Below are 57,671 nucleotides of genomic sequence, written 5' to 3' on the forward strand. Positions count from 1 at the left end.
CGGTTCAAAACTGCTTTGACGATCTTCAGGGGTCTCAATATCAAAGGAACCAAAGCCACTTTTAAGCTTTTTCTTTCCTTTGCCATTACGCTTATTCCCCTTGGCACGCTCATCACTATCCAGATGGGAGTCCATTTCTGCCTGAAGGGCTTTCTCAATTACGTTCTTTAGCATCGGTGCAAAGGCTCCGTCTGCACCAAAAAGGCTTTTGCCTGACATAAACTGGTCAAGCACCTTTTTCTCGAATTCCTGTTGTTCTTTTGTTGTCATAATTCTGTCTGATTGAAATTAATAAATAATTCTATTCAGACAGAGTTTATTTTACACCCTCATAAAAGAAGAGTTTGTCTATTAAGAGGTAACCTTTAGGCAAACTCTTTTTAATCCCTTCAGAGGGTTTAATTCCTCGCGGTTTGCCTCGAAAGTTCAAAATTTTTTATCCAATTCATACTTCGTGAGCTTGCCCCGAGGTACTTGATTTTAATCTTTTAAAATTGCTTTCTGAATAGTCGCTGTGCTATCGCAATTTTCTATTTGAAGTTCAAGGATTGCTGAATTTACTTCGTTTGTAACCAGGTAAATATTACAAGGCTCTGCATCGGTATTGCTTCGGCTAAAATCTACATCACCATGTTCCAGGCTTTGAGAAACTAATGCTGTGTCTAATTTATTATTCTCAAAAAAGCTAAAAGCTTCCGCAGAAAACTTGCGCTCTTTTATTTTTATATTCTTTAAAACCCGGGCTTCGGGAGAATAATCGCAGGACGTTTTCTTTCCGCCTAAAAAAAACATTAAAAGCATTATTCCGAAGAATAGTCCAACGGAGAAATATCCAATTCTATGAATTAATTTCATTTAAAATATTTTGAAGAAGCACTGGTGGTTAATAATCTTAAAAAATAAGTAGATTGATGTCCCTATAAGAAAGATCGAACCAGTCGGCTATAGATTTATTGGTTAAAATTCCGTGGTAAAAGTACAAACCATTTCGTAAACCTTTATCAAAACGCAGTGTGTTTTCCAGGCCACCTTCTTCAGCGATATGTAAAAGATAAGGTGTGAAAATGTTACTTATTGAAAGTGAAGAGGTTCTCGCATAGCGCGAAGGAATATTTGGCACACAATAGTGTAACACATTGTGTTTGGTGAAAATAGGTTTATCGTGTGTAGTGATCTCGCTGGTTTCTATACAGCCACCCATATCTATGCTCACATCTATAATTACGGCGCCACGTTTCATACTGCTCACCATATCATCGGTAATAAGCACTGGTGAACGGTTTTTACCGCGAACAGCACCTATTAAAACATCACAGCGTTTTATAGCTTTAGTGAGGTTTTTAGGCTGAATTGTAGAAGTATAAAAGGTTTGATTTAGATTGGTCTGAATATTTCTGAGTCGGGTAAGTGAGCTGTCAAAAACCTTAATGCTTGCACCGAGTCCTAAGGCAGACCTGGCAGCAAACTCACCAACGGTTCCAGCGCCGAGAATAACAACTTCTACGGGCGGAACACCACTAATATTCCCAAACATTAAGCCGTTACCGTTTACATTGTTGCTCATAATTTCTGAAGCAATTAAAACGGAAGCGGTACCAGCAATCTCGCTTAGCGCACGTACAATGGGATAACTCCCATCATCATCCCTAATAAATTCAAAGCCAAGCGCAGTAATTCTTTTTGTAGCTAATTTCTGAAAATATTCTTTGCATTGCGTTTTAAGCTGAAGCGCAGAAATTAAAATTGTTTGCGGATTGATTAGGTCTAATTCTTCAATAGAAGGTGGTTCAATCTTAAGAATGGTAGGGCAGGAGAAGACTTTTTTGGTGTCTTTTGTAATTTCGGCTCCAGCGTTGGAATAATCCTTATCGCTAAATCTTGCCCATTTTCCGGCTCCAGATTCTATCATTACCCTATGGCCGTGAGCGGTTATCGCTGCAACTGCATCGGGACTTAAACATATGCGTTTTTCCTGGTAAGAGGTTTCTTTGGGAACTCCAATAAATAACTGTCCCTTGTTTTTATAGATTTCCAGGGTTTCTTCCTGCGGAATTAATTGTTCTTTGGTAAAAGGCGAGACCTGTTTGCCCATAGTTAACTGCTAAAACTTTAAAATATGGAAATTACGACTATTTTTAAAAATAGCATTAATTAAAGTTGCGTATAGTAATCTTCCTGTGCAGGTTCCCAATATTGTTCTTCTTCCTGAAAAGATTTTACTTCACGACGATCGGTTTCGGAAATAGGAGAAAAGACAGAGACATCGGTTTCATCGATCTCACTAAGATCAATACCGTAAATTCGATCAAAGATTTTCACACGAATTAGATATACAATTGAGAGAATAACAATAAAAAAGGGAGCAAGATAGATAAGTTGATTGGTGTCCATCATAATATTTGAATCAGTATAAGCATCTTCGTAAAAAGCTGTTACAAGTTGAAAACCATACATTATTACTGGAACCAAAATTACATGATACCACCAATGTTTACAGGTGAAAAACCAAATAGAAAGTAATAAAAGCGGCACAATTTTGCCTAGATAGGTCCAGGCTGCCGTCAGGACGTTCTCATAATATTTACTTTCATATGTAAAAAAAGAATTTTCCCAAACGGGACTGCTTGGGAAAATTTCATATAAATAGAATAAATAAGGTGAAAAGGCTATTATAAGACCTATAATACTACCCGTGAGTAGGAACTTTGATCGTTCTCCTATCCACTGCTTGTTCTTTGATTGGCTCATTATTATTGTTATCGTTATCTGAAGATGAAGTTACAAAAAAACTTGCTCCAAAAATTGCTGCTGTAAAAAGTATTGCTTTAAGTTTCATAATATTGAGGTTTTATATTGTTATTTCGTTTTGTTTACTGAAGCAAACCTAGGAAATTATAAAACACTAAAAATTAATACATTAATCGTACTTTTGCGCCTTTTTTTAAGCAAAAAAATCAGGATATTTCAAGAAAAAATATTTTATACTAATAAAAAATAAATATCTATAATGGGCAATAATTTTATTTTTGCCCTAATTTCAATTTTCAACTATAATGTAATCGCAGTTTGTTGCTAACACCACTTTTTCTGTTGCTTTAAGATAATATTTAGATTTAATTAACATAACTTTAACAGTCTTCTTTTTTCGTCTTTTACAGAAATATTCACTTTTTGGAATTCATGTTCAAGAAAACTACTAATATTTTGCGGCCATTCAATAAAAATCCAATTATTGGAGTTTAAATATTCTTCAATACCTATATCTAAAGCTTCATTTTCGTCTTCGAGCCTATAGAAATCAAAGTGATAAATATTTTCGTGGGGGGTGTGATATTCGTTAACTAACGAAAAAGTAGGACTGGCAACTTTATCTTCGCTTTTTAAAGCTTTTACCAGAGATTTTATTAGGGTGGTTTTACCTGCACCCATTTCACCATAAAAAAGTAAGACCTTACTTTTTGTATGTTTTAATATATAATCAACAGCCTCATCAATTTGGGCTAAATTGTAGGTGATAGACATTAATAAAATAGATTTTTGGCATAACAAAGATAGGGAATAAATTAATACTCCCTATATTTTGCTAGAAATCAGGGATTAATCCCCTATTTTGGATTCATAACTACAAATGGAATAATCATCTCTTCTAAAGAAACTCCGCCGTGTTGATAGGTGTTTCTGTAATAACTTACATAATGATTGTAATTATTTGGGTAGGCGAAGAAAAGGTCACCTTTGGCAAATATAAAAGAGCTGCTCATGTTTATGCTTGGTAAATGGATACTCTTAGGATCTGGAGCGGCCAGGACATCTTTTTCTTCATAAGTAAGACTTTTACCTGTTTTATACCTTAAGTTTAAACTGGTGTTTTTATCCCCAATAACTTTAGATGGGTTTTTGGCATTTATAGTGCCGTGGTCTGTGGTGATTATTAATTTGAACCCAAGTTGTCTTGCCTGTTGAATAATATCCAGTAATGGGGAATTTTTGAACCAACTATGTGTTAAAGATCTATACGACTTATCATTAGACGCCAACTCTTTTATAACTTCCATTTCTGTCTTGGAGTGGGAGAGCATATCCACAAAATTATAAACCACAACGGTAAGGTCGTTATCTTTTTGCGTTTTAAAGTTTTCAGCAAGTTTCTTTCCGGCTTTTAAACTCGTGATTTTATGATATTCGTGTTTGTAAGTTTTTCCCAGTCTTTTTAGTTGTTCATTTAAGAACTCTGCCTCGTGGTTATTTTTTCCACCTTCATCGGTATCGTTTTTCCAATACTGCGGAAATCTTTTTTCCATATCAGAAGGCATTAAACCCGAAAACATCGCATTACGAGCATATTGTGTTGCTGTGGGTAAAATGCTGTAATAAGGTTCTTCCTTTTCTTTTTTATAATAATTTGAAATCACCGGTTCTAAGGCTTTCCACTGGTCGTATCTTAAGTTGTCTACCACTACAAGTAAAGTAGGCTGATCTTTAGTGATTTCAGGAATTACTTTTTCCTTAAAGATAGTGTGCGACATAATTGGCGCATCAGCATCTTTTTCAAACCAGGAAGGATAATTTTTGTCTATAAATTTACAAAACTGGGTATTGGCTTCATTTTTCTGAGATTCCAGAATTTCAAACATTCCACTGTCTTCCAGACCTTCGAGTTGAAGTTCCCAGTAAATTAATTTTTGATAAAGTTCGGCCCATTCTTCAAAAGTATTTACCTGGCTTAAATCCATCGCGATCTTCCTGAATTCCTGCTGGTAGTTAGAAGTTGTTTTTTCAGAAATAAGTCGGGAGTGATCCAGGTTCTTTTTAATACTGAGAAGAATCTGGTTTGGGTTCACCGGTTTAATAAGGTAATCGGCTATTTTAGAACCAATAGCCTCTTCCATAATATACTCTTCCTCACTTTTGGTAATCATTACAACAGGAAGATTCTCTCTTTTCTCTTTAATTTCAGCAAGGGTTTCCAGACCGGTAAGTCCCGGCATATTTTCGTCAAGAAATACTATATCAAAACTTTCTTCTTCAATTTGTTCTAATGCTTCAGTCCCACTTTGGCTGGTAACCACTTCGTAATCCTTAGATTCCAGAAACAAAATATGCGGTTTCAGTAAATCTATTTCATCATCTACCCAAAGTATTTTTATCTTATTCATATCTTATATTTTTTACTCGATAATCGAGATTGCTGCTTTATGATTTTTCGGCCTTTAAATAGTCGGTTTTTAATTATTGATTTCTTCTTAAGTTATTAGAAAAACCCTGTTTTTTATAACTTAATTACTGTTTTTTAGCTTCCAAAGTCTATATATGTATCTTTGTTCTAAATTAATACGTTACAAAGCTTGACTTCAACTAATAAACTTAAAATACTAAACGATCCAATTTACGGATTTATTACCATCCCGAGTGAGCGAATCTTCAGTATTATTGAGCATCCTTACTTTCAGCGCTTACGCAGAATTTCACAAATGGGAATGTCTTATTTGGTCTATCCCGGCGCCCATCATACCCGTTTTCATCACGCCATAGGTTGTGTACATTTAATGCAAAAAGCAGTGCAGATACTTCGGCATAAAGGGGTTATGATTTCAGAGGCCGAAGAAGAAGCGCTACAAATTGCAATTTTGCTCCACGATATTGGGCACGGCCCGTTCTCCCATGCTATGGAACACAGCATTGTAGAAGGCGTTGATCACGAAAGTATTTCATTGCTATTTATGGAGGAAATGAATCGCGACTTTAACCAAAGTTTAACGCTGGCACTTCAGATTTTCCGCGGAACTTATGATCGCAGATTTCTAAACCAGTTAATCTCGAGCCAGCTTGATATGGATCGGCTTGATTATTTAAAGCGAGATAGTTTTTATACCGGTGCCGCTGAAGGAAACATTAATAGTGAACGCCTTATCACGATGCTAAATGTGGTTAATGATGATTTGGTGATTGAGGAAAAAGGAATTTATTCGGTAGAAAAATTCTTAGTCGCCAGAAGGTTGATGTACTGGCAGGTGTATTTGCATAAAACCAGTTTGGTAGCAGAACAACTTTTAATTAGAGTTTTAAAACGCGCCAAAGAACTTATTGAAAAAGGTGAAAAATTGAATGCTAGCAAATCGCTTTCGTATTTTCTGTATAATAAAATAGGTGCGGAGAATTTTACTTCGGAAACTCTATCGGTTTTTGCCCGGCTAGATGATTATGATATTGTCTCGGCAATGAAAGAGTGGCAGGATCATGAAGATTTTGTGTTGAGTAATTTGTGTAAAATGATCATTAACCGGGATCTTTTAAAGGTAAAGATCAAAAAGAAAAAACCATCTGCCGAAAAACTCGAAAAACGCCGAAAAGCGCTTCAGGAAAAACAAAATATTTCAGCAGAAGAAGCAGATTACTTTGTGTTTAGCGGGGAAGTAACCAACACTGCTTATAAAAGTGAAAACAATAATATCAACATACTGCATAAGAACGGGAAGATTAGTGATGTAGCCAAAGCATCAGACCAATTGAATTTAAAAGCGCTTTCAAAAACCGTGGTTAAGTATTATATGTGCTACCCGAAGGCCAAACATTAACGCTTTTTTTTTACTTTTGCCAGAATGAAATTTACAGCAGCACAAATAGCAGAGATTCTCGACGGAGAGATTGAAGGTAATCCTGAGGTCGAAGTATCTGAATTAGCTAAAATCGAAGAAGGAGGGGAAGGTTCTCTAACCTTTCTAAGCAATCCTAAGTATACTTCTTATTTATATTCCACTCAGGCTTCTATCGCTATAGTTAATAGTGATTTTAAAGCCGAAGAACCTATAACCACAACTCTTATTAAGGTAAAAGATGCATACAAAGCATTTTCCAGGCTTCTTGAATATTACAATCAAATAAAGTTAAATAAGCAGGGAATTGAACAGCCCAGTTTTGTTTCAGATTCAGCAGAATTCGGGGAAAATCTTTATCTAGGTGCTTTCGCTTATATTGGGGACAATGTAAAAATTGGAGATAATGTGAAAATTTATCCCAACGTATACATTGGAGATAATGTAAAGATCGCGAACGATGTTATCATTTTTCCCGGGGTAAAAGTCTATTCAGAAACAATTATCGGGAATAATTGCGTTTTACATAGTGGCGCAATTGTGGGGGCCGATGGGTTTGGTTTTAGCCCGGATGAAACCGGTAAATATTCTAAAGTTCCGCAAATAGGGAACGTTATTATTGAGGATAATGTAGATATTGGGGCCGGTACTACCATAGATCGCGCTACCTTAGGTTCTACGATAATAAGAGAAGGAGTAAAGCTGGATAACCAGATCCAGATTGCCCATAATGTTGAAATAGGATCAAACACCGCCATTGCCGCCCAAACTGGAGTAGCAGGTTCTACCAAAATTGGTAAAAATTGTTTAATTGGTGGCCAGGCTGGTATTGCAGGACACTTGCAAATAGGAGACAGGGTTAAAATTCAAGCCCAGTCTGGTATTGGCAGAAATGTAAAAGATGATGAAATGCTGCAGGGTTCTCCCGCATTCGGTTATGGAGATTTTAATAAATCTTATGTTCATTTTAAAAACTTACCTAAAACCATAGATACACTTAACCAATTAGAAAAAAAGATTAAGAATGGCATATAAACAGGCGAAACAACATACCATAGATAGAGAGATTTCTCTTGAAGGCGTTGGGCTGCATACTGGTCAAAAAGTAAAAATGACTTTTAAACCTGCTCTAGAAAATACCGGTTATGTTTTTAAAAGAATGGATCTTGAGGGAGCACCGCAGATTGAAGCAGATATAAGTTATGTGGTAAATACCCAAAGAGGAACTAACCTGGAAAAAAATGGGGTAAAAATTCAAACTTCAGAACATGTTCTTGCAGCTTGTGTTGGGTTGGATATAGATAATATTGTAATTGAACTCGATGCCTCTGAACCACCAATTATGGATGGTTCTTCAAAATTCTTTGTAGAAGCATTGGAGAAAGCTGGAGTAGTGGCTCAGGAAGCCGAAAGAGAAGAATTTGTTGTAGATCAGGTAATTTCTTACCACGATGAAGACAGTGGTAGCGAAATTATAGTAATGCCAGCCGATGAGTACCAGGTAACCGCTATGGTAGATTTTGGTACCCAGGTTTTAGGGACACAAAATGCTTCTATTTCCCACTTATCAGAATTTAAGGATGAAATTGCCAATGCGAGAACATTTAGTTTTTTGCATGAGCTGGAAGCGCTTCTTGATCATGGCTTAATAAAAGGTGGCGATCTAAATAACGCCATTGTTTACGTAGATAAAGAGATAAACGAAGATACTTTGAAGAAACTTCGAAAGGCTTTTCAACGAGACAATATTGCTGTTAAGCAAAATGGAATTCTGGACAATTTAACCTTGCATTATCCAAATGAAGCGGCAAGACATAAACTTTTAGATGTTCTAGGAGATCTTGCACTTATAGGAACCCGTATTCGAGGAAAAGTAATTGCAAATAAACCGGGACATTATGTAAACACCGAGTTTGCGAAAAAAATGGCTAAAATTATTAAAGCCGAAAAAAGGAATAATGTTCCAAAAATAGATCTGGACCAGAAACCTATGATGGATGTGAACGATATTATGGATATTTTACCCCATCGTTCTCCATTTCTTTTAGTAGACAAGATTTACAGCTGCACCGATAGTTGTGTGATTGGAATGAAAAATGTCACTATGAATGAGCCTTTCTTTGTGGGACATTTCCCGGGAAAACCGGTAATGCCTGGTGTACTTCAAGTAGAAGCAATGGCTCAAACCGGAGGTATTCTTGCACTGAAATCTGTTCCAGATCCAGAAAATTATCTTACCTATTTTATGAAAATAGATAATGTAAGATTTAAACAACAGGTAGTACCTGGAGACACTTTAATATTCAAATTAGAATTACTTGCGCCTATTCGCCGCGGTATTTGCCAAATGCAAGGTTATGCCTATGTGAATGGAAAATTAGCTACCGAGGCTGTACTTATGGCGCAAATTGTAAAATCAAAATAAATTATATGAACCAGCCTTTAGCTTACGTCCATCCCGGAGCCAAAATTGCTAAGAATGTAGTAATAGAACCTTTCACCACAATTCATAATAACGTGGTAATAGGCGAGGGAACCTGGATAGGATCTAACGTAACTATAATGGAAGGTGCCCGAATTGGAAAGAATTGCAGTATTTTTCCGGGAGCCGTTATTTCTGCTATTCCGCAGGATAAAAAATTTGACGACGAAGATACTATTACGGTAATTGGAGATAATACTACTATTCGAGAATGTGTAACCATTAATAGGGGAACCACAGACCGAATGAAAACCGTGATCGGGAAAAATTGCTGGATTATGGCTTATTGCCATATAGCACATGATTGTATTGTAGGAGATAATTGTATCTTTTCTAACAATAGTACTCTAGCCGGTCATATAAATGTTGGAGATTACGTGATTCTTGCAGGAATGGCGGCAATTCAGCAGTTTTGTAGTATTGGTAGACATGCCTTTGTTACTGGCGGCTCGTTGGTTAGAAAAGATGTGCCACCCTTTGTAAAAGCAGGAAGAGAACCGCTTTCTTATGTTGGTATTAATTCTATTGGCTTACGCCGAAGAGGATTTACAACCGAAAAAATTCGTGAGATACAGGATATTTATAGAATTCTGTATCAGAAAAACTATAATAACACCCAGGCTGTTGCTATTATTGAAGCTGAAATGCAGGCAACCGCAGAAAGGGACGAAATATTAGAATTCATTAAAAACTCGCAACGAGGTATCATGAAAGGATACTTTAGTTCAAATTAAAACTGATTCAAATGGCAAGTACAAGTGATATTAGAAACGGATTGTGTATTCGTTACAACCACGATATTTATAAGATAACCGAATTTTTGCACGTAAAACCTGGAAAAGGTCCTGCTTTTGTGCGTACCAAGCTTAAAAGTGTAACTACCGGAAAAGTTGTAGAAAATACTTTTTCAGCGGGGCATAAAATTGAAGATGTTCGTGTAGAGACTCATAAATTTCAATATTTATATAATGATGGTGAATTTTATCATTTTATGAATGTTGAAGACTATACCCAAATTCGTCTTGTAGAACAAGCTTTAGATCAGCCAAAACTATTAAAAGAAGGCGAAGTGGTAACAGTTATAATCAATACCGAAGATAACGCGCCTCTTTCCGTAGAAATGCCTGCTAGTGTGGTGCTGGAAGTAACACACACCGAACCGGGAGTGAAAGGTAATACAGCTACAAACGCCACAAAACCGGCAACCGTTGAAACCGGCGCAGAAGTAAATGTTCCATTATTTATTAATGAGGGCGACAAAATAAAAGTTGAAACCGAAAAAGGTACTTATAAAGAAAGAATTAAAGAATAATTCTTTCAGAAATAAAGGATTGCAAATTCACAAGATCGTCATCCTGTCCCGAAGTTTCGGGATATTTCAGGATCTAGGACAATAAAAATTAATTTTATGTTAGAATCCCGAAGCAAATTCGGGATAAAGTCTGAAACAAGTTTAGCTTGACGTTAAAGGATTTTTTATTTTTTCTATATTAACATTCATCAATATGAAATTTCCACAGGAACATACGCTGCAACAAATAGCCACTATTATAGATGCTCAATATATTGGTGATGCCAATTTTCCCGTAAAAGGGATGAATGAAATTCACGTGGTAACACCGGGCGATATTGTTTTTGTAGATCATCCAAAATATTACGATAAAGCTTTAAATTCTGCTGCTACCGTAATTTTGATCAATAAAAAAGTAGATTGTCCTGAGGGTAAAGCTTTGCTGATTTCAGAAGATCCTTTTTCAGACTTTAATAAGCTTACCCAATATTTTAAACCCTTTCAGAAATCGGATAAATCTATTTCAGATTCAGCTCAAATAGGAGAGGGTACGCATATTCAACCAAATACTTTTATTGGAAATAATGTGAAAATTGGTAGTAATTGCCTAATTCACTCCAATGTAAGTATATATGATAATGCGGTTATAGGAAATAACGTCATTATTCATTCCGGAAGTGTTCTAGGTGGTGATGCTTTTTATTATAAAACCAGGCCAGAAGGTTTTGACAAACTAAGATCCGGTGGCCGTGTTGTTATAGAAGACAATGTTGAAATTGGTGCTAATTGCACTATAGATAAAGGCGTAACCGGAGATACTACCATAAAAGAAGGGACTAAACTGGATAATTTAATCCAGGTTGGTCACGATACCGTTATTGGTAGAAGATGTCTTATTGCCAGCCAGGTAGGAATTGCCGGTGCTGTAACTATTGAAGATGAAGTAACTGTTTGGGGCCAGGTTGGGATGCGCAGCGGAATTACCGTAGAAAAAGGAGGAATTCTTATGGGCCAGGCTGGAATCACTAAATCTACCAAGGCTAATAAAATATACACAGGGAATCCTGCAATGGAATCCAGAGCTAAATTAAAAGAGTTGGCACTTTTAAGGCAATTACCTAAATTGCTGGAAAAATTAAAATAAAAAACTATGGGCATAAAAAGTAAAGGGATTGTTGAGAATTTTTATACCTCGCTATTTAAGGGGGAAGAAGGAGTATTAGACAATTACTTACATCCCAATGTAAATCTTACCTGGTACGGTACCACCGGACTTAAAAAGCTTGATTTCAATGAGATACTGAATCTTAGAGATGATATGGCAAAAAACTTTGAGTCTTTGAAAGCCGAGATTGAAAAGGTCGTAGAAGAAGACCATCAAATCGCTATCCAGTTTACTTACCACGTAAAAACTATAGAAAATCCCGATGAAGAAATGCCACTTGCCCATTTCATGGCTATCTGGGAATTAAAAGACAATAAGCTTTTTAGGGGTGTCCAAATCTCACAACTTGGAGAAGAGGTAGACGAAAGTCCTTGGTCTTAAATATTTAGCTTTCTCAAATAATATAGTTTTAGGCTAAAACTTTAGTTCAATTTTAAGACTAAAAGCCTAATAAACATTCAAAAAACTTTAGGTTTTATTTTTAAAAACCTACTTTTGTAATCGCAAAAATCAAAAAATTTATGAGCGTTTTAGTCAATAAAAATTCAAAAATAATAGTTCAGGGATTTACCGGTAGCGAAGGCACTTTTCACGCTGAACAAATGATAGAATACGGAACCAACGTTGTTGGAGGTGTAACTCCGGGTAAAGGAGGTCAAAAACACCTTAACAAGCCGGTTTTTAATACTGTATCTGATGCTGTTGAAAAAACAGGAGCAGATGTTTCTATAATCTTTGTACCACCGGCTTTTGCTGCAGATGCAATTATGGAAGCTGCAGATGCTGGGATTAAAGTAATTATTACAATTACTGAAGGTATTCCAGTTGCAGATATGGTAAAAGCTTACGATTATATTCAGGATAGAGATTGCCGTTTGGTAGGTCCTAACTGTCCTGGGGTAATTACTCCTGGAGAAGCGAAAGTTGGTATTATGCCAGGTTTTGTTTTCAAAAAAGGTAAAGTAGGAATTGTATCTAAATCTGGTACTTTAACTTACGAAGCTGCAGATCAGGTTGTAAAACAAGGTCTTGGAATTACTACCGCTATTGGTATTGGTGGAGATCCAATTATTGGAACAACCACAAAAGAAGCCGTAGAATTATTGATGAACGATGATGAAACCGAATGTATCGTTATGATCGGTGAAATTGGAGGTCAATTAGAGGCTGATGCCGCTACATGGATTAAAGAAAACGGAAATAAAAAGCCGGTTGTAGGTTTTATAGCCGGTGAAACTGCACCAGCAGGCCGTACAATGGGTCACGCGGGAGCAATTGTTGGTGGAAGCGAAGATACCGCACAGGCTAAAAAAGCTATTCTAAAAGAAAATGGAATTCACGTTGTAGATTCTCCAGCAGAGATTGGGAAAAAGGTAGCCGAGGTTATGAAAGGCTAAATGTGAAAATCTAAATAAAAATGTAACGTTTTAAGTTCGCTAATGTCTAACATTAGCGAACTTTTTGTTTTTAACCAATTTTTATTTAGTATGAAGAAATTCTATTTTCCTTTATTTGCCTTTTTATTCATTTTCGCTACGGCTTGTAACAATGATAAAAAGGAAGAAAAAGCTTCCGAAAATCACACCGATGATGCGGGCTTTAATTATGTAACTTACGCTAACGATCCCACAGGTTTACGCCTTTATACGCTAGATAATGGCCTTAAGGTTTATTTGAGTAAAAACGAGGAGGAACCAAAAATACAAACCCTTATTGCGGTTAGGGCTGGTTCAACTTACGATCCTGCAGATAATACCGGTCTTGCTCATTATTTAGAGCATATGGTATTTAAAGGTACCAGCGAAATTGGCACCCAGGATTGGGAAAAGGAGCAGGTACTTTTAAAAGAAATTTCAAATCTTTACGAAGAGCACAAAAGTACTGCAGATGCAGAGAAAAAGAAAAAGATCTACAGAAAAATAGATTCGGTTTCTCAAGAAGCTTCTAAACTATCTATTGCTAACGAATACGATAAAATGGTTAGCTCTCTTGGTTCTGAAGGTACAAACGCTTTCACTTCCAGTGAACAAACCGTATATGTAAATAAAATACCTTCTAATGAGCTTGATAGATGGCTAACGGTAGAAAGCGAACGCTTTAGTGAATTGGTTTTGAGATTATTCCATACTGAATTAGAGGCTGTTTACGAAGAATTTAACCGGGGCCAGGATAGTGATGGGCGCAAGCAGTACCAGGCAGTTATAGAAGGCCTTTATCCAAATCATCCTTATGGAACTCAAACTACCATAGGAGAGTCAGATCATTTAAAGAATCCTTCTATGGAGGCAATTCACGACTATTTTAATAAATATTATGTGCCAAATAATATGGCGGTTATCCTATCTGGAGATCTGGATTTTGATACGACTATTCAAAAAGTGAGTGATGCTTTTGGAAGTTATGAGCAAAAAGAAGTAAACCACCCTTCTTTTTCGGAGGCCGAACCAATTACCGCACCTATAAAGAAAGAGGTTTTTGGACCAACTTCAGAATCTGTTTATCTAGCTTATAGAACAAATGGTGCTGGTAGTGAAGATCAAAAAAAGGTAGTCTTAATAGATTATATTTTAGCAAATTCACAGGCAGGTTTAATAGATTTAAACCTTAATCAGCAGCAAAAAGTACAACGTGCATATTCGATTGCAAATTTTGATAACGATTATGGTTTCCATTTGCTGTCGGGAACGCCAAAAGAAGGCCAGTCCTTAGAGGAAGTAAAAGATTTATTGATTGGAGAAGTAGAAAAGATTAAAAGTGGAGATTTTGAAGACTGGCTTATTGAAGCGGTTATAAACGATCTTAAATTATCTAATATTCGTCAATACGAAAATGCATCGGCAGTAGCTTATGCACATTTAGATGCGTTTATTCATTTTCAGGAATGGGAAGAAAACTTAAAATTTCTTGACGAGCTTGCTACTATTTCAAAACAGGAATTAGTAGATTTTGCTAATAATCATTATAAAGATAATTATGTTGCTGTTTACAAGCGTAAAGGGGAAGACCCAAATATTGCTAAAGTTGAAAATCCAGGAATTACCCCTATTCAGCTAAACAGAGATAAAGAATCAGATTTTATAGCAGAATTCAATAAAACCGAATCTCCAGAGCTACAGCCGCAATTTGTAGATTACAAGAAAGCAATTAAAGAATCTGAAACAGAAAGTGGACTTCCGGTTTCTTATATTTTAAATGAAACTAACGATTTATTCAATCTCTATTTTATTTTCGATATGGGACAGGATAACGATAAGGAATTATCGTTGGCAGCTGGATATCTTGATTATTTGGGAACAGATAAATATTCTCCCGAAGAGGTGAAGCAGGAATTCTATAAATTGGGGATTAACTATTTTGTAAACTCTGGAACCGATAGAACTTATGTTGGTTTAAGCGGATTAAAAGAAAACCTGCCAGAAGGTATGAAGCTTTTAAATCATCTTTGGGAGAATGCAACAGTAAACGAAGAAGCTTACGCCAAATACGTAGACCAAATACTTAAGGAACGCCAGGATGGTAAAACCCAAAAGGGAAATATTCTTTTTAACGGCTTGATGAATTACGGTAAATATGGAGAAGATTCACGTTTAAGAAATGTATATACCGCCTCAGAACTTCAGGAAAAAGATCCTGCAGATTTGGTGCAGAAGTTAAAAGATTTACGTAATTATAAGCAACGTATTTTTTACTACGGAAAAGATGTAGAAAACGTGGTTGCTACTTTAGATGAAAATTACAAAGTTCAATCTGATTTAAAAGAATATCCAGAAGCTAAGACTTATTCCGAAAAAGAAACCGGGGGCAATGTTTACTTTGTAGATTACGATATGGTGCAAAGTGAAATGTTGTTCTTAGCAAAAGGTGAAGATTTTGATGCAGAAAATATGGCTGCTACTTCATTGTTCAATACTTACTTTGGTAGCGGACTTTCTTCTATAGTTTTCCAGGAAATTAGAGAGTCTAAATCCCTGGCTTATTCGGCTTATTCGAGCTATCAAATGGCTTCAGAGGCTGATAAACCAAATTATGTGATGGCTTATATTGGTACCCAGGCTAATAAAATGCCACAGGCCGTAGATGCTATGATGGAGTTAATGACCAACATGCCGGAAGCCGAAGAGCAATTTCAGGCAGCTAAGGAGGCCACTCTTAAAAAGATTGCTGCCGAGCGTATTACCAAAACTTCAATTTTCTGGAGTTACGAGTCTTTAAAGAAAAGAGGCCTGGATAATGATATGCGCAAAGAGATGTATGAAACTATTCAGGATATGAGCCTGGCTGATTTAAAGAAATTCTTTAATGAAAATATTAAAGGTCAGAATTATAATGTTTTGGTTATCGGTGATAAAGAAGAAGTAAATATTGATGCCCTGTCGAAACTGGGCGAAGTTCAGGAAATGGATATTGATTTCTTATTTAATTATGAAAAACAAGTGCCTGCTACAGTACAAATGTAAGCGTCATAGATAAATAAAAACCTCCTGAGATTTCAGGAGGTTTTTTTATACCCTAAGTTTAGTATTATTATATTTGATTTATATTAAAAAATAAGCCAAAAAATGAAATTATTAGAAGGAAAGAATGCCATAATAACCGGTGGTAGCCGCGGAATAGGAAAAGGAATAGCTAAAGTCTTTGCTGAACACGGTGCCAATGTAGCTTTTACCTATAATTCTTCGGCCGAATCAGCTAACGCATTAGCCGACGAACTGAGCAAACTTGGAGTAAAAGCGAAAGCCTACCAATCTAACGCTGCCAGTTTTAAGGAAGCAGAACAGCTTATTAAAGATGTGGCAGAAGATTTTGGAAGTATAGATATTTTAATAAATAACGCCGGTATCACCAAGGATAATTTGTTGATGCGAATGAGCGAAGAAGATTTTGATAAGGTTATTGAAGTAAACCTTAAGTCTATTTTTAATATGACCAAAGCGGTACAACGCACTATGTTGAAGCAACGCAAAGGTAGTATCATTAATATGAGTTCTGTAGTTGGAGTAACCGGAAACGCGGGCCAGGCAAATTACGCGGCTTCTAAATCTGGTATAATAGGTTTTTCTAAATCTATGGCTCAGGAATTGGGTTCTAGAAATATTAGAACAAACGTGATCGCTCCCGGTTTCATAGAAACCGAAATGACCGAAAAATTAGACGAAAAAGTAGTGGATGGCTGGAGACAGGCAATTCCTTTAAAACGTGGCGGCAGCCCGGAAGATATAGCAAATGCTTGTGTTTTTCTTGGTAGTGATCTCAGTTCCTATATAACCGGCCAGGTACTTCACGTAGATGGCGGAATGCACACCTAGATAAGTTAGTAGTTAAAAGTTAATTGTTATTAGAACTTTTAACTTTTAGCCAATAACTATTAACTACCTTAACTTTAATGGATCTATCAACAATTTTATTTATCGCCCTGGCTGCAATTTTCGCGCTGGGGTTTGCTTTTTTTCAATACCTCTATAAATCAAAAAAAAGAGGTAAGGATGCTTATATTCTTTTTGCATTGCGTTTTCTTTCCGTTTTTGTGCTGCTGTTATTACTCATAAATCCTAAGTTCACTTTTACCAGCTATACTTTAGAAAAACCTAATCTGGTGCTTGCCGTAGATGATTCTGAATCTATAAAGCATCTGGCGCAGGAAGATATGCTTAAGTCAATTCTGGAAAAGTTGAAATCGAACCAAAAGATAAATCAGCGTTTTGAGCTTGTTCAATATAACTTCGGAAATGATTTGAAAGCGGGAGAAAGTAATGAGTTCAATGAATCTGAAACCAATATTTTTTCAGCATTAGAATCGGTTAAAGAATTATCCAGAGGTAAGGAAACCGCCATTGCATTAATTTCTGACGGAAATCAAACCTCCGGAAGAAATTTTCAATATTTCAAACCAAATGATAACACAAATATTTACCCTATTGTAGTAGGTGATACCACAAAATATTTAGATGTGGAGTTATCTCGACTAAACGTAAATAACTATGCTTTTCTAAATAATCGCTTCCCGGTAGAGGCTTTTATTTCTTATTCCGGAGAACAGAGCATAAACACAAGATTTTTAATCAAAGCCGGGAAAAACACCATTTATTCTGAAAATATTTCTCTGGATTCAGAAAATAATTCCACTATTATCCAGGCAGAGCTATCGGCTTCAAAATTAGGAGTTCTTTCTTATGAAGCTGAAATTGTTCCCCTGGAAACTGAAAAAAACACAGCGAATAATGCTAAAAGTTTTGCGGTAGAGGTAATTGATGAGCGAACTGAGATTTTATTGATAAGTGCTATTCCTCATCCAGATCTGGGAGCTATTAAAAAAGCAATAGAAACCAATAAACAAAGGCAACTTGATATTAAATATATTCAGGACGATGTGCTAAATATAGAGAATTATCAATTGGTTATTTTGTATCAACCCACTTCAGGTTTTGCATCAGTTTTTGAAGAGCTAGATGACAATAATCGAAATCACCTCATAATCTCAGGAACAAAAACTAACTGGAATTTTCTAAATAATATTCAGGATTTTGTGAGAAAAGATTTTACCAATCAGATGCAGGAAATTTTCGCGGTAAAAAACCCTAATTTCAATCAATTTCAATTTGAGGAAGTAGGTTTTTCTGAATTTCCTCCGCTGGAGGATAAATTTGGTAAAATTAGCGTTGAGAGCAATAGTTTAGAAAGTATCTATTTTCAGGAAATTGAGAATGTAGAAACCTCACAGCCTTTAATAGCGATACAGGGTAGCGGGCAGAATAAAAATGCTTTTATTTTTGGAGAAAATATCTGGAGATGGCGTTCTACAAGCTTCCTGGAAAATAAGTCTTTCGAGAAGTTCGATAATTTCTTTGGGAAACTTATTCAGAATTTGGCATCGGCAAAGCAACGCGAACGGTTAACCTTAGATTATAAGTCATTTTATTATGAAAATGAATCTGTGAAGCTTAGCGCTAATTTCTTTGATCAAAATTATCAATTTGCCCCCAATGCTAATTTGAATATTTCAGTAGAAGATTCATTAAAAAATATTGAGTCCCAATTTATTTTAAAGAATAATGCCTACGAAGTTGATTTAGGAAGTTTAGCTCCAGGCACTTATGATTTTAAAATTACCGAAAAAGGTACCCAGCTTTCTCGTTCTGGGAGCTTCGAAATTATAGCATATAATATTGAACAAAAATTTATTTCGGCTAACAAAAATGCAATGGAGGCTTTAGCCAAAAATTCAGAAACTAAAGTTTATTATCCAAATCAAATTCAGGAGCTAATAAATGGTCTTCTAAGTACCGATAAATACAAACCTGTTCAAAAAAGTCAGCAAAAAAACGTACCTTTGATAGACTGGTGCTACCTTCTCTTTCTGCTTGTTTCAATACTTGCCGCAGAATGGTTTTTCAGGAAATACAAAGGATTAATTTAAATACAATTATATATGGAAAGATTACCCAAGCTCGCAATTCCTATTCTTATAGGAGTCGTAATTTTAATAATTTTTGTCGCTAAATCTACTGTTACCATTGGTTCCGGCCAGGCTGGCGTTCTTTATAAAACTTTTGATGACGGTGTCGTTACCGATGAGCCGCCTTTAAATGAAGGTTTTCACCTTGTAGCTCCCTGGAACAAAGTTTTTGTTTATGAAGTGAGACAACAATCCCTGGAGGAAAAAATGCAGGTTTTAAGTTCTAATGGACTTCAAATTGATATTGATGCTTCTACCTGGTTCCAACCTTCTTATGAAAATCTGGGAAGCTTACACCGCGAAAAAGGTGAAGAGTATATACGTCGTCTGCTGCAACCTGCAGTAAGGTCGGCTGCAAGATCGGTTGTTGGAAGATATAATCCAGAACAATTATATGCCAGTAAAAGAGAAGCTATTCAGAAAGAGATTCTAGAAGAAACTCAAATTTTACTTAAAGACCAATATGTTCAGGTGAATGAAGTTCTGGTAAGAGATGTTTCTCTTCCTCCAAACATTAAAGATGCAATTGAGCGTAAGTTACGCCAGGAGCAGGAATCTTTAGAGTATGAATTTAGGTTGACTAAAGCTACTCAGGAAGCAGAACGTCAGCGTATTGATGCCGAAGGTAAGGCTCGTGCAAACGAGATTTTAAATGCTTCCTTAACTCCTAACATTTTAAAGGAAAAAGGAATCCAGGCCACGGTTGAACTTGCTAAATCTAATAACGCTAAAACTGTGGTTATTGGTTCAGGTGAAGGAGGATTACCCTTAATTTTAGGTGGAGGAAATTAAAATATATAGAATGAAATCTATTTTCTTAAATATCGCAAGGCTTTCTATTTTTATAGGAAGCCTTGCTATTTCTGCCCAAACGACTTCCGTTATTGATTCCGGAACACTGGAATCAGCTACTCCTGCTGAAGTAGGTATGTCTTCAGAAAGAATTCAGAAGATTGAAGAAATGCTCCAATCGGCAATTGAAGAAAACCAAATACCGGGAGCGGTTGCTTTAATAGCCCGAGATGGGAAAATTGTTTTTCATGAAGCTTACGGTGAAGCTAATGCCTCAAGAAAAGAACTTGAAAAAGATGCGATTTTTAGATTAGCCTCTCAAACAAAAGCTATCACGGCTACCGCGGTAATGATGCTTTGGGAAGAAGGAAAGTTCCGTTTAGATGATCCTGTTTCAAAATATATCCCTGAATTTAAAGATCCTAAAATTCTAAAAAATTTTAATGAAGCTGACAGCAGTTTTACTTCTACGCCAGCTGAAAATGAAATAACTATTAGGCATTTGCTAACGCATACTTCCGGACTTGGTTATGGAGCGATAGACGGTGACGAACGTATTAAAAAGATTTATGCCAAAGCCGGGATTACCGAATTGTTCACTGAAGAAGAAGTTAGCATTGGAGAAAATGTAAAAAAATTGGCAGCATTACCCTTACATCACGAACCTGGTGAAAAATTCACTTATAGTTTAGGTTTGGATGTTCTGGGTTATTTTATTGAAGTAGTTTCAGGGCAAGGTTTTGATGAATTTTTACAAGAGAGAATCTTCGATCCTCTGCAAATGGATGATGCCAGGTTCTATCAATCTTCATCTAAAAAGGATCGCTTAGTGGCTATACAGCATAAAAAAGATGGAGAATGGGAAGATTTTCCGAATACATTTTACAATACCAATTATCCGTTAACAGAAAATGGTACTTTCTTTTCTGGTGGTGCGGGACTTTCAGGCACGGCAGAAGATTATGCTAGTTTCCTTCAAATGTATCTAAATGGAGGAGAATATAATGGGACTCGTTTATTAAGTCGAAAAACGGTAGATATTATAATGGGAAATCATACAGGAGAAAAATTTAATTTTCCAAATCAGTATTATGGTCTTGCTTTTGGCGTTGTTAGCAAAACAGGAGAAATTGCAGGAGGGCAGGGAAGTGCCGGTACTTTTGATTGGGGAGGTTATTTTAACACCCAGTATTTTGCCGATCCCGAAGAGCAAATAATCGGTATTTTGTTGAAGCAAACACAAGGAAATACAGGTGATGAAACAGCCTGGAAATTCCGGCAAATGCTATTTAGTGCCATAGATGATTAGTATATAGAAATAACTGAATTTTGCTGGTAATATTAATTTCCCCATATTTTCAGAAAATTACTTCAAGTTAGATTTCGAAATATTAAGACGAGTAATTTAGAATCGAACAGGTATCGAAGTATTTAATTCTTGATTATCGAGTAAAACAATTCATAAAAAATAAGAAAGCTGTTTTGCAGTTTAAAATTTATATTTAGATTTGTAATCACAATGAAGAATTTTCAATTACATCACCATCATATTTACTACTGCGCTCAGGCGAGGTAAATTTGGTGTGTTGTGATTTCAGCATATTTAAAACCCGTTTGAGCTATTCAAACGGGTTTTTTATTTTATAGCCAACAACCAAAGTTTAAAAGAAAAATTAAAAAAATGAGCCAGGAAAAATTAAGAATTGCTATTCAAAAATCAGGTAGGTTAAACGAAGATTCCCTTAAAATATTAAAGGATGCAGGCATTTCTATAGATAATGGAAAAGAACAACTCAAAGCTTCATCCCGTAACTTTCCTTTGGAAGTAATGTATCTTAGGAACGGCGATATTCCACAATATTTAAGAGACGGTGTGGTAGATGTTGCCATTATTGGAGAGAATGTTTTAATTGAAAAAGGTAAAGATATTATCCAGGGCGAAAAACTTGGCTTTTCAAAATGTCGCGTTTCTCTCGCTGTACCAAAATCAATGAAATATAATGACATTAATGACCTTGATGGTAAAAAGATCGCCACTTCTTATCCTAATACCGTAAACGAATTTCTCGAAAAGAAAGGAATTACAGCCGAATTGCATATTATTAATGGCTCAGTAGAAATAGCTCCAAATATTGGGCTTGCAGATGGTATTTGTGATATTGTGTCCAGCGGAAGCACGCTTTTCAAAAATGGGCTAAAAGAAGTAGAAGTAATGCTGAAGAGTGAAGCTGTTCTTGCTATCTCACCAAAAATTTCTGAAGCTCGTCAAGAGATCTTAGAGAAATTGCAGTTCAGGCTGAAATCGGTTTTAAATGCGCGTACTTCTAAATATATTCTTTTAAATGCGCCAAATGAGAATTTAGAGAATATTATCAAATTACTACCTGGAATGCGTAGCCCAACTGTTTTACCGCTTGCTGAAGAAGGTTGGAGTTCTATCCATACAGTAATTAATGAAGAGCGTTTTTGGGAAGTTATAGATGAATTAAAACAAAATGGTGCCGAAGGTATTTTAGTAGCGCCAATTGAAAAAATGGTACTTTAAGATGAAAAAGTTTTTTAATCCTACTAAAGCCGAATGGCCTGAAATTTTAAAAAGGCCAACCCAAACGGTAGAAGATATTGAAGAAACGGTAAACCAGGTTTTTGCTGAAGTAAAATCCAAAGGGGACGCGGCAGTTTCAAAATATACCGAACTTTTTGATGGCATAAACCTCCCAAATACTCAGGTTACAGAAAAAGAAGTAAATGCCGCTGCAAATGAGGTTTCCGAGGAATTAAAAGAAGCCATAAAATTGGCTAAAAATAACATCGAAAAATTTCACACCGCCCAGAAAACCGATAGGATTGAAATTGAAACTACCAATGGCGTAAAATGCTGGCAGGAAAAAAGGGCGATTCAAAAAGTTGGTTTGTATATTCCCGGGGGCAGTGCTCCCTTGTTTTCTACTATTTTAATGTTAGCCGCACCTGCAAATATTGCTGGTTGTAAGGAAATTGTGCTTTGTACCCCGCCAGATAAGAATGGAAATGTGCATCCAGCCATTTTATACACCGCCGAACTATGTGGCGTTACCAAAATATACAAAGTTGGGGGAATCCAGGCAATTGCGGCTATGACATTTGGAACAGAAAGTGTTCCTAAAGTTTACAAGATATTTGGTCCCGGAAATCAATTTGTTACCGTTGCCAAGCAACTGGCTACTCGCCATAATGTGGGTATAGATATGCCTGCCGGACCATCAGAATTATTAGTTTTTGCAGACGATTCTTCCAATCCTGTTTTTGTTGCTTCAGATCTTTTAAGCCAGGCAGAGCATGGTGCAGATAGCCAGGTAATTCTTGTTTCTACTTCCAAAAATTTAATTGAAGAGGTAGAGAAAGAGGTAGAAAGTCAGTTAGAAGTTTTACCCAGGAAAAGTATTGCTGAAAAGGCTATAGCTCACTCGAGGCTAATTTATGTGGAAAAGAAAGAAGATGCGCTGGAGTTAATCGACGAATATGGGCCAGAGCACTTTATTATTTGTGCTGATGATGAGGCCTTTTTTACTGAAGGAATTCAGAATGCAGGTTCGGTTTTTATAGGAAACTATACCCCGGAAAGTGCGGGAGACTATGCTTCAGGAACAAACCATACTTTACCAACTAATGGCTACGCCAAGCAATACAGCGGTGTAAACCTGGATAGTTTTATGAAGAGTATGACTTTTCAAAAAATAACAGAAGAAGGAATTAAGGAAATTGGTCCTGCCATAGAATTAATGGCTGAAGCCGAAGGTTTGGAAGCGCATAAAAATGCGGTGACATTACGATTAAAAGAATTGAAATAAACAAATGTGGTTAACTGAAAACCCTATTAAGACGCCATTCTGAATTTATTTCAGAATCTAAGATTGTAAATTATAGAAAAATTAGACCCTGAAACAAGTTCAGGGTGACGCAAAAGATAATCTGAATGCCTCAAGAGAAAAATGAAAGAATTCAATATAAATAAGCTGGTAAGGCCAAATGTGGCTGGTTTAAAACCTTATTCTTCCGCCAGGGACGAGTACCAGTCTACGGGCTCAGAAATGGTTTTTCTGGATGCCAATGAAAATCCGTTTCAAACCGATGTTAACCGTTATCCAGATCCGCAACAACGCAGCCTAAAAGCTGAATTGGCAAAAATTAAAAATGTTTTAACAGAACATATTTTATTGGGAAATGGAAGCGATGAAGTTCTGGATCTATTGTTTAGAGCATTTTGCGAACCGGGCAAGGATAATATTATCACATTGCCGCCTACTTATGGAATGTATAAGGTGCTGGCTAATATTAATAATATTGAGAATAGGGAAATCTTACTGAATGCTGATTTTGAACCAAATGTTGAAGAAGTCCTGAATTCGGTAGATCAAAACACAAAAATGATCTTTTTATGTTCGCCGAACAATCCTACTGGAAACTCTTTTTCAGAAGAAAAGATCATACATATTCTCGAAAATTTTAATGGTATCGTAATTATCGATGAAGCCTATATTGATTTTTCAAACGAAGAAAGCTGGCTTAATAAAAAGGAACAATATTCAAATTTGGTGATTACCCAAACGCTTTCCAAAGCATATGGAATGGCAGGAATTAGATTGGGAATCTGCTACGCTTCCGTAGAAATTATTGAGATTTTAAATAAAATAAAACCACCTTATAATGTAAACGAATTAACTCAGTTAAGAGCTTTAGATCGAGTATTGAACAAGGAAGTCGTAGACTTGGAAATAGCTGATTTACTGAAACAAAGAGCTCTTTTAAGTAAAGCTTTAGTTGAAGTTAATTTTATTGAAAAAATATATCCATCTGACGCTAATTTTATATTGGTCAAAGTAGATGATGCCAATAAACGTTATGACCAACTATTAGAAAAAGGCATAGTAATTAGAAACCGAACCACTCAGCCGCTTTGTGAAAATACGTTACGGTTTACGGTTGGGACTGGAGAGGAGAATTATAAATTACTTGAGGTATTGAAAGATATAGATTAAACGTAAGCGTCATCCTGAACTTGTTTCAGGATCTAAGTTGTTAGCATAAAAAACATGTTATAAGCTGAAACAAGTTCAATTTGACGTGGTGGTTAGACCATCGTAGAAAAAATAGATTATGAAAAAAGTATTATTTATAGATCGTGATGGGACTTTAATTCACGAGCCGGAAGATTACCAGGTAGACCGTATTGAAAAGCTGGAATTTTATCCGGAAGCTTTATATTATTTAAAGAAAATTGCCACAGAACTGGATTTTGAGTTGGTAATGGTGACCAATCAGGATGGTCTGGGAACAGAAGACTATCCTGAAGAAGACTTTTGGCCTATTCAAAATTTTATTCTTCAAACCTTTAGGAATGAAGGAGTAGAATTTAGTGAAGTGTTGATGGACCGTACTTTTGCAAAAGATAATTCTCCTACCCGAAAACCCAATACCGGACTTTTAGAGGAGAAATATCTAAATAACGAGGAGAACTACGAATTAAAGAATTCTTTTATGGTCGGTGACCGACTTACAGATGTTGAATTTGCTTATAATTTTGGAGGTAAAGGTATTTTTATAGATACTCACGAAGATCTTGCAACTGACGAAGTTAAAAACGATCAGGAAAAGGTTAAAGAAACTATCGCTTTAAAAACCGATAGTTGGAAAGAGATCTATGAATTTTTAAAATTGAACGATAGAACAGCTGAAATTTCAAGAAAAACCAATGAAACCGATATCTTTATTCAACTAAATTTAGATGGTACCGGAAAATCTGATATTAGTACCGGAATCGCGTTCTTCGACCATATGTTGGATCAAATAGCACGACACGGACAAATGGACCTTACCGTGAATGTTAAAGGAGATTTAGAAGTTGATGAGCACCATACAATAGAAGATACGGCAATTGCGCTTGGAGAGGTTTTCAGTAAAGCTTTGGGTAATAAACTTGGGATAGAACGATACGGTTTTTGTCTGCCTATGGACGATTGCCTGGCACAGGTAGCCATAGATTTTGGTGGTAGAAACTGGATAGTTTGGGAAACTGAATTTAAACGTGAAATGGTGGGAAAAATGCCTACAGAAATGTTCTATCATTTCTTTAAATCTTTTACCGATGGTGCTAAAGCTAACCTCAATGTTAAAGCTGAAGGGCAAAACGAGCACCATAAAATCGAAGCGATATTTAAAGCTTTTGCCAAAGCAATTAAAGTAGCGGTAAAACGCGATGCTGAAAAAATGATACTTCCATCAACTAAAGGAATGCTTTAAAAGATTTTAGATATGAGTATTGAGTAATTAGATATTATAAGAAAACTTAATACTCAATAAATAATAGAATATGAAGATTGTAATAATAGACTACGGAGCAGGTAATATTCAAAGTATCAAATTTGCCATAAAGCGACTTGGATATGAGGCTATTTTAAGCAGTGATACAGAAGAAATAAAGTCAGCAGATAAATTAATTTTTCCCGGAGTGGGCGAGGCCAGCAGCGCAATGAAAATGCTAAAGTCTACCGGTTTAGATAAAGTGATTCCTACACTAAAACAGCCGGTTTTAGGAATTTGTTTGGGAATGCAGTTAATGTGTACTTATTGCGAGGAAGGAGATACAGACGGACTTGGAATTTTTCACGCTGATGTGGTGAAATTTGATAACCAATTAAAAGTTCCACAAATTGGATGGAATAAAATTTATGATTTAAAATCAGACCTTTTTACTGGAATTTCAGAAGGAGAATTCGTGTATTTAGTACATAGTTTTTATGTAAAGGAATGTGCAGAAACCATAGCATCAACCGAGTATGGAGTAGAATATACTTCGGCTATTCAAAAGGATAATTTTTATGGTGTACAATTTCACCCGGAAAAGAGCAGCGATGCAGGGGAGAGAATTCTGGAGAATTTTTTGAAAGTGACCCAACCCAACACGATAAAGTAGATTTAAAGACTACGCCATTGCGATGGAGGCACGACTGAAGTAATCTGTTCAACCAGAAAACTTCTATCAAAAGATTATCACGCTCCTTTGTCGCTCGTAATGACATAGAGAAGCAAAATTGATAGTAAAACAAAATATTAGTGCATTCGTGGCAAAAAAGTATTGAAGTAACGTTTAACTTTTTTAAAAAAAATGAGAATAATTCCCGCTATAGATATAATTGAAGGTAAATGTGTTCGCCTTTCTAAAGGTGATTACAATACCAAGAAAATTTATAATGAAAATCCGCTAGAAGTAGCTAAAAATTTTGAGGCACACGGAATTCAGTATTTGCATTTGGTAGATCTGGATGGTGCAAAATCAAAAAATATCGTAAACCATAAAATTCTGGAAGAGATCGCTTCAAAAACCAGCTTAAAAGTTGATTTTGGCGGCGGATTAAAAACCGATAAAGATTTACAAATCGCTTTTGAATGTGGAGCGTATCAAATTACCGGTGGAAGTATCGCTGTTAAAGATCCTGATATTTTTAAATCCTGGATTCAAAAATTTGGTTCAGATAAAATAATTCTGGGAGCTGATGCTAATAATGAAAAAATTGCGGTTAGCGGTTGGCAGGAAGAATCTAATAAAGAACTGATTCCTTTTATTCAGGAATACCAGGAAGAGGGAATAAACTATGTAATTTGCACTGATATCTCTAAAGACGGGATGCTGGAAGGTCCTTCCTTTGAACTTTACCGCAGAATTCTGGAAGAAACTTCATCAGAAGATAAAAAACTAAAACTTATAGCTTCCGGAGGAATTTCTACCTTTAGTGAATTACCAGAATTGGCTGAACTTGGCTGCGAAGGCACTATAATAGGAAAAGCGATTTATGAAGGTCGTATCAAAATGAAAGAACTGGAGAAATTTATAATAGCCCCCTAGCCCCCAAAGGGGGAATTAAAAAGTATTTATTTAATACAAAACCTTTAAAATGCTTACAAAACGAATTATACCCTGCCTGGATATTAAAGACGGAAGAACCGTTAAAGGTGTAAATTTTATAGATTTACGCGATGCCGGTGATCCAGTAGAACTGGCTGAGATCTATGCTAGATCTGGAGCAGATGAATTGGTTTTTCTTGATATCTCGGCTACTGAAGAAAAACGAAAAACGCTTGCCAATTTAGTGAGACGGGTTGCTGAAAAAGTGAATATTCCTTTTACGGTTGGTGGTGGAATTTCATCAGTAGAAGATGTAGATATTTTGCTTAAAAATGGAGCCGATAAGGTTTCTATAAATTCTTCGGCGGTGAAGAACCCTGATCTAATTAATGAGCTTGCCGCTAAATTCGGGAGTCAGTGTATTACAGTTGCGATAGATGCCAAACAGGTAAATGGTGAATGGCTGGTACATTTGGTTGGCGGAAAGGTACCTACCGATATTAATTTATTTCAATGGGCCAAAGAAGTCGAAGAACGTGGTGCCGGTGAAATTTTATTTACTTCAATGAATAACGACGGAACCAAGGAAGGCTTTGCTAATGAAGCCCTGGCAGTTTTATCTTCAGAATTAAATATTCCAATAATCGCCTCAGGTGGTGCCGGAAATATGCAGCATTTTTGCGATACTTTTATTGAAGGAAAAGCAGATGCGGCACTAGCAGCCAGTGTTTTTCATTTTAAAGAAATCGAAATTAGAGATTTAAAAGAAGAACTTCGTAGAAATGGAGTGGAAGTTAGACTATAAGATTCAAGAATAGAGAAAAAAGAGAATAGAATAGAGAAATCTTTATTCTCTGCTCTTTTATCTCTTTTCCTATTTAGTAAATATTAGATCCTGAAATAAATTCAGGATGACGTATAAAAAAATAAATATGAATATCGATTTTAATAAAAATAACGACGGATTAGTACCTGCCATCATTCAGGATGCATCAACTAAAAATGTATTGATGCTGGGGTATATGAACGAGGAAGCATTTTTAAAAACCAATGAAACCAAGAAAGTCACTTTTTTCAGCAGGACAAAAAATCGTTTATGGACCAAAGGCGAAGAAAGTGGCAATTACCTTCATTTAGTCAACATTAAAAATGATTGCGATAATGATACCTTGCTGATTTCAGTTAATCCTGAGGGTCCAACCTGCCACAAAGGAACAGACACTTGCTGGGCAGAGGATAATGAGCCTAATTTCGGTTTTCTCTCTCAATTGGAAGGAATTATCGCGAAACGAAAAAGAATGAGCGAGGTGGAGCCTGAGTTGCGAGAAGATAAAAACTCTTATGTGGTTTCGCTTTTTGATGCCGGAATGAATAAGATTGCTCAAAAAGTAGGTGAGGAGGCCGTTGAAACAGTAATTGAAGCCAAAGATGATAACGAAGAGTTGTTCTTAAACGAAAGCGCCGATCTACTTTTTCATTACCTGATATTGCTAAAAGCAAAAGGATACTCTTTAAAAGATATCGCCGAAGTTTTAGAAAAAAGACATTAGATTAGAGCACTTAACACCTAATAAGAAATCCCCTTTTTTAGTATAAAAGGGGATTTTATTTTTTTAACTAATCCTTATTTCTAACATAAATAAGTTTGAATTTACTGTTTTGGTTGGTACGCGATTCAATTTCAAATTTATCTATTGAATGAATCATAGGAGTTAATTTCTGAAAGCCGTAGTTACGAGAATCAAAATTAGGTTGCTTCTTCTGAAGTAAGCTTCCTACATCTCCCAAGAACGCCCATCCGTCTTCATCTGCAACATCTGAAATAGTTTGGGAGATAAGACGAACAACCTTAGGAGTAATTTTATCTACATTTTTCTTTTTAGAGCTTTTTCCACCTTTTTCGCTGCTTTGGTCACTATCTTTATCAGAATTCTTTAAAATTTCTATATAAATAAACCTGTCGCAAGCTACAATAAATGGCTCGGGTGTTTTCTTTTCACCAATTCCAATAACATTCTTTCCAGCTTCACGCAGTCGTGTTGCCAGCCTGGTGAAATCGCTATCGCTGGAAACCAGGCAAAATCCATCTACTTTATCTGAATATAAAATATCCATTGCATCGATGATCATCGCTGAATCTGTAGCGTTTTTTCCCTGTGTATATCCATATTGCTGAATGGGATTAATAGCATTTTCCAGCAAAACATTTTTCCATTTTACTAAATGAGGTTTAGTCCAGTCGCCATAAATTCGTTTAATAGTTGGATTGCCATACTTGGCAATTTCTTCCATCATTTCTTTTATATATGCCGATGGGATATTATCGCCATCAATTAGTACTGCTAGGTTGGTTTCCATAGAATCTGTTATTTTAAGTAAGCTACTCCGGAGCAAGCTCCTGAAGCATTATTATTGGAAAATATAATTTGATTTCGAGGCATCCCGACTCTTCGGGACGGAGCATTTAATGCTCGATTATCGAGTAAAGATACTTTTTTTGTATAAAAAAGACGGCTGTACACCGTCTTTTCCTTTTTTGATATTTCAATAATTTCACTCGCTAAACGAGATAAAATTGCTTTAAACAAGTAGTTCACTAGTTAAAGCGATAAAGTGCATTCATTTTTGAATTTTTATCTGGCATTTGTGCTTCCGGGATAAGGAAAACATTTCCGCCCTGTTTTAAGACTTCTTTTGCAGCCCAATTCATTAATGAATAATTTCCATTTTGCTGATTGTCATGAATGGTTACATTCATATTATCATTGTTATAGGTTCCCCAAATTTCACTTCGGTTTTCCAGGAATAGTGTATCTACTTTTCCTTGTTGAACTGCAGGAAGAATATCGGTTACTGAAGCCCCGGTATTATCGGTATTGTTCAGTTCATTAAACTTCCTGGTTTTTTCTCTTTTCGTCTTTTCCAGTTCAGGTTCAAGGATTTTTAGAGCTTTTTCGTGTAAGCCAAACATATCGGTATCTGATGGATTCCCCGGAATTACTTTTTCAATTAAGTGATTATAAGTATTTACTTTTTCATAGATAGGAAAAAGATAATCCTGTGTAGCAACTACTAATGGAACTCTTTCATCGTGTAGCACCGTATCAAGACCTTTGTCTATCGCTCTAAAATATTTGTTGATTTCTTCCTTCCTTACTTCTTCACCCGCACTGCCATGGCCGTGAAAAATAGTATTTTCACCACCAGTATTTTGAGATCTGAAATTTAAATGTTTCTCTTTATAATCGAAACCAACTCTTTCTTCCAGTCTCGATGGAATGAGATCATCTACTACAACTTTTCCTATACTATAAGTGGTTGCCTCATAAAGCTCTACATCCTCCAATTGAAGTGCCAGTAAATAAAAACGGCTGTCTTCATTAAATATAGGTACTAGCGGTTTAATATAAAATTCTTCGGAAATATAGGTATGGGCCTCAAAATTCACCGGAAGGGTATATTTTTCGAAGAAATCTTCTGCTGCAAAAATCGCAAGACCATCGCTTTGGTGTCTCCAAAAAGATTTATCATTCAATAAAGCTTCAATAGGCTTGCCCATTTTTGCAATTTTATCTTCACTCACACCCTTTTCTTTGAGTTGGGCTCCAACTTCCTTCCAAAGGGATTTCAAATGGGTTTTATTTTTTTCCTCTAAAACTTCCTTACCGGCACGTTGGGTAGGGATAAACATGGAAACACAGGTTTTATCCTGTACGTTGATTAATTTTTCCAAATCCTTATCATTTATCAAACTCATAATTTCATTTTTTTGGTTAATTCACTAATGAAGATAAGTTGATTTTACTACATTTCAATGGGGTTTAGCAGGGCTTTAACGCTAAAACTTTCTTAAGGCGGCACTTTAAATTTCTATATTCGGCTCTACGTGAATAAGTACGTCGAAAATTTCAGGAAAGTGGGCGAGGAGTTCATTTTTTACATTGTGTGCAATATCGTGGCCCTCTTTAACACTAATTTGAGCATTCACGATAATATGAAGATCTACGTGGTAGATCATTCCGGTTTTACGAACGTTGCATTTTTCGGTATCTAAAACGCCGGGAACATTAATACTAACCTCACGAATATCGCCAATCATATCATCATACATATGCTCGTCCATTACTTCACCTAAAGCGGGTCTAAGAATAAGATAGGCGTTATAAAGAATAAATCCCGAAGCAAAGAGCGCGGCCCAATCGTCTGCCGTTTCGTAACCTTTTCCCATAAAAAGCGCGATAGAGATCCCTATAAATGCCATTAAGGAAGTAATTGCATCACTGCGGTGGTGCCAGGCATCAGCTTTTAAAGAAGTACTTTTGGTTTCATCCCCCTTTTTAGAAACTTTTCTGTAGAAATATTCTTTAATAATAACAATCGCGGCAAGTACAATAAGGGTGTAAGGCTCCGGAACTTTGTGTGGAGTTTGTATATGCTGAATACTTTCGTAAGCAATTACGGTCGCTGAAACCACCAAAAATCCTACAACCGCAAAGGTCATAAGCGGTTCGGCTTTTCCGTGACCGTAAGGATGATTTTCATCTGGTGGCCTACTGGAATATTTGAGACCAAGTAAGACGAGAAAAGAAGAGAAAACATCAGTGGTAGACTCTATAGCATCAGCGATAAGCGCATAAGAATTTCCAAATATTCCGGATACAAATTTAGCGATTGCCAACAAAGTATTTCCGAAAATACTAAGCCAGGATGCTTTTATCGCTTCACTTGTGTTTTGGTCCATGCGGGAAATTTGATTTGGATTGCAAATTTAAGGGAATAATATAATTCCACTCGATTATCATGCTATAAATGCTAAGAGATAATTTCCTGTAACTATTCGGTAAATCCAGCTTTATTTACTACCACCAAACTACAAACAAACGTTCGAAATTATTCCCCGGTTTTTTTACCCAGATTAATGGCGCTTTTTTGTTTTCGAATAAGATCTCTATCTGGTGGATTATTTCGGAATGGCTAAACCAGGTTTCACCGTGTTGTGGCAGTATTGGCCAATCTTGTTTTTTAGGGGCATAATATTCAAAATTCTTGTAACTGGAAGTTTTAAACTCTTTAAAATGAAGCCAGCTCCCGGCTATGCAATCACTATTTATTTCTGAAAATTGTTTATCCTGAAGTTCCCTGGGAACAAATAGATTTGCTTTAAAACAGGTTTGTTGAAGTACTTCTTCTGCATTTAAATTTAGAGATCTTAAAAGATCTTCTGCTTCAGGTTTAAACAGAAGGGGAAACTGTTTTTCCTTTAATTTTTTGGTTTTTTGTAATAAAGTGTCCTTTCGGTTCGGGCCAATCCAGCGTTGATTTTCCGCAGAAAATGATGGATCGTAAACGTAGAATTTGTAAACCATTTCTACGTGATACACTTGTTGGTTTATGAGATCTTTCAGTAGAAAATCGAGTTCACCCAAAGTGATTTTATCCCGACTAATTTGCATATTTTCTGCCAGCAGTTTATAGCCTTGATGTTGCCGAATTATCCATTCAAAAAATCGTTCTACCCTTTTGCCCATTACAAAATTAGTAGAAAGCGACGGTAGGTCTTCAGCGATAGGTTTTTGTAGCGGATCCCCTATTTGCGGTAATTCAAATTGTTGAATTTCCTGGAAATAATTTTTCCAAAGAGCCGGTGTATTTAAAAAGCCTTCAAATTGTTTTGCTACACGGTTTTGCATTTAGAATGTGGGTTAATCTTCGTCTGAATTATCGGTGCTTAGCAAAAAGCCGAAGGGTTTTAATGAAGGAACGTGATTGAAGATTACATTTATAATTCCTAAAACCGGAATAGCCAAAATCATCCCCATAACACCCCAGATCATGTTGCCCAGAATAATGGCAAGGATCACGAAAAAAGGATGAATATCTACTTTGTCTCCTACAATAAATGGCTCTAAAACATAGCTCTCTATAAATTGTACTATAGTAAAAGTTAGAATAACTCCAATTAAAATACTGGTTTCGCCCTGGGTGAGATAACCAAAAACCAAAGCAAGGCCCATTCCTATGATATTTCCTATAAATGGAATTAAGGTGAGAAAGGAAGCAATAACAGCGATTAAAATAAAATTACTAACCCCAGAAACCCCCAGGCCAATACTATAAAGAATAGAAAGGATAACAATTAAGATTAATTTTCCTCTAAGGTAAAACTGGGCTACCCGTGCTGTTTCATTGATAATTTGCTTTACTTCTTTTTTCCGCTGATTTGAAAATAATTTTAGAATAAAGGTTTTAAAACGTTTTCTATAATTCAGCAGAAAAAATATATAGATAAATGTGAGTAAATAATTGCTAATAAAACTGGTGACCGAATTAATAAAATTGAAAGCTTTTTCTCCCGAATTTCCGCTGGAGGTTAACATACTTTGTATATCATTCTTTTCTTTATAACTCTCCAGGTCTTTACTGCTTAAAGCGGTATGCTCGTAGGCGTAATTTTGTAACTGTTCTATTTTTGGAGCCATCGTTTCTTTAATTTTCCCCCAATCGTCTACAAAACTTTTAATTTGAAAAGAGAGCAGCACAAAAACTCCTATTGAAAATAGAAATAATAGAATAGTACTCAGTAAAGAGGAAAAAGTACGATTGAGCTTTTTTTCTATTAAGTTACCCAGTGGAATTAATAAAAGCGCCAGGATTATTGCCGTTACCAGGGGAGCCAGAAAGCCTTTTGCATCAGCTAATCCCGAGAAAAGAAAATAGGCGCCTACTAAAAGGGCAACTAAGGGAAAAAGCAATGTTTTGTGTGCCTTGTTCATTTTTTGGTTAGTTGGTTTGAAACATTGAAGATAGAAAAAGTTCTCTAACCAGTAAATTAAGTGCAGTAAATCAGGATAAATTTGCAAAGCGTTTAACCTTTTTAATAAATAATTATAGGTTTTTCTGGTTAATTTTTAACGTGGCTTCAACTCAAAAAATGGCAATAACCTGGTAATAAATAGATTAAAATATTCTTCAAAATCCTTTACAAGAAGTTTACCGAGAAGCTGATTTTCCTCATATTAATTCGAAATAAAGTGAAATATTTTTGTACAAAACCACACTTTATATGTCCTCAAATTTAATTAGTAAATATAATGTGCCGGGGCCACGGTATACAAGTTATCCTACAGTTCCTTATTGGCAAGAAGATAGCTTTTCTTTGGCTGCCTGGAAAGAAAGTTTAAAACGTAGTTTTAGTGAAAATAAAGAAATAAGCCTTTATATTCATTTGCCATTTTGTGAGAGTTTGTGCACCTTTTGTGGATGTAATAAACGTATTACAAAAAAGCACAAAGTAGAATCTCCATATATCGAAACGCTGTTGAGAGAATGGGATCTCTATCTTGAGATTCTTGGTGAAAAGCCTACAATTAGGGAATTGCATCTTGGCGGAGGCACACCCACTTTTTTTGCTCCCGAAAATCTTAAATTCTTACTGAATATGCTGTTCCGGAAAGCTAACAGGGATTGTGAAACAGAATTGAGTTTTGAAGGTCACCCTAATAATACTACGAAAGAGCATTTAAAAATGTTTTCAGATTTAGGCTTTAAACGTGTAAGCTATGGCGTACAGGATTATAGCGAGAAGGTGCAAAAAGCAATTCATAGAATTCAACCCTTTGAAAATGTAAAAAGAGCTACGGAAGAATCCCGGGAAGCCGGTTTTACCTCGGTGGGACACGACATTATATTTGGTTTACCTTTTCAAACCAAAAACGATATTATTGAAACCATAGAAAAGACCAAATTACTAATGCCAGATCGTATTGCTTTTTATAGCTATGCGCACGTACCCTGGATTAAAGGAAACGGCCAACGTGGTTTTAATGATTCAGATCTTCCTGCAGCCGATGAAAAACGGAAAATGTATGAAGTAGGAAAGCAAATGCTGGAAGCTGCCGGTTATGTAGAAATTGGGATGGACCATTTTGCCCTTAAAACCGATTCTTTATATAAAGCTTTAGAAGAAAAAAAACTTCATAGAAACTTTATGGGCTATACTACATCTTCCGGAGCTTCTATGATTGGTTTAGGCGTTTCTGCTATAAGTGATAGCTGGTATGGTTTTGCACAGAATGAGAAATCGGTAGAAGCTTACCAGAGTCTTATTTCCGATGGAATTATTCCTGTTTTCCGTGGACATATTTTAAATGAAGAAGATCTAATTATAAGAAAACACATTCTCAATTTAATGTGTCATTTAGAAACCAGCTGGGAATCTCCAGAAGATTATTTTGAAGAATTACCCGAGGTACTTACTAAATTAAGGGAAATGGAGGCAGATGGGCTTGTAAGCTTTTCAGAAAACGGACTAACTATTCCAGAAAAAGGAAGAGCTTTTGTACGCAACATTTGTATGGCTTTTGATCTAAGAATGCAGGCGAAGAAACCTGATACTCAACTTTTTTCAATGACGGTTTAATTTAAGTGTTAAAACCGATGTAAAAAGTCCGTTGGGAAAATTTCCTAACGGACTTTTTTATTCTTTCATTTTAAGTTAAGAGTAAATTATTTTACTCGATAATCGAGATTAAATGCTACGTCCCGAAGAGTCGGGATGTCTTGAAATCGAATTATACTTTCTAATAATAATGATTCGTGAGCTTTCTCTGAAGTTGTTTAATCTTTATCCTTACCGCTGTTTATCATATTTAAAACGATAAGCACCAGGCCGACGCAAACAACACCGAAAATAGCAATAAGAAAACTTCCCATTTCCCAATTTACCAGTGCAATTGTGTTTAATAATTTCATAACAAGTGTTTTTAGGTTAGTGGCAACTTTGTGTTGCTGTAATTTCTGGAGTTATTTCCATAGGGGAGAGGTAAGGTATTCCCAGCCCCATTCCTCTAAGGATAAATAATAGCCCTATAAGGATCACAAAAACGGGAACCGCTTTTCTAATTTTAGACCTAATATTTAGATTTATAAAATTGCCTAAATAAATTGCGGTTGTCATTAACGGGATCGTTCCCAGGCCAAAAACTGCCATATATAAACTTCCTTCCAGGGCTGTACCCGAAGCTATAGCACCAAAAACCGCCATATATACAAGTCCGCAGGGTAGAAAACCGTTTAAAAAACCAATGGTATAAAAAGTATCGGGTGACTTTCGTTTTAATTGCTTCCCGAGATTACTCTTTACTTTTGAAACAATTTTAAAAATAGGTTTTGAACCGTTATACTTACTAAATTTTTTATACGGAAGCAGAATTACCAGGATCATTAAAGCTCCAACCAGAATTGAAAGTTGTTGCTGAAGCCCAAAAAGACTAAAACTTTTACCCAACAACCCGAACAAAAGTCCGATGATCGCGTAAGAACTTAATCTGCCAAAATGATAAAGTGAGATCTGCCCAAGCTTTCTAACATTGTTTTTGTGATCTACCGGCAATAAAAATGCTATAGGGCCACACATTCCCACGCAGTGAAAACTTCCAAGCAGTCCAAATATTAATGCCGAAATCAACATTTAATAAACAATTTCGTTTTTATACAAATAAGGTGTTTCCTCGTACTCCCAGTGAATATTAATATTCCAACGACCTTTTACTAACTGCTCGTCTTTTATAAATACCTGATGTGATGTTAGCTCCAGTGGAATATTAAAATCCAGTTTTTCATTCGATGGGCGGTAAAAATTAAGATTCCCTGAAATTTTAGAAAGTTCCAGGTTTTCTGGAAATTCTATAAGCCAGCCGTCTTTTACGCGTTTATCTGTAATATTTTCTTCCAGTGAGAATGCATTGGTTTCCGCATTAATCTCTTCCTGGTAATGTAATTCCTCCTGGTAATATTCTTCAGTCACCAAATCGTGATCAAACTTTTTATCGGTAAGCATATTTATTACCAGGTACATAATGAAACTTATAAAAAGTGCCATTCCAATTACGATCCCTGTTCCCCAGTTTATTTTCATTTGTATATTTATTTACCCAGAATTGGGATACTATTAAATTTATAATCATTTTTTTAGCGTCCAGCATCATGCTGGTTTAGTTAAAACTACGTGGCCCCATAAACATAGTGCTGGTAGTTTCTATTAATCTATCTCCACTATAAATACCAATCTTTAGCTTTTGTTTTTCGTCTTCCAGTGCAGCGGTATTTATTTCTATAAACAGTGTACCTTCGGTTAATTCCTGTCCCCGCACCATAATATTTGATTGTTTTACCGGTTTTATTTCACCCTGGTGAGACAACAACCTGAATTCAATATCTTCAAAATCGGCTGTGGTTTTGTTTACCAGTTTATAAGTAAAAACGTTACTTACTATATTATCTGCCTTTCGTTCATATAACTGCCCCGGTAATCTAAGGATTCTGGCTTCAACCTCGCTTCTCACAAATAGCATCCCCACCAAAACCGCAGTTAAAATTCCTAAAACTATACTGTAACCCTTTAACCTTGGTGTAAACTTGAATTTTGCTTTCTTTTCAATATTTTCTTCGCTGGCGTAGCGAATTAAACCTTTAGGAAGGTCTACAGCTTCCATCATATTATCACAAGCGTCAATACAGGCGGTGCAGTTTATACATTCCAGTTGCGTGCCGTTTCTAATATCTATTCCCGTAGGGCAAACCTGCACACATTGGAAACAATCTATACAATCGCCTTTTCCTGATGCTTCCCGGTCTTCGTTCTTTTTAAATTTGGCTCTTCCTTCTTCTTTTTCACCGCGTTTATGATCGTAAGCAACAACTATAGATTTGTTGTCTAAAAGTACGCCCTGTAGCCTTCCATAAGGGCAGGCTATAACACAAACCTGCTCCCTAAACCAGGCGAAAACAAAATAAAATACCGCCGTGAAAATAATAAGGGAAACAAAGGTGCTTAAATGATTTAGTGGTCCCGCTGTTACATATTGAATCAACCGATCGCTGCCTATTAAGTAAGCCAGGAAAACATTGGCGATTAGAAACGAGATCACAAAGAATACGAACCATTTTAGAGAACGTTTTCTAATTTTTTCGGCATCCCATTTTTGTTTGTCTAAACGTATTTGTTTTCCACGATCTCCTTCAATCCAGTATTCAATTCTGCGGAAAACCATTTCCATAAAAATGGTTTGCGGACAAAGCCAACCGCAAAAGATCCTTCCAAAGGCTACAGTAAAAAGAATGATAAAAACCACCCCGATTACCATCATGATCACGAAAATATGAAAGTCTTGTGGCCAGAAAGGAAATCCAAAAATATTGAAACGCCTTTCTAGAATATTAAACATTAAAAACTGGTTGCCGTTTATTTTTACAAAAGGAGCGGCAAAAAGTAATATGAGCAATACATAACTAACGTATTTTCTATACTCGTAAAATCTCCCTGAAGGTTTCTTCGGAAAAACCCATAGTCTTTTACCCGCGTCGTCTGCCGTGGCTATCTTATCCCTGAATTTTTCTTTATTTTCCAAAACCTTCTTTTTTTACTCGATAATCGAGATTTAATACTCCGTCCCGAAGAGTCGGGATGCCTTAAAATCTAAAAATTTTTTCTTTCAATTTCTCGTGGCCTTTCGCCAGGTAAACTACTCTATATTATTCTGTTTCGGCTTCCCAAATTTCACCTTCGGGTGCCTTAGGATCTGTAGGGTTAGTTCCCTCAAGACTTATAACATAACTAGACACCTGGGCAATTTCCTGGGCACTTAATTCAGATTTCCAGGCAACCATTCCTTTTCCGTCACGGCCTCCTTCAGAAACTGTTTGGAAAACATTGCTTATTCCACCACCAAGAATCCAATGTTCATCGGTAAGATTAGGGCCAATAGCACCACCACCATCTGCACGGTGACAAGCCATACAGCTGGTCATAAATATTTCTTCACCAGCTTTAAGATCTGATGCCTCGGTTAATAATTCAACAGAGGAGGCGTCTATAAGATCTGGATTCGCTTCTTTATAAGCTTCAATTTCTTCTTTGGCTTCTGCTACCTCAGCAAGGTATTCTTCCCTTTGAGTTTCTCCGTCAAAAATGTGGTAATAACCCATATAGACAAAAGCAAATATGATACTGATGTAAAAACCATACAGCCACCAGGCAGGAAGATCGTTATCCAGTTCCTTGATGCCGTCGTAATTATGATCTAAAAGAATTTCTTCTTCCTTTTCAACAGGCTTTTGATTCAGCATCTTTTTATACCATTTCTTTATGCCTGAAAACTGTTTTTCGGAATTTTCAGCTTTAAGTTTGGTATAACGTTCTTGCGCATCTGGTTTTAAACTTCGGAAAACCATATTTTCTAAAGCCGTGATTGAAACTTCTATAGCGATTGCTATAACAAGCACCACTGCAAGAATTCCCCAAATAACCGGATACTGCTCAATTGCCCAGCCACTTTCTGTCTCTATTGTTAGTTCTATTAGCACCAGGGCCAGAATTAAAAATCCTGCAATTCTTAAATATGATGTAGTTTTCATAATTCCTGATTTTCCTGGTTAGTATCTAAGGGCAGGTTGCTTACCTCTTCTATGTCTTTCTTTTTTGCGGTAATTACCCAAAGGAAAAGCACTACAAAAAAGATGAAGAATATTAGTAAGGAAATTAACGGGTAGATCATCACCCCGTCTATGCTTTCCATATGGCCTTTTACGAATTTAAACATGCTTAGTTGGTTTTAGTGTTTGAAACTTCTACATCTTTAGCTCTAATATCGGTACCCAGGCGCTGTAGATAAGCGATAAGGGCTACAATTTCCCGGTTTCTCATTTCTACGAATTCATTACCGTTTTGGGCTGCGAATTCTTTTTCGGCTTCATAGGTATCTACAAAATCTGGATCAGCATACAGGTTTTTCTCAATTTGAATTCCCTGTTCTGTCATGGATTGTTGAGCATTTTCAATTTCTTCTAAAGTATATGGTACGCCAAGAGTACTAAGAGCTTCCATTTTAGCTTCAGTATCGCTTTTATCAAGCTCACCTGTAACTATCCATTTGTAAGATGGCATAATAGAACCTGAAGAAGTACTCTGCGGATCGTACATATGGTTTAGGTGCCAGTTATCGGAGTATTTTCCACCAACCCGCATAAGGTCTGGCCCGGTACGTTTACTACCCCATAAGAAAGGATAGTCGTAAACATATTCCCCGGCTTTGGAATATTCCCCGTAACGTTCTACTTCACTTCTAAAAGGTCTAATCATCTGTGAGTGGCAACCTACGCAGCCTTCACGTATATAAATATCCCGACCTTCAAGTTCTAACGGAGTATATGGTTTTACACTGGAAATTACCGGTACATACTCATCTACCATTAATGAAGGTACAATTTGAACGATACCACCTATTAAAATCGCGATAGTAGCGAAGATGGTAAGTTTTACCGGTCTTCTTTCTAACCAGGAGTGGTAAGCTTCTCCGGTTGTTCTTTTACGGGTTACTTTTTGAAGTGGGGCAGCTTCAGCTAACTCATCTTCAACAGGACTTCCCTGTCTAACAGTTTTTACAATATTATAAAGTAAAATAAAAGCTCCTACAATGTATAAACTACCTCCAATTGCACGCATCCAATACATTGGGATAATTGAACTTACAGTCTCTAAGAAGTTTCCGTAGGTAAGAGTTCCATCAGGATTAAATTGTTTCCACATAGAAGCCTGAACGAATCCTGCAACATACATTGGGAGAGTATAAATAATAATACCAAGTGTCCCGATCCAAAAATGAACATTTGCTAATTTGATGGAATAGAGTTTCGTTTTAAATAATCTTGGTACCAGCCAGTAAACCATACCAAAAGTTAAAAATCCATTCCAGGCAAGTGCGCCAACGTGCACGTGAGCAATAATCCAGTCACTAAAGTGTGCAATAGCATTCACATTTTTTAAGGAAAGCATAGGACCTTCAAAAGTTGCCATTCCGTAACCGGTAATAGCTACCACGAAAAACTTAAGAACAGGATCTGTACGTACTTTATCCCAGGCACCACGCAAGGTTAATAGTCCGTTAATCATACCTCCCCAGGATGGGAATAAAAGCATTACAGAAAAGGCTACACCAAGGTTTTGCGCCCAGTCTGGTAACGTTGAATATAATAAATGGTGTGGGCCAGCCCAGATATAAATAAAGATAAGAGACCAGAAGTGGATAATAGAAAGTCGGTATGAGTAAACTGGTCTGTTAGCCGCTTTTGGAACAAAATAATACATTAAACCTAAGAAAGGCGTAGTAAGGAAAAATGCCACCGCATTGTGCCCGTACCACCACTGAACTAAAGCATCCTGAACTCCAGAGTAAAAAGAGTAACTTTTAAAAGCAGTAACAGGAATTTCAATATTATTTACAATATGAAGTACAGCTACGGTTACAAATGTGGCCAGGTAAAACCAAATAGCTACATATAAGTGACGTTGGCGTCTTTTGATCATGGTACCAATAAGGTTGGCTCCAAAAGCAATCCAAACCAAAGCAATAGCAATATCTATTGGCCATTCAAGTTCAGCATATTCTTTAGAACTGGTAAAACCCATAGGGAGCGTGATCGCCGCTGCCACAATTATAGCCTGCCAGCCCCAAAAGTTGAAATTACTTAAGAAATCGCTATACATCCTGGCTTTAAGCAAACGCTGGGTAGAGTAGTATACCCCTGCAAAAATTGCATTTCCAACAAAGGCAAAAATCACCGCGTTGGTATGCAATGGTCTTAAACGACCAAAACTTAACCATGGAATTCCATCGGTTATGTTAGGGAATAAAAACATAAAGGCGAGCAGCAGCCCTACACTCATACCTATGATACCCCAGAAAAGGGTAGCCATAGTAAACTTTTTTACGATTTTATTATCGTAATGAAACTGTTCTACTTCCATAGTTAATTAGATTTCTTGTTTTTGGTGGAATTGGATTTATCAGATTTTGGTTTTACTAATTCGTCGTCAAATAACATCCTTACCGATGGTGTGTACACATCGTCATATTGCCCTTTTTTAACTGAAAAAATAAAGGCTATAAAGAAGATGAGGGCTACCAATACACTTAAAGCTAGTAAGAGGTAAATGATGTTCATTTCTATTGAATTATTTTCAGCAAACTTAAAACTGTGTTAAAATTAAAAATATGATTTAGATCAGGTTTCCGCTAATCCAGGTTTTAATTTCTTCCCTGCGAGGTTGGTGGCCAAAGTGGTAAAGGATACTATACTAATAGAACTTAAAGGCATTAGTATGGCTGCGATTACCGGCATTAAATTCCCTGTAACCGCGAAAGCCAGGCCTATTACATTATAGCATAAGCTTAGCGCGAAGCTCCATTTAATGATCTTTATTCCTTTTTCTGAAAGTTGAAAATATTTGTTTAGTCTGGTGAGGTTAGAAGCTTCAAGAATACCATCACAAGCCGGAGAGAAAACGTTAATATTTTCTGAAACTGCGATCCCAACATTGCTTTGAGCAAGTGCCCCTGCATCGTTAAGTCCGTCGCCAATCATCATCACCGATTTACCTTCCTGCTGCAGCTTTTTTATAAAATTGAGCTTATCGTCTGGTTTTTGATTGAAGTAAAATTTGGTATTTAAAGGCAGCATATTTTCCAGTCTTTCCTTTTCACCATTATTATCTCCAGAAAGGATAAAAAGCTGTTTGTTTTCCCCTAATTCTTTAAATAGATCAGCAAGACCTTCACGGTAGGAATTCTTAAAAACATAGCAGCCTTTATATTCTTCGTTGCTACTAATATGTACCGTAGTTTTATTAAGCTCTTTGGTTTCAGTAAGGTTTTCTTTTACAAATGTTTCTGAACCAATCTTCATTTTACTGCCATTACTTCCAGCGCTAATTCCTTTCCCGGTATGTTCATTAAATTCATCCAGACTTTGAATATTGTTTTTATCCAGGATCTCGTAGAGTTGCCTGCTTAATGGATGCCCTGAAGCTCTTAAACTGCTACTTAACAAGCTTTCTTCTTCAGCATTAAGTTTTAAACCTTCGTAGAAAATCTCGGTTTTATTATTTGAGGTAATCGTTCCGGTTTTATCAAAAACAAGACAATCAATTTTTGCTATTTGTTCAATTACTCCGGCTTCTTTTAAGTAAAATTTATTTCTTCCGAAGATGCGAAGCAAATTTCCAAGCGTGAATGGTGTGGCCAGTGCGATAGCACAGGGGCAGGCAATTATTAAGACCGCCGTAAAAACATTTAAGGCTTTTGAAGGATCATAAACCAACCAAAATAACGTGGCAATAAAAGCAATGCTAAGAACCCCGGCAGTAAAGCGTTTACTAATTTGATTGATTAAACTTTGAAAATGGCCTTTTTTTTCTTTTTTAAAGACTTCATTACTCCAGAGTTTGGTAAGGTAACTCTGGTCTATCGCCTTTATAGCTTCAATTTCCAGGATACCGCCTTGTTGTCTTCCACCCGCATAGAGTGTTTCCCCAGATTCCTTTCTAACGGCTTGGGCTTCCCCGGTTACAAAACTGTAGTCTATATTGGCTTCCCCTTTCATTAAAACCGCATCGATTGGAATTAATTCGCCGTTTCGTATTAAAATACGATCTCCAGATTTTATTTTGTAAACCTGTACCTGTTCCTCTATAGTTTCTTTGGAACTATTCTTTGTTAAACGAGTAACTGCCATAGGGAAATAGGATTTGTAATCCCTTTCAAAAGACAGGTAGGAATAGGTTTTCTGCTGAAAAAACTTCCCTAATAGAAGGAAAAAAACCAGGCCTGTAAGACTATCAAAAAAACCAGTTCCCAGGTCTAATAGTATTTCTGTAGTACTTCTTATAAAAAGTACTGCGATTCCCAGAGCAATAGGGACATCTATATTTAAGATTTTAGCTCTTAAACCTTTGAATGCTGAAATAAAATAATCTGATCCCGAATAAAAAACTACCGGTAATGAGAAAGCAAACATGAGCCAACGGAATAAATATTTAAATTGATCCAGCCAGAACTCTTTCACTTCAAAATACTCGGGGAAAGAAAGAAACATGACGTTTCCAAAAGCAAATCCGGCAACACCAAGCTTATAAATTAAGCTTCGGTTTATTTTATGATCCTTTTCATCGTAATCTTTCAGGGAAATATAGGGTTCGTAACCAATTCTGCTTAGCAGGTAAACCAGTTCTTTAAGGCTTATTTTTTCCGAAGAAAAACTTATTCTTACTGTTTTCTTTGGAAAATCAACCTGGGCCGATTTTACTCCGTTGTTTAGTTTTCCAAGATTTTCTAAAACCCAAATACACGAACTACAATGCATAGAGGGAACCAGGAAATTCACTATCTGGGTGTTATTCTCATTAAATTCTAATAGCTTTTCGGCTATTTCTGGATTGTCCAGGAAATCGAATTTACCTTCTGAGGCAGCCGGGGAAATCCCAGGTTTTTCCTGAAGATCGTAATAGTAGGTAAGATCGCTTTCGTTTAAGATATCGAAAACGGTTCTACAGCCGTGACAACAGAAATCTTTTTCCTGAAAAACAAGATGCTCCTCTTTACATTCTTCACCACAGTGAAAACAGCTGCTCATACTTTTTCTGTATTTTAGCTGCAAATTTTCGGGAAATTAGGCGTAGATAATATGATGGGAATCAGGTTTGAGTGTATTAGCTTCCATTACTAATTTTTCTCAAGTAAAAATAGCCAATAATTCCTGCGATTAAAGAAGCCAGCAAGATCCCAATTTTTGCCTGTGACATATAATTTTCATTCTCAAAAGCCAGGTCGGTTATAAAGAGTGACATGGTAAAACCAATAGCCGCCAGAAAACCAATTCCGTAGACGTGTTTCCATTTCACTTTTTTGGGAAGATCTGCTATTTTAAACCAAACCATAAGGCGGGAGAATAAAACCACCCCAATGAATTTCCCAAAAATTAATCCGCCAACAACCCCAATCATTACCGGACTTAAAAATGAATCAAAGGAGGTTTCTCCAAGACTCACCCCGGCATTTGCGAATGCGAATATAGGTAGCACCACAAAGCTCACAAATGGATGAAGTGCGTGTTCCAGCCTTTGTAATGGGGGAGTAGCATCTTCGGTTAAGGAAGAGAATTTTTCAATAGTATGAGTAATGTTTTCTTCGGCCTCTTTAGGGTTCTTCTTCCTGTTTCTAAACTCTTGTTGTATTTCATAACCCAGGAGTTTAGATTTCCGAAGAAATAATGGGGTGTTGATACGTTTTGTATTGGGAATTGCAAATGCCGCCAAAACCGCCGCAATAGTAGCGTGCACTCCTGAAAGTAAAATTGCCAGCCATAATCCACCAATTCCCATCACTGCATAAAATAAGGTGTTTCTAATCCCTATTAAATTTGCTGCAGCCAGGATAAGTAGAAAGATCCCTGCAATTGCAAGACTTTGTATAGAAATATCTGAAGTGTAAAAAAATGCGATTACCAGCACGGCGCCAATGTCATCTACAATAGCGATGGCGGTTAGAAATACTTTAAGAGGAAAAGGAACCCGGTCTCCAAGCAGGTATAGAATTCCGAGGGCAAATGCGATATCTGTAGCCATAGGAATTCCCCATCCAGAAACGGAATCTAAACCGGTATTAAAGTAGAAAAAGATAAGCGCGGGAAAGATCATTCCTCCAATTGCCGCTCCTATAGGTAGCATAGATTTTTTAAAACTTGAAAGTTCCCCCTGCAGGATCTCGCGTTTAAGTTCTAGCCCAATCATAAAAAAGAAAATAGACATAAGTCCGTCGTTAATCCAATGCAGGAGATTTTTCTTTATTATAAAGTCGTTTATTCCTAAGTGAATATATTGTTTCCAAAGACTGTGATAGGCATCAGATAAGGGAGAATTAGCTACGATCATAGCAAGTAAGGCCGAAAAAATAAGCAATAAACCCACTGAGGTTTTTTTCTCGATAAAATTCTTGATAGGGAGTAAAAGGTATATATCGAGTTTCGACTTTTTCATACTAGTCCGGCGCTAAAGAGTTCTTACTTGAAACGTAATAATAAAACTATTTCCATTTTAAGGATCTAGATATGATATAACTCAGTTTTTTAGAGATAATACACTTTATAGCTATTCAGTAAATCCTTTCAAAATTAAAATTGGTTTTAAAGATTTTTTCAGCAAACTTTTAATATTTCGGCAAAATAAAACTTTATTACCTTTAGGCCTACAAAGTAGCAACATGGTAAAAAAACTGACCCAAAGTTTACGCAGGCCTAAAATGAAATCTGTAAATCAGCCTCCGGGAACGGTAACTTACGTAGGAAGAAAGGAATCTAGCGAAACTAAACTTGAAGTAATAGATTACAATAAAAATAACTTCGAAAAACTTACTTCCTCAACTACCGAAGATGCTTTTAAATTTGAGGCTAAAGATCGAATTACCTGGTTTAATATAGATGGCTTAAGCAATACAGCCGAAATAGAAAAACTAGGGAAATATTACGATCTCCATCCCTTAATTATTGAAGATATTGTAAATACTACCCAGCGCCCAAAAATAGATGAGTATGAAGATTATTTGTTTATAGTTGCTAAAATGCTATATCACCAGGATGGTAAATTGGTTAACGAGCATATAAGTTTTGTTCTGGGAAAAGATTATGTACTAACATTTCAGGAAGCAGGCGGGGATGTTTTTGATGGCGTTAGAGGCAGATTGGAAAAATCATATGGGCGTATACGCAGCAACGGTTCAGATTACCTTGTTTTTGCACTTTTAGATGCTATTGTAGACCATTATTTTCTGGTAGTAGACGAGTTAAGCGAAAAAGTTGAAGCCCTGGAAGAACAACTTTTTGAAAGTCAGCCAAGTGATGATATTACTTATGAGATCCAGGATCTTAAAAGAGCTATTTTAAGGGTTAGACGTGCAGTATTTCCGCTTAAAGAAGTAATTTCCAGATTTCAGAATATGGAAAATGGGCTTATTAAAACCAGAACCAGAAATTATATAAATGACCTTCACGACCATATTTTACAGGTTTCAGAAAACATAGAACTTTATCGAGAAATGGCCTGGGGACTTATGGATATGTATATGACCACGCTTAGCAATAAAATGAACGAGGTGATGAAGGTACTGACCATAATGGCCTCTATTTTTATTCCGCTAACTTTTATCGCGGGTATTTACGGGATGAATTTTGAATATATGCCCGAGCTGCAATGGGAGCACAGTTACTTTGTGCTTTGGGGAATAATGATCGCTATATTTCTATTTATGATCTTCTATTTTAAACGTAAAAAATGGCTGTAGCCAATAAAATTATGATAAGATTTACTTTAATAACCTTAGCAGTAATCCTAACCGGAAGCTGTGCAGCTCAAAATACCGAAATCCCTGTTTATATAGGAACTTACACCAAAAAAGAAGGTCACGTAGATGGAAAGGCTAAAGGAATATTTTTGGCGATGCAGGACCCTGAAAATGGAAGTTTACAACCGGAAAAAACCGTAGCTGAGATTACTAATCCCAGTTTTGTAAAAGCTACTGAAGACGGGAAAAATCTTTACGCTGTAAGTGAGTTGGGAAGCGGCGATGCAGATTCTGGGTTTATATATTCATATAAAAGAAATATGGACAATAGCCTGCAGGAAATAGGCAAAATTTCTACTGAAAGTTTTGCACCCTGCCATATTGAGATAGATGAATCTGGAAAGTATGTTTTTGTTTCCAATTATATGGGAGGCGTGGTAATGGTTTATAAAAGGGGAGAAGATGGTCTTCTTGAAAAACAGCAAAAAGTACAATTAGAAAATCGTGAGGCCTCACACGCACATTCGGTTTCGATTTCTTCAGATAACAAAACTGCTTATATCTCCGATCTTGGAAATGATAAGATCTGGATCTATAATTTCAATTCAGAAACCGGAAAGTTAAGTCCGAAAGAAAACCCATTTGTACAATTAGAAGAAGGCTCTGGCCCAAGGCATTTTAGTTTTTCTAAAGATGAAAATTTCGCTTTTTCCATGAATGAGCTAAATTCTACAATTAGTGTATTTAAAATTGAAGAAAATGGAAACCTGGAGGTTATTCAGAATATTTCCAGTTTACCAGAAGATTTTAGTGGGAAAAATTCGGGAGCAGATATTCATTTGCATCCTTCGGGGAAATTTGTTTATGCTTCTAACCGCGGGCATAATAGTATCGCCGGTTTTAAAGTAGATAAGAATTCAGGGAAATTAAGTGCAATTGGTTATTATTCTACAAAGGGTGAAACCCCTAGAAATTTTGCGATCTCTCCAGACGGGAAATTTCTTTACGCAGCCAATCAGGACACTTCTACAATGAGCAGCTTTAAGATTAATTTGAAAACGGGAAAACTTGAAGAGCATTTGCTTCCTATTGAAGTAATGTCTCCCGTTTGTGTAGAGTTCGCTGAAAATTGATTCCAGATTAAAATTTTAAAATTTCAATGTTGATTTTGTTTAAATTTAATTGACTAAACCAGAAAATATGAAAACAAAAATTTTAATTGGGATATTGGCTTGTTTCCTAATGTCTTGTGGAGCTATGATGACTCCAGATTCAGACGATATTATTCGTCAGCCTGAAGATGCTCCTACAAATTTCGCTATGGGTGATGGAATGGATTTTGAAGAAAATGTATGCAAAAGCCCAATGCTGGACCCGGAAGACGGAACCGAATTAATTATGGTACGCTCCTGGGGAAATGGTATTGGAGATTATGAAGTACCTGAAGGGAAATACGGACTTTCTAAACGCGAATTTCTGCGTTTAAATTGTGGAACCGGGGAATTAATTGGGGTTGTAAAGAAGTAAATTATTCCATAAAAAATTAAGTCCCCACAGGTTTCAAAACCTGTGGGGACTGCTTTTAATTTCAAGGGCTTAGATTCTGTAATATCCCGACACTTCGGGACAGAATGACGTAAGGTTTATAATTGTTTTCATTTATTTTACATCAACCTCCTCGATCACAAAAAAGCCGTCATTTCCTTGTGATTGGTATAAGGGCATAAAAATTCTCGCGTCCCATTCACTTTTCACTTCATTCCCATTCTGTTTAGCCAGCAGTTCTCCTTTTTTAATTTTTTGGAAATTTTCATAGCCTGGTTCCATTTCAAATTTGTCAGAATCTTCAAGTCCGTGGCGATGCACTAACTCAAAGGTTTTTTGCTCCGGGGCATTCTTTTCGGCAAAACGATTTACACATTCCGGATAAGTTTCAATTTCAGATAAATCAAGCTTACAAGCTTCTTTTAGGGCCAGCCAAATCACCCCTTCGTGATTTTCAACCGAAGTTTTGTCTTCGTGTTGTCCGGCTTCAAATACAAAGCCTGTCATACCTGTTCGGCTTAAATAATGATCTATATCCCCGGTAATAATATCGCTAAAACCACGTACGATAAAAGTTGGGAAATTATGCGCCCATTCGTCATTATCGTTCACTTCCTGTACCGAAACATAAGGTAAACTCGCCGATGAGGTGGTATGGCAATCCAGGAAGTAACGTTTAGTAAAATCTTCTTCCGGAAATTGTTTCAGAATATCTATAATTTCCCGCATTTCTTTCTGCTCGTGGGTTTCAGCTTTTTTCTGCTCAATATTTTCCTTGGTCCAAACCCGGTTAAGGTCTTCATCTATATAACGCTTATTTTGATTGAGCGCTTTGTGATTTCCGGAAACTCCTACCAAAGTTCCTTCAATTTCTGGTTTGGTCTTTTCGAGTTGTTTAAAAACTTCTTCCAAAGCCTTTACGCCACTGGGTTCATTTCCGTGAATTCCAGCGGTTACAAAAAGTAGAGGGCCGTTTTTATTACTGGTATATTTCCCAATTATCCTTGGTATATGTTTATCTGGTTTATTACTCATAATAAATTCCTTTCAGTTTATTTATTCCATACAGGCAATCTCCCTGTTGTCAAATTGGTGCCCGTATAGCTCTTTATATTCAACCTTACGTTCAATAGCTTCAATTACTGTATCGGTAAAATCCGGGAGGCCTATATCTTTAAAATGTTCCATACCGCCTGGACTTAAAACATTGATTTCTATTAATTTATCTTTCACTACATCAAGACCTACAAAGAAGAGTCCGTCTCTAATAAGCTTTGGAGCAGTTAGATCTACAATGCGTTGCATCTCCGGAGTAAGATCGCTGCTATCGGCAGAGGCACCAAGGGTGAAATTACTTCGGAATTCACCTTCACCACTTACACGTCTAATAATGGCTTGTTTGCCATCTTTAACCATAACACGACCATTCATTAAAATAATCCTTACATCACCATCCTTAACGGCCGGTAAGAATTCCTGTGCTATAACATAACCGTCCTGACTAATGGTCTCAATAATCTGGTTGATGTTTTTTTCATTTTCATCTATAAGAAAAACATTCTGCCCGCCGGATCCTTCCAGCGGTTTTAAAACGATCTTTTTATTGTTCTTTTCCCAGAATTCTAAAATGTCTTCTTTATTCCTGGTAATTAAAGAATCGGGTTTAATTTCTGCAGGAAGTTCCTCGAAATATAGCTTATCAATAAAAGCGTTAGAAAGGGCATAGGCATCATTTAATACCAGCACTCCCTGCTGCTGCATCATTCTTCCAAAAGCAACCCCGGCTTGTTCTGCCCATTCCCGGCCAGAACCTTCTTCGGTAGGGTTATTTCTTATAAAAAGTACATCCAGTTTAGTTGATTCTATCCTCTTTTTTCTCGCTTTAGAACTTTGCAAAGCTTCCAAAAACTTCTTTGGAGATTTGGTTTTTGTATTTTTAGGCACCTGAGTACTGTTAATACTAATAGGCGCATCATGATGAAAGTTGAAATCTCCCACGCCCATGGCATAGACCTCATGACCACGAGCGTGGGCAGTAGTCATTAACATAACAGAGGTTCTACAGCTCTCGGATTCAATATCGTTTAATACAAAGCAAATTTTCATTAGGTTATCATTTGTGAAAGGGGAAGCCCCTCTCTGATTAAGTTTAATTTATTGGTTATATTCTCGGTTAATAAATAACTTGGGCGCAAGGCGCTCGTTTTTAATACTTTTCTTTCGGTTAATTCTTCGATGATTTTGGTATGTTTCAACCCGAATTTTCCTGCCAGTAAAGGTTCGTATTCCCCACCATTTTGAAGATGATCGCGAAGTTGAACCAGACCTTTTAAGTAGATAATATCCTTTAAAAATCCGCCTCCCTGCATAATCCTGGAGGTGATATTAAAAGCTCTTTCGGCGGTAAAACCATAATCCATTTTTAATAACCTGAATAACTGCGGAAATTCGGCGCCTTCCATCAAGGCCGATCCTGCAATTACTCTTCCAGCCAATGTCCTTAATCTATTACCGGTAAGTCCGTCTACTAAAAACTCAGACATTACTGCAAGTCCCTCCTGAAGTGGATCGTAATCTGCAAGTCCGCTGCTTAATAATTCTAAAGGTTGGCGCGTTCCGTTATAATAGGTAAGCACATGAGTTCCAACCTCGTGCTGAATAAGTGCCGTGGCTTCAGTTTTATTCATTCTATAATCTGCCGGAATATAGAGTTCACCTTTATTCACCATCATAATATTCACATCTTTACGAATGTGAACTTTACTTTTAAAATTTTCATCCTGTTCAGCAAAATAATCAAACTCGCGGCGTGCAAGACTACTAAATCCTTTGGCATCAATAAAATCTGCATTTTCATCTTCTTCAGCTTCATCGACCTCTCGTAAGATTTCACCCGCTTCTTCGCTTATTTTGGGACTTAAGCCTTTATATAACCTAATACTGTTATAAAAGAAATTAGAAGTTCCGCGTTCACTTAGCATAGTGATTTGTTGATCCAGTTCTTCACGCTTTTCCCTAAAAATATGGGACATGGCAGGATCATCAATATCTTCAATTTTAAGATTAAATAGTTCCCTTTTCAAGAGATCCGGATCTATTGGGAGTAACCGGTAGTGATAATCTAAAACCTTTTCATAATTACTCTCAAAGAAAGTATTTTTAATATCCTGAATATTGGCAGGGGAAACCAGCCATAGAAACTGATAAGAGCGCTCTATCTTGGCAAGCGCTTTATCTATTTCAAATACCTTTTCTTTTAAGTGTTTTCTACCTAAAGCAAGATAACTTCCCACCCCGCTGGTGGTTTGCACCCTCACATAATCGTAAATTGCCTTATGAATACTGGTAATGAGGTAATCTTTAAATTGTCTAAGGAAAACAGGGTAAACTTCGTTGTTCTCATCACGAAAAACCGGTGGAATTTCCAACCCAACTATTACCGCTCCCGACTTCTTTGCCTCATCAATGCTTAGAATTTCCTGGTCACCTTCTTTTTGGCGATTTGGAGTATCCTTTATTTCGGCTCTTAAGTAGAGGCCAGAAAATATTTCATTTATATTATTGAGTTCTCTTTGAAGCGCTTTTACCGAAGTAGGCAATTTTTGTGCAGGAGCTTTTATAGTAAAGCAATTGTTAGGTTCTCCCGTATAGATCTCAAAAACCATATAGGATTTGAATTCGGTAGAAAGTTTATCGGCTAATGCATACACAAGTCTTTGGTAAGCTTCAAAAAACTTATCTCCAATTAAAAGATAAGAAGCTTCGCTAACAATTATTCGCTCGGTACCCTCATCATTATTCCTTGTACGATATACGATAAGATAAGGTAAATTATCTTCTATATGAATTAAACCACCTCCCGGAAGAGAAGCACTTATTTTGCCATCTTCTTCAAGGATTGTTAAAATTTTTTTAATTGATTTCTCCGATAATTCAGATATATTCAGCATTCTGGGTTTCTTCTAAAATTTTAAATTGAATATTATTGAACTAAAACCACTGTTTTATAGCCGAATAATGGCTATAAACATGGTTAAACAATAATTAAATTTAGAAAGAAAACTAAGGAATACTAACTCGGACACTTACTTTGGGTTTTATTTAAGAGATTAGATAAAAAATACTTAAATGCTGAAAAAGCCTGAAAAAGTGGAGATAGCTATAAATTGAAAATTAAAAAAATAGGGCAGGTAGTGCCTACTTCTTTTCCTGAGCATCTTCTTTTGCCTTTTCTTGCATTTTTTCAACTTGCTCACGCGCATTCTTTAATTCTTCTTCTGTAGCAGGTTCTGGCTTTTGTTCTTCGGCTCTTTCCGGCTCAAGGTTGAGTTCTATATAAAGCGGATAATGATCTGAATCTATTTTGCTGCCTAGTCTAAAATCGGCTACCCTGAATTCTTCGGTTACAAAAACGTGATCCAGAGACCAGCGCATAATAGAGCTGCCGGCATCAAAAGTATTATAGAAACCACGGCCAATTCTTGTATTTAATAAACCACCCACATTTTGGAATAGGGCAGTGGTAGCAGACCATGCCACATCGTTAAAATCTCCAGCCACTAAAACCGGCAACTTGGAATCCCTTGCCATAAATGCCACTTTCATCATCTCTGCATCCCTATCTGTAGAAGAAGGGTTGTGTTGCGGCATTGGTGGGGTTGGGTGAATGGCATGAAACATAATTTCTTTACCAGATCTTAATTCCAGGACACTGTGAATAGAAGGAATACTATCGTCTACCAAATAACGAACTTGCGGATTTTTAAGCGGTAATCTCGAATAGAATAACATCCCGTAAGTATTATCTAGTGGAGCTTCAACTTTATAAGGATATGAGGCCGTGATTTCTGCAAGATCATTTTTCCAGCGTGTATTAGTCTCGGTGAACAATAAAACATCCGGATTTTGTTTTTTAATATCTGCTATGATCAAGTCTGGATTTTCGTTTTTTTGCAAAACATTGGCTGCGTAAAGACTAAATTTATTGCTGAAATTTTCTTCGGAAACATCGCCAACTTCATAATTTCCGTGCGGAAAATAAGGATAGATCTTAACCACCTGAAATAGGAAACAGGCTAAAAGCACGCCCATAAAAATATAATCTTCGGTTCTCTTAATATCAAATCTTATAAAATATGCCGCAATTGCGGTAAGGGTAAGCAAGGTTAATTGAATATGCAAATAATCAAAAATTCTTATCCACCAAAAGTCGGCTGCGATTAGTGGAATAAGGGTCATTACTACCGCTATAATCCCGAAAACCTGAAGAAATCCTTTTAATGTCATAATTTTATTGGTTGGCTTTATGCTGCGGAAAGATAAACGTTTAATTAAAATTACCTGTTAATTGTGAACTAAATTGCTTTAAGGTTTAGGTCTAAAAAAGTCTAGTTTCTATTTAGAATCAATTCCCTGCCCAGTTTGTTTAGAAAAATAATCCCGAATATCATCACCCGATGGAGCCTCATACAATTGAAGATCAAAATAAGATACCGCTGCAATTACGTGATCAAAAATATCGGCAGTAATATATTCAAAATTTTCCCAACGCTTATCCCGGCTAAAGCAAAGCACTTCTATAGGAATACCGTGTGCTGTGGGTTGTAGATGTCTTACAATAATGTACATCTCTTTGTGAACCGCAGAATGGTTATTTAAATACGTGTCTATATACTTTCTAAAAATTCCCAGGTTGGTTTGGTTTCTTCCGTTTAAAGGAAGCTTTGTATCTACTTTATTATTTGCGTTATATTCATTGATTTCATTCTGCCGATCTTCCAGATAAGATGAGATTATTTGTATGTTTTTATATTTTTCAAAATCTTCAGCAGAAATAAATTTTACAGAGTTCTGTTTAATAAAAACCGAGCGTTTAATTCTTCTTCCTGGAGACTCCTGCATTCCACGCCAGTTCTGAAACGATTCAGAAATTAAACTGTAGGTAGGAATTGAGGTAAATGTATTGTCAAAATTCTGAACTCTAACCGTAGCCAGCGTGATCTCTGTCACCGTACCATCGGCACCATATTTACTAAAGGTGATCCAGTCGCCAATTCTTACAATATCGTTTACACTAACCTGAATAGAGGCTACAAATCCCAGGATAGTATCTTTAAAGATTAGTAATAAGATCGCTGAAGCGGCACCCAAGGAAATAATAAAATTAATAACGTCTTTGCCGGTAATTTCTGCAACAATAAAAAGTAGCGCAAATAACCAAACAATGATCATTATTACTTGCATATAACTCTCTACCGGTTTGTCATGGAAAGATTCTAAAGTCCTGAGATAGCCTTTTGTTCCGCGCAAAATGCTTCTTATAATCCAAACAATCAGAATTATAATATATATGTCAATGACAAAATAGAATGCTTTAATTGCCAGGGGAAACTCCAGCAGAATATAGGGAACAGTAAGATAAATTATGAGTATAGGAAGAATTTGCCCTATATATTTGGGAAACCTGGTTTTTATTAGGTAGTCGTCAAAAGAAGTTGTGGTTTTATCACTGAAACTTTTGAAAGCTGTGATTACAAAATTTTTGATCAGGTAATTTACCCCAATTATAATAAGAATAAGGATAAGGATATTCAGTAACAAATTTAGATAAAGTGCCACTGTAGAATTTACACCCTGGTCTATCAGAAAATTTTCAAAAAGACAAATCAAATTTTTAAATCCTTCCTCTATACCCATAGTTTAAAGATATTTTTTTTCAACGTAAAAAGGTCCGAATGGAACCAGCGAGCAACCAAGAACTACTAACAATTCTTTAAAATTCCAGTTTAGTGGTCTAAATAACCAAATAGCGCCAATTACATAAGCGATAAAAAGCACCCCGTGAGCCATTCCTACTTGTTGCACCATTTGCGGCATACTCCAAATATATTTAAGTGGCATTGCGATAAACAGTAATAATAAGAACGAAAGTCCTTCCAGGATACTCACGTATTTAAAAACCTTTTTTTGCTTTTCTAGGGACATAATTTAAAATTTAGATTGCAAAGATAAGTTTTATAGAGGATTGAGTGTTTTAGAACCGTGTTTTCCTTGAAATAATTAATGAGAGGAATTAATATTTTTTTAGCAGGTTTAAGAAATTCCTTTTTTTTAATTTGCAATTGAATTAAAAGATAAAAAATGAGCTCTAGAATATTGGTGACCGGCGGACTTGGTTTTATAGGTTCTCATACGGTGGTAGCACTTCAGGAAAAAGGTCACGAAGTAGTGATAATAGATAATTTGTCTAATTCTTCTATAGATGTGCTTGCGGGAATTACAAAAATCTCACAAAAGACCCCCGCTTTTGAAAATATAGACCTTCGTAATAAAAACGAAGTAAAAGAGTTTTTTGAAAAATATCCCGATATTGAAGGAGTAATTCATTTTGCTGCTTCTAAGGCAGTTGGAGAAAGTGTAGAAAATCCTTTGCTTTATTATGAAAACAACCTGTCTAGTTTAATTTATTTGCTTCAGGAATTACAGCAAAAAGATAATGCTTATTTTATTTTTAGTTCTTCCTGTACGGTTTACGGCCAGGCCGATACTTTACCTATTACCGAAAATGCACCGGTTAAGAAAGCTGAATCTCCCTACGGAAATACCAAGCAAATAGGGGAGGAGATCCTCACTGATACGGCTAAAATAAATAAGAATTTTAAAGCGATCTCCCTTAGATATTTTAATCCTGTTGGGGCACACCCAAGTGCAGAAATAGGTGAATTGCCTATAGGAACTCCACAAAATTTAATTCCTTTTATTACCCAAACCGCCATTGGAAAACGAAAAGAACTTTCGGTATTTGGAGATGATTATCCAACCGAAGATGGTACTTGTATACGTGATTATATTCACGTTATAGACCTGGCAAAAGCCCACGTGGTGGCTTTAGAACGGCTTCAACAAAATAGGGAAAAAACCAATTTTGAAGTATTTAATCTTGGAACCGGGAAAGGAAGTTCGGTATTAGAAGTTATTAATTCTTTTGAGCGATCTACAGGAGAAAAACTACCTTATAAAATTGTAGGTAGAAGAGAAGGCGATATTGTTGCCGCCTACGCCGATACCAAAAAGGCCAACGAAGAATTGGGCTGGAAAACTGAAAAGCATTTAGACGAAGCTTTAAAAAGCGCCTGGGATTGGCAAAAAGAAGTGGTAAGAAGAGAAAAAGAGGATAATTAGTTTTATCATTAAATTTTAAACATAAAAAAAGGTCTGGAGAAATCTCCAGACCTTTTTTTTATCTCTGCTATAAAACTTACCGTGTACCATTCACAATAAAAGCGTGAATAACGCCGGGA

At 36.3% G+C, this 57,671-nt stretch carries 55 protein-coding genes (1 of these 55 running past the window's edge); 26 read left to right on the top strand and 29 right to left on the bottom strand.

Features of this window, described 5'->3' with window-relative positions; translation table 11 throughout:
- The 7 genes from B5440_RS05545 to porX form a co-directional block, all read right to left on the bottom strand.
- Nucleotides 1–270: transposase (locus B5440_RS05545; RefSeq protein ID WP_079711075.1), on the bottom strand; the 270-nt coding region annotated here is incomplete at its 3' end.
- A 210-nt stretch (nucleotides 271–480) separates the two neighbouring features.
- On the bottom strand, nucleotides 481–855 hold the full coding sequence (locus B5440_RS05550) for a DUF4258 domain-containing protein (protein ID WP_070055333.1): 375 nt from the start codon (nucleotides 853–855) through the stop codon (nucleotides 481–483).
- Between the two features lie 37 nt (nucleotides 856–892).
- Nucleotides 893–2,092: an alanine dehydrogenase gene (locus B5440_RS05555; RefSeq protein ID WP_070055332.1), complete on the bottom strand. Its 1,200-nt coding sequence runs from the start codon at nucleotides 2,090–2,092 to the stop codon at nucleotides 893–895.
- 59 nt (nucleotides 2,093–2,151) lie between these two features.
- Complete coding sequence (locus tag B5440_RS15700; protein WP_233425379.1) at nucleotides 2,152–2,532, bottom strand: hypothetical protein; 381 nt, start codon at nucleotides 2,530–2,532, stop codon at nucleotides 2,152–2,154.
- Nucleotides 2,533–2,686: 154 nt separating this feature from the next.
- Complete coding sequence (locus tag B5440_RS15600) at nucleotides 2,687–2,836, bottom strand: hypothetical protein (RefSeq protein ID WP_176728222.1); 150 nt, start codon at nucleotides 2,834–2,836, stop codon at nucleotides 2,687–2,689.
- Nucleotides 2,837–3,117: 281 nt separating this feature from the next.
- Nucleotides 3,118–3,522, bottom strand: coding sequence for a tRNA (adenosine(37)-N6)-threonylcarbamoyltransferase complex ATPase subunit type 1 TsaE (gene tsaE / locus B5440_RS05565; protein ID WP_070055330.1), 405 nt, complete (start codon nucleotides 3,520–3,522; stop codon nucleotides 3,118–3,120).
- 83 nt (nucleotides 3,523–3,605) lie between these two features.
- Nucleotides 3,606–5,156 (bottom strand): T9SS response regulator signal transducer PorX, encoded by a 1,551-nt coding sequence (gene porX, locus B5440_RS05570; RefSeq protein WP_070055329.1) that lies wholly within the window; start codon nucleotides 5,154–5,156, stop codon nucleotides 3,606–3,608.
- Between the two features lie 189 nt (nucleotides 5,157–5,345).
- On the opposite strand from porX, the gene B5440_RS05575 reads away from it, so the two are divergent.
- The 21 genes from B5440_RS05575 (at nucleotide 5,346) to hisIE (ending at nucleotide 29,208) form a co-directional block, all read left to right on the top strand.
- Nucleotides 5,346–6,575 (top strand): HD domain-containing protein, encoded by a 1,230-nt coding sequence (locus tag B5440_RS05575; RefSeq protein WP_070055328.1) that lies wholly within the window; start codon nucleotides 5,346–5,348, stop codon nucleotides 6,573–6,575.
- A gap of 24 nt (nucleotides 6,576–6,599) precedes the next feature.
- Entirely contained in the window at nucleotides 6,600–7,628 is a 1,029-nt protein-coding gene (gene lpxD, locus B5440_RS05580) for a UDP-3-O-(3-hydroxymyristoyl)glucosamine N-acyltransferase (protein ID WP_070055327.1), read from the top strand.
- Nucleotides 7,618–9,018, top strand: a complete 1,401-nt coding sequence (locus tag B5440_RS05585; protein WP_070055326.1) for a bifunctional UDP-3-O-[3-hydroxymyristoyl] N-acetylglucosamine deacetylase/3-hydroxyacyl-ACP dehydratase — start codon at nucleotides 7,618–7,620, stop codon at nucleotides 9,016–9,018. The genes lpxD and B5440_RS05585 overlap by 11 nt, the downstream gene beginning before the upstream one ends.
- 5 nt (nucleotides 9,019–9,023) lie before the next feature.
- Nucleotides 9,024–9,809: an acyl-ACP--UDP-N-acetylglucosamine O-acyltransferase gene (gene lpxA / locus B5440_RS05590; protein ID WP_057481823.1), complete on the top strand. Its 786-nt coding sequence runs from the start codon at nucleotides 9,024–9,026 to the stop codon at nucleotides 9,807–9,809.
- A gap of 11 nt (nucleotides 9,810–9,820) precedes the next feature.
- Nucleotides 9,821–10,387, top strand: coding sequence for an elongation factor P (gene efp / locus B5440_RS05595; RefSeq protein ID WP_070055325.1), 567 nt, complete (start codon nucleotides 9,821–9,823; stop codon nucleotides 10,385–10,387).
- A 193-nt stretch (nucleotides 10,388–10,580) separates the two neighbouring features.
- The gene (locus tag B5440_RS05600; RefSeq protein WP_070055324.1) at nucleotides 10,581–11,510 is read left to right on the top strand and encodes a UDP-3-O-(3-hydroxymyristoyl)glucosamine N-acyltransferase; all 930 of its coding nucleotides are present in this window, start codon (nucleotides 10,581–10,583) and stop codon (nucleotides 11,508–11,510) included.
- A gap of 6 nt (nucleotides 11,511–11,516) precedes the next feature.
- Entirely contained in the window at nucleotides 11,517–11,912 is a 396-nt protein-coding gene (locus tag B5440_RS05605) for a nuclear transport factor 2 family protein (protein WP_070055323.1), read from the top strand.
- Between the two features lie 140 nt (nucleotides 11,913–12,052).
- Nucleotides 12,053–12,928, top strand: coding sequence for a succinate--CoA ligase subunit alpha (gene sucD / locus B5440_RS05610; protein WP_057481827.1), 876 nt, complete (start codon nucleotides 12,053–12,055; stop codon nucleotides 12,926–12,928).
- Nucleotides 12,929–13,018: 90 nt separating this feature from the next.
- Nucleotides 13,019–15,988: a M16 family metallopeptidase gene (locus tag B5440_RS05615; RefSeq protein ID WP_070055342.1), complete on the top strand. Its 2,970-nt coding sequence runs from the start codon at nucleotides 13,019–13,021 to the stop codon at nucleotides 15,986–15,988.
- 102 nt (nucleotides 15,989–16,090) lie between these two features.
- Nucleotides 16,091–16,837 carry a 3-oxoacyl-[acyl-carrier-protein] reductase gene (gene fabG, locus B5440_RS05620; RefSeq protein ID WP_070055322.1) on the top strand — a complete coding sequence of 249 codons (747 nt, stop codon included), beginning with the start codon at nucleotides 16,091–16,093 and terminating at the stop codon, nucleotides 16,835–16,837.
- 77 nt (nucleotides 16,838–16,914) lie between these two features.
- Nucleotides 16,915–18,945, top strand: coding sequence for a hypothetical protein (locus B5440_RS05625; protein ID WP_070055321.1), 2,031 nt, complete (start codon nucleotides 16,915–16,917; stop codon nucleotides 18,943–18,945).
- A gap of 12 nt (nucleotides 18,946–18,957) precedes the next feature.
- Complete coding sequence (locus B5440_RS05630) at nucleotides 18,958–19,776, top strand: prohibitin family protein (RefSeq protein ID WP_070055320.1); 819 nt, start codon at nucleotides 18,958–18,960, stop codon at nucleotides 19,774–19,776.
- Nucleotides 19,777–19,786: 10 nt separating this feature from the next.
- Nucleotides 19,787–21,085, top strand: coding sequence for a serine hydrolase domain-containing protein (locus B5440_RS05635; protein WP_070055319.1), 1,299 nt, complete (start codon nucleotides 19,787–19,789; stop codon nucleotides 21,083–21,085).
- A gap of 372 nt (nucleotides 21,086–21,457) precedes the next feature.
- On the top strand, nucleotides 21,458–22,321 hold the full coding sequence (gene hisG / locus B5440_RS05640) for an ATP phosphoribosyltransferase (protein ID WP_070055318.1): 864 nt from the start codon (nucleotides 21,458–21,460) through the stop codon (nucleotides 22,319–22,321).
- A 1-nt stretch (nucleotide 22,322) separates the two neighbouring features.
- The gene (gene hisD / locus B5440_RS05645; RefSeq protein ID WP_070055317.1) at nucleotides 22,323–23,606 is read left to right on the top strand and encodes a histidinol dehydrogenase; all 1,284 of its coding nucleotides are present in this window, start codon (nucleotides 22,323–22,325) and stop codon (nucleotides 23,604–23,606) included.
- Nucleotides 23,607–23,747: 141 nt separating this feature from the next.
- Nucleotides 23,748–24,794 carry a histidinol-phosphate transaminase gene (gene hisC / locus B5440_RS05650; RefSeq protein ID WP_070055316.1) on the top strand — a complete coding sequence of 349 codons (1,047 nt, stop codon included), beginning with the start codon at nucleotides 23,748–23,750 and terminating at the stop codon, nucleotides 24,792–24,794.
- 118 nt (nucleotides 24,795–24,912) lie between these two features.
- A complete protein-coding gene (hisB, locus tag B5440_RS05655) occupies nucleotides 24,913–26,055 on the top strand; it encodes a bifunctional histidinol-phosphatase/imidazoleglycerol-phosphate dehydratase HisB (RefSeq protein WP_070055315.1) in 1,143 nt (380 codons plus the stop codon).
- A gap of 70 nt (nucleotides 26,056–26,125) precedes the next feature.
- Nucleotides 26,126–26,728, top strand: a complete 603-nt coding sequence (hisH, locus tag B5440_RS05660; RefSeq protein WP_070055314.1) for an imidazole glycerol phosphate synthase subunit HisH — start codon at nucleotides 26,126–26,128, stop codon at nucleotides 26,726–26,728.
- A gap of 192 nt (nucleotides 26,729–26,920) precedes the next feature.
- Nucleotides 26,921–27,658 (top strand): 1-(5-phosphoribosyl)-5-[(5-phosphoribosylamino)methylideneamino]imidazole-4-carboxamide isomerase, encoded by a 738-nt coding sequence (gene hisA, locus B5440_RS05665; protein ID WP_070055313.1) that lies wholly within the window; start codon nucleotides 26,921–26,923, stop codon nucleotides 27,656–27,658.
- A gap of 49 nt (nucleotides 27,659–27,707) precedes the next feature.
- Complete coding sequence (gene hisF / locus B5440_RS05670; RefSeq protein WP_070055312.1) at nucleotides 27,708–28,463, top strand: imidazole glycerol phosphate synthase subunit HisF; 756 nt, start codon at nucleotides 27,708–27,710, stop codon at nucleotides 28,461–28,463.
- A 106-nt stretch (nucleotides 28,464–28,569) separates the two neighbouring features.
- The gene (gene hisIE, locus B5440_RS05675) at nucleotides 28,570–29,208 is read left to right on the top strand and encodes a bifunctional phosphoribosyl-AMP cyclohydrolase/phosphoribosyl-ATP diphosphatase HisIE (RefSeq protein WP_317039387.1); all 639 of its coding nucleotides are present in this window, start codon (nucleotides 28,570–28,572) and stop codon (nucleotides 29,206–29,208) included.
- Nucleotides 29,209–29,275: 67 nt separating this feature from the next.
- Here the strand turns inward: hisIE and B5440_RS05680 are convergent, their stop codons facing one another.
- The 5 genes from B5440_RS05680 to B5440_RS05700 form a co-directional block, all read right to left on the bottom strand.
- Entirely contained in the window at nucleotides 29,276–30,016 is a 741-nt protein-coding gene (locus tag B5440_RS05680; RefSeq protein WP_070055311.1) for an NYN domain-containing protein, read from the bottom strand.
- A 238-nt stretch (nucleotides 30,017–30,254) separates the two neighbouring features.
- Nucleotides 30,255–31,415, bottom strand: a complete 1,161-nt coding sequence (locus B5440_RS05685) for a baeRF7 domain-containing protein (RefSeq protein ID WP_070055310.1) — start codon at nucleotides 31,413–31,415, stop codon at nucleotides 30,255–30,257.
- A 105-nt stretch (nucleotides 31,416–31,520) separates the two neighbouring features.
- Complete coding sequence (locus B5440_RS05690) at nucleotides 31,521–32,399, bottom strand: cation diffusion facilitator family transporter (RefSeq protein ID WP_070055309.1); 879 nt, start codon at nucleotides 32,397–32,399, stop codon at nucleotides 31,521–31,523.
- Between the two features lie 118 nt (nucleotides 32,400–32,517).
- Nucleotides 32,518–33,348, bottom strand: a complete 831-nt coding sequence (locus B5440_RS05695) for a DUF1853 family protein (protein ID WP_070055308.1) — start codon at nucleotides 33,346–33,348, stop codon at nucleotides 32,518–32,520.
- Between the two features lie 12 nt (nucleotides 33,349–33,360).
- The gene (locus tag B5440_RS05700) at nucleotides 33,361–34,431 is read right to left on the bottom strand and encodes an AI-2E family transporter (RefSeq protein ID WP_070055307.1); all 1,071 of its coding nucleotides are present in this window, start codon (nucleotides 34,429–34,431) and stop codon (nucleotides 33,361–33,363) included.
- Between the two features lie 290 nt (nucleotides 34,432–34,721).
- Between B5440_RS05700 and hemN the strand changes: the two genes are divergently transcribed.
- Nucleotides 34,722–36,077 (top strand): oxygen-independent coproporphyrinogen III oxidase, encoded by a 1,356-nt coding sequence (gene hemN, locus B5440_RS05705; protein WP_070055306.1) that lies wholly within the window; start codon nucleotides 34,722–34,724, stop codon nucleotides 36,075–36,077.
- 197 nt (nucleotides 36,078–36,274) lie between these two features.
- Here hemN and B5440_RS15790 read toward each other — a convergent pair whose 3' ends face one another.
- From B5440_RS15790 to nhaA, 10 genes are all read right to left on the bottom strand, one after another.
- Nucleotides 36,275–36,409, bottom strand: a complete 135-nt coding sequence (locus B5440_RS15790) for a hypothetical protein (RefSeq protein ID WP_262506394.1) — start codon at nucleotides 36,407–36,409, stop codon at nucleotides 36,275–36,277.
- Between the two features lie 16 nt (nucleotides 36,410–36,425).
- A complete protein-coding gene (locus B5440_RS05710) occupies nucleotides 36,426–37,127 on the bottom strand; it encodes a sulfite exporter TauE/SafE family protein (protein WP_070055305.1) in 702 nt (233 codons plus the stop codon).
- Nucleotides 37,128–37,574, bottom strand: coding sequence for a FixH family protein (locus B5440_RS05715; RefSeq protein ID WP_070055304.1), 447 nt, complete (start codon nucleotides 37,572–37,574; stop codon nucleotides 37,128–37,130).
- Between the two features lie 76 nt (nucleotides 37,575–37,650).
- Nucleotides 37,651–39,066, bottom strand: coding sequence for a cytochrome c oxidase accessory protein CcoG (ccoG, locus tag B5440_RS05720; RefSeq protein WP_070055303.1), 1,416 nt, complete (start codon nucleotides 39,064–39,066; stop codon nucleotides 37,651–37,653).
- A gap of 124 nt (nucleotides 39,067–39,190) precedes the next feature.
- Nucleotides 39,191–40,072 carry a cbb3-type cytochrome c oxidase N-terminal domain-containing protein gene (locus tag B5440_RS05725; protein WP_070055302.1) on the bottom strand — a complete coding sequence of 294 codons (882 nt, stop codon included), beginning with the start codon at nucleotides 40,070–40,072 and terminating at the stop codon, nucleotides 39,191–39,193.
- Entirely contained in the window at nucleotides 40,069–40,257 is a 189-nt protein-coding gene (locus B5440_RS05730) for a CcoQ/FixQ family Cbb3-type cytochrome c oxidase assembly chaperone (RefSeq protein WP_057483240.1), read from the bottom strand. Before B5440_RS05730 ends, B5440_RS05725 begins: the two co-directional genes overlap by 4 nt.
- A gap of 2 nt (nucleotides 40,258–40,259) precedes the next feature.
- Nucleotides 40,260–42,461, bottom strand: a complete 2,202-nt coding sequence (gene ccoN / locus B5440_RS05735; protein ID WP_070055301.1) for a cytochrome-c oxidase, cbb3-type subunit I — start codon at nucleotides 42,459–42,461, stop codon at nucleotides 40,260–40,262.
- A gap of 2 nt (nucleotides 42,462–42,463) precedes the next feature.
- Nucleotides 42,464–42,658, bottom strand: coding sequence for a cbb3-type cytochrome oxidase assembly protein CcoS (gene ccoS, locus B5440_RS05740; protein ID WP_070055300.1), 195 nt, complete (start codon nucleotides 42,656–42,658; stop codon nucleotides 42,464–42,466).
- Between the two features lie 60 nt (nucleotides 42,659–42,718).
- Nucleotides 42,719–45,124, bottom strand: a complete 2,406-nt coding sequence (locus B5440_RS05745; protein ID WP_070055299.1) for a heavy metal translocating P-type ATPase — start codon at nucleotides 45,122–45,124, stop codon at nucleotides 42,719–42,721.
- A 76-nt stretch (nucleotides 45,125–45,200) separates the two neighbouring features.
- On the bottom strand, nucleotides 45,201–46,526 hold the full coding sequence (nhaA, locus tag B5440_RS05750) for a Na+/H+ antiporter NhaA (protein WP_070055298.1): 1,326 nt from the start codon (nucleotides 46,524–46,526) through the stop codon (nucleotides 45,201–45,203).
- A 223-nt stretch (nucleotides 46,527–46,749) separates the two neighbouring features.
- Here nhaA and corA point away from each other — a divergent pair, with 223 nt between their 5' ends.
- The 3 genes from corA (at nucleotide 46,750) to B5440_RS05765 (ending at nucleotide 49,353) form a co-directional block, all read left to right on the top strand.
- Nucleotides 46,750–47,826 carry a magnesium/cobalt transporter CorA gene (gene corA / locus B5440_RS05755; protein ID WP_070055297.1) on the top strand — a complete coding sequence of 359 codons (1,077 nt, stop codon included), beginning with the start codon at nucleotides 46,750–46,752 and terminating at the stop codon, nucleotides 47,824–47,826.
- Nucleotides 47,817–48,959, top strand: coding sequence for a lactonase family protein (locus tag B5440_RS05760; protein ID WP_070055296.1), 1,143 nt, complete (start codon nucleotides 47,817–47,819; stop codon nucleotides 48,957–48,959). Before corA ends, B5440_RS05760 begins: the two co-directional genes overlap by 10 nt.
- Before the next feature lie 67 nt (nucleotides 48,960–49,026).
- A complete protein-coding gene (locus B5440_RS05765; protein WP_141728148.1) occupies nucleotides 49,027–49,353 on the top strand; it encodes a hypothetical protein in 327 nt (108 codons plus the stop codon).
- A gap of 132 nt (nucleotides 49,354–49,485) precedes the next feature.
- On the opposite strand, the gene B5440_RS05770 is transcribed toward B5440_RS05765, so the two are convergent.
- The 6 genes from B5440_RS05770 to B5440_RS05795 form a co-directional block, all read right to left on the bottom strand.
- The gene (locus B5440_RS05770; RefSeq protein ID WP_070055294.1) at nucleotides 49,486–50,406 is read right to left on the bottom strand and encodes a succinylglutamate desuccinylase/aspartoacylase domain-containing protein; all 921 of its coding nucleotides are present in this window, start codon (nucleotides 50,404–50,406) and stop codon (nucleotides 49,486–49,488) included.
- 21 nt (nucleotides 50,407–50,427) lie between these two features.
- Entirely contained in the window at nucleotides 50,428–51,477 is a 1,050-nt protein-coding gene (locus tag B5440_RS05775; protein WP_070055293.1) for a glutathione synthetase, read from the bottom strand.
- Complete coding sequence (locus B5440_RS05780; RefSeq protein ID WP_070055292.1) at nucleotides 51,477–53,321, bottom strand: peptidase MATCAP family protein; 1,845 nt, start codon at nucleotides 53,319–53,321, stop codon at nucleotides 51,477–51,479. Before B5440_RS05780 ends, B5440_RS05775 begins: the two co-directional genes overlap by 1 nt.
- A gap of 247 nt (nucleotides 53,322–53,568) precedes the next feature.
- Complete coding sequence (locus tag B5440_RS05785; RefSeq protein ID WP_070055291.1) at nucleotides 53,569–54,657, bottom strand: endonuclease/exonuclease/phosphatase family protein; 1,089 nt, start codon at nucleotides 54,655–54,657, stop codon at nucleotides 53,569–53,571.
- 108 nt (nucleotides 54,658–54,765) lie between these two features.
- The gene (locus B5440_RS05790; protein WP_070055290.1) at nucleotides 54,766–56,067 is read right to left on the bottom strand and encodes a mechanosensitive ion channel family protein; all 1,302 of its coding nucleotides are present in this window, start codon (nucleotides 56,065–56,067) and stop codon (nucleotides 54,766–54,768) included.
- Nucleotides 56,068–56,070: 3 nt separating this feature from the next.
- Nucleotides 56,071–56,355, bottom strand: a complete 285-nt coding sequence (locus tag B5440_RS05795; protein WP_057483228.1) for a DUF3817 domain-containing protein — start codon at nucleotides 56,353–56,355, stop codon at nucleotides 56,071–56,073.
- 156 nt (nucleotides 56,356–56,511) lie between these two features.
- Between B5440_RS05795 and galE the strand changes: the two genes are divergently transcribed.
- Nucleotides 56,512–57,552, top strand: a complete 1,041-nt coding sequence (gene galE / locus B5440_RS05800; protein WP_070055289.1) for a UDP-glucose 4-epimerase GalE — start codon at nucleotides 56,512–56,514, stop codon at nucleotides 57,550–57,552.
- Between the two features lie 76 nt (nucleotides 57,553–57,628).
- Here the strand turns inward: galE and B5440_RS05805 are convergent, their stop codons facing one another.
- A protein-coding gene (locus B5440_RS05805) for a YqaE/Pmp3 family membrane protein (protein ID WP_057483226.1) crosses the window boundary here: on the bottom strand, nucleotides 57,629–57,671 show its 3' end. 116 nt of this gene lie beyond the right edge of the window; 43 of the gene's 159 nt are visible here — the last part of the coding sequence; the start codon falls outside the window, past its right edge; the stop codon is at nucleotides 57,629–57,631.

The organism is Salegentibacter salarius (assembly GCF_900168265.1).
Classification (GTDB): Bacteria; Bacteroidota; Bacteroidia; order Flavobacteriales; family Flavobacteriaceae; genus Salegentibacter; species Salegentibacter salarius.

Bases quoted from the DNA above. Each gene is read 5' to 3' on its own strand.
- B5440_RS15790 (WP_262506394.1), bottom strand. From the start codon at position 36,409: ATGAAATTATTAAACACAATTGCACTGGTAAATTGGGAAATGGGAAGT.
- B5440_RS05700 (WP_070055307.1), bottom strand. From the start codon at position 34,431: ATGAACAAGGCACACAAAACATTGCTTTTTCCCTTAGTTGCCCTTTTA.
- B5440_RS05785 (WP_070055291.1), bottom strand. From the start codon at position 54,657: ATGACATTAAAAGGATTTCTTCAGGTTTTCGGGATTATAGCGGTAGTA.
- B5440_RS05680 (WP_070055311.1), bottom strand. From the start codon at position 30,016: ATGGAAACCAACCTAGCAGTACTAATTGATGGCGATAATATCCCATCG.
- nhaA (WP_070055298.1), bottom strand. From the start codon at position 46,526: ATGAAAAAGTCGAAACTCGATATATACCTTTTACTCCCTATCAAGAAT.
- B5440_RS05600 (WP_070055324.1), top strand. From the start codon at position 10,581: ATGAAATTTCCACAGGAACATACGCTGCAACAAATAGCCACTATTATA.
- B5440_RS05585 (WP_070055326.1), top strand. From the start codon at position 7,618: ATGGCATATAAACAGGCGAAACAACATACCATAGATAGAGAGATTTCT.
- hisD (WP_070055317.1), top strand. From the start codon at position 22,323: ATGAAAAAGTTTTTTAATCCTACTAAAGCCGAATGGCCTGAAATTTTA.
- tsaE (WP_070055330.1), bottom strand. From the start codon at position 3,522: ATGTCTATCACCTACAATTTAGCCCAAATTGATGAGGCTGTTGATTAT.
- ccoS (WP_070055300.1), bottom strand. From the start codon at position 42,658: ATGAACATCATTTACCTCTTACTAGCTTTAAGTGTATTGGTAGCCCTC.
- B5440_RS05605 (WP_070055323.1), top strand. From the start codon at position 11,517: ATGGGCATAAAAAGTAAAGGGATTGTTGAGAATTTTTATACCTCGCTA.
- B5440_RS05790 (WP_070055290.1), bottom strand. From the start codon at position 56,067: ATGGGTATAGAGGAAGGATTTAAAAATTTGATTTGTCTTTTTGAAAAT.
- B5440_RS05780 (WP_070055292.1), bottom strand. From the start codon at position 53,321: ATGCTGAATATATCTGAATTATCGGAGAAATCAATTAAAAAAATTTTA.
- B5440_RS05695 (WP_070055308.1), bottom strand. From the start codon at position 33,348: ATGCAAAACCGTGTAGCAAAACAATTTGAAGGCTTTTTAAATACACCG.
- B5440_RS05615 (WP_070055342.1), top strand. From the start codon at position 13,019: ATGAAGAAATTCTATTTTCCTTTATTTGCCTTTTTATTCATTTTCGCT.
- B5440_RS05625 (WP_070055321.1), top strand. From the start codon at position 16,915: ATGGATCTATCAACAATTTTATTTATCGCCCTGGCTGCAATTTTCGCG.
- B5440_RS05710 (WP_070055305.1), bottom strand. From the start codon at position 37,127: ATGTTGATTTCGGCATTAATATTTGGACTGCTTGGAAGTTTTCACTGC.
- B5440_RS05715 (WP_070055304.1), bottom strand. From the start codon at position 37,574: ATGAAAATAAACTGGGGAACAGGGATCGTAATTGGAATGGCACTTTTT.
- hisA (WP_070055313.1), top strand. From the start codon at position 26,921: ATGAGAATAATTCCCGCTATAGATATAATTGAAGGTAAATGTGTTCGC.
- efp (WP_070055325.1), top strand. From the start codon at position 9,821: ATGGCAAGTACAAGTGATATTAGAAACGGATTGTGTATTCGTTACAAC.
- B5440_RS05685 (WP_070055310.1), bottom strand. From the start codon at position 31,415: ATGAGTTTGATAAATGATAAGGATTTGGAAAAATTAATCAACGTACAG.
- hisIE (WP_317039387.1), top strand. From the start codon at position 28,570: ATGACGTATAAAAAAATAAATATGAATATCGATTTTAATAAAAATAAC.
- B5440_RS05745 (WP_070055299.1), bottom strand. From the start codon at position 45,124: ATGAGCAGCTGTTTTCACTGTGGTGAAGAATGTAAAGAGGAGCATCTT.
- B5440_RS05550 (WP_070055333.1), bottom strand. From the start codon at position 855: ATGAAATTAATTCATAGAATTGGATATTTCTCCGTTGGACTATTCTTC.
- hemN (WP_070055306.1), top strand. From the start codon at position 34,722: ATGTCCTCAAATTTAATTAGTAAATATAATGTGCCGGGGCCACGGTAT.
- hisC (WP_070055316.1), top strand. From the start codon at position 23,748: ATGAAAGAATTCAATATAAATAAGCTGGTAAGGCCAAATGTGGCTGGT.
- hisF (WP_070055312.1), top strand. From the start codon at position 27,708: ATGCTTACAAAACGAATTATACCCTGCCTGGATATTAAAGACGGAAGA.
- fabG (WP_070055322.1), top strand. From the start codon at position 16,091: ATGAAATTATTAGAAGGAAAGAATGCCATAATAACCGGTGGTAGCCGC.
- lpxD (WP_070055327.1), top strand. From the start codon at position 6,600: ATGAAATTTACAGCAGCACAAATAGCAGAGATTCTCGACGGAGAGATT.
- sucD (WP_057481827.1), top strand. From the start codon at position 12,053: ATGAGCGTTTTAGTCAATAAAAATTCAAAAATAATAGTTCAGGGATTT.
- B5440_RS05690 (WP_070055309.1), bottom strand. From the start codon at position 32,399: ATGGACCAAAACACAAGTGAAGCGATAAAAGCATCCTGGCTTAGTATT.
- hisB (WP_070055315.1), top strand. From the start codon at position 24,913: ATGAAAAAAGTATTATTTATAGATCGTGATGGGACTTTAATTCACGAG.
- B5440_RS05555 (WP_070055332.1), bottom strand. From the start codon at position 2,092: ATGGGCAAACAGGTCTCGCCTTTTACCAAAGAACAATTAATTCCGCAG.
- B5440_RS15600 (WP_176728222.1), bottom strand. From the start codon at position 2,836: ATGAAACTTAAAGCAATACTTTTTACAGCAGCAATTTTTGGAGCAAGT.
- hisG (WP_070055318.1), top strand. From the start codon at position 21,458: ATGAGCCAGGAAAAATTAAGAATTGCTATTCAAAAATCAGGTAGGTTA.
- porX (WP_070055329.1), bottom strand. From the start codon at position 5,156: ATGAATAAGATAAAAATACTTTGGGTAGATGATGAAATAGATTTACTG.
- B5440_RS05730 (WP_057483240.1), bottom strand. From the start codon at position 40,257: ATGTTTAAATTCGTAAAAGGCCATATGGAAAGCATAGACGGGGTGATG.
- B5440_RS05775 (WP_070055293.1), bottom strand. From the start codon at position 51,477: ATGAAAATTTGCTTTGTATTAAACGATATTGAATCCGAGAGCTGTAGA.
- B5440_RS05760 (WP_070055296.1), top strand. From the start codon at position 47,817: ATGGCTGTAGCCAATAAAATTATGATAAGATTTACTTTAATAACCTTA.
- B5440_RS05770 (WP_070055294.1), bottom strand. From the start codon at position 50,406: ATGAGTAATAAACCAGATAAACATATACCAAGGATAATTGGGAAATAT.
- galE (WP_070055289.1), top strand. From the start codon at position 56,512: ATGAGCTCTAGAATATTGGTGACCGGCGGACTTGGTTTTATAGGTTCT.
- ccoN (WP_070055301.1), bottom strand. From the start codon at position 42,461: ATGGAAGTAGAACAGTTTCATTACGATAATAAAATCGTAAAAAAGTTT.
- B5440_RS05765 (WP_141728148.1), top strand. From the start codon at position 49,027: ATGAAAACAAAAATTTTAATTGGGATATTGGCTTGTTTCCTAATGTCT.
- B5440_RS05630 (WP_070055320.1), top strand. From the start codon at position 18,958: ATGGAAAGATTACCCAAGCTCGCAATTCCTATTCTTATAGGAGTCGTA.
- corA (WP_070055297.1), top strand. From the start codon at position 46,750: ATGGTAAAAAAACTGACCCAAAGTTTACGCAGGCCTAAAATGAAATCT.
- lpxA (WP_057481823.1), top strand. From the start codon at position 9,024: ATGAACCAGCCTTTAGCTTACGTCCATCCCGGAGCCAAAATTGCTAAG.
- B5440_RS05725 (WP_070055302.1), bottom strand. From the start codon at position 40,072: ATGAAAACTACATCATATTTAAGAATTGCAGGATTTTTAATTCTGGCC.
- hisH (WP_070055314.1), top strand. From the start codon at position 26,126: ATGAAGATTGTAATAATAGACTACGGAGCAGGTAATATTCAAAGTATC.
- B5440_RS05795 (WP_057483228.1), bottom strand. From the start codon at position 56,355: ATGTCCCTAGAAAAGCAAAAAAAGGTTTTTAAATACGTGAGTATCCTG.
- B5440_RS05635 (WP_070055319.1), top strand. From the start codon at position 19,787: ATGAAATCTATTTTCTTAAATATCGCAAGGCTTTCTATTTTTATAGGA.